53 protein-coding genes, 5 tRNA genes and 1 other RNA gene (1 of these 59 cut by a window edge) are annotated in these 56988 nt (G+C 54.7%); 45 read left to right on the forward strand and 14 right to left on the reverse strand.

Translation table 11 applies throughout. From position 1 onward, the window contains the following. Both yrfG and hslR read left to right on the forward strand, forming a co-directional pair. Positions 1–451 carry the 3' portion of a GMP/IMP nucleotidase gene (yrfG, locus tag F7R27_RS14480; protein ID WP_151704984.1) on the forward strand. The gene continues 206 nt to the left of window position 1, outside the view, so 451 of the gene's 657 nt are visible here — the last part of the coding sequence; its start codon lies beyond the left edge, outside the window; its stop codon occupies positions 449–451. Further along, entirely contained in the window at positions 448–840 is a 393-nt protein-coding gene (gene hslR / locus F7R27_RS14485) for a ribosome-associated heat shock protein Hsp15 (RefSeq protein ID WP_151704985.1), read from the forward strand. Before yrfG ends, hslR begins: the two co-directional genes overlap by 4 nt. Here the strand turns inward: hslR and F7R27_RS14490 are convergent. After that, positions 821–1654, reverse strand: coding sequence for a phosphatase PAP2 family protein (locus tag F7R27_RS14490; RefSeq protein WP_151704986.1), 834 nt, complete (start codon positions 1652–1654; stop codon positions 821–823). The two genes, hslR and F7R27_RS14490, sit on opposite strands and share 20 nt — an antisense overlap. Before the next feature lie 179 nt (positions 1655–1833). On the opposite strand from F7R27_RS14490, the gene hslO reads away from it, so the two are divergent. The 5 genes from hslO to F7R27_RS14515 all read left to right on the forward strand — a co-directional run bounded on the left by hslO (position 1834) and on the right by F7R27_RS14515 (position 8551). Continuing rightward, positions 1834–2709 (forward strand): Hsp33 family molecular chaperone HslO, encoded by an 876-nt coding sequence (gene hslO, locus F7R27_RS14495; protein WP_151704987.1) that lies wholly within the window; start codon positions 1834–1836, stop codon positions 2707–2709. Positions 2710–2999: 290 nt separating this feature from the next. Further along, positions 3000–4547 carry a phosphoenolpyruvate carboxykinase gene (locus F7R27_RS14500; RefSeq protein WP_151704988.1) on the forward strand — a complete coding sequence of 516 codons (1548 nt, stop codon included), beginning with the start codon at positions 3000–3002 and terminating at the stop codon, positions 4545–4547. 291 nt (positions 4548–4838) lie between these two features. After that, positions 4839–6827 carry a methyl-accepting chemotaxis protein gene (locus tag F7R27_RS14505; RefSeq protein WP_168927518.1) on the forward strand — a complete coding sequence of 663 codons (1989 nt, stop codon included), beginning with the start codon at positions 4839–4841 and terminating at the stop codon, positions 6825–6827. Between the two features lie 53 nt (positions 6828–6880). Beyond that, positions 6881–7936: a DNA polymerase IV gene (dinB, locus tag F7R27_RS14510; protein WP_151704990.1), complete on the forward strand. Its 1056-nt coding sequence runs from the start codon at positions 6881–6883 to the stop codon at positions 7934–7936. 99 nt (positions 7937–8035) lie between these two features. Next, on the forward strand, positions 8036–8551 hold the full coding sequence (locus F7R27_RS14515) for a hypothetical protein (protein WP_338088406.1): 516 nt from the start codon (positions 8036–8038) through the stop codon (positions 8549–8551). Between the two features lie 21 nt (positions 8552–8572). Here the strand turns inward: F7R27_RS14515 and F7R27_RS14520 are convergent, their stop codons facing one another. Together F7R27_RS14520 and ppx are read right to left on the reverse strand one after the other, a co-directional pair. Next, positions 8573–9493: a DMT family transporter gene (locus F7R27_RS14520; RefSeq protein ID WP_151704991.1), complete on the reverse strand. Its 921-nt coding sequence runs from the start codon at positions 9491–9493 to the stop codon at positions 8573–8575. Positions 9494–9604: 111 nt separating this feature from the next. After that, on the reverse strand, positions 9605–11125 hold the full coding sequence (gene ppx / locus F7R27_RS14525) for an exopolyphosphatase (protein WP_151704992.1): 1521 nt from the start codon (positions 11123–11125) through the stop codon (positions 9605–9607). 206 nt (positions 11126–11331) lie between these two features. Between ppx and trxA the strand changes: the two genes are divergently transcribed. The 4 genes from trxA to F7R27_RS14545 all read left to right on the forward strand — a co-directional run bounded on the left by trxA (position 11332) and on the right by F7R27_RS14545 (position 15514). Next, positions 11332–11658, forward strand: a complete 327-nt coding sequence (gene trxA, locus F7R27_RS14530) for a thioredoxin TrxA (RefSeq protein ID WP_151704993.1) — start codon at positions 11332–11334, stop codon at positions 11656–11658. 229 nt (positions 11659–11887) lie between these two features. After that, complete coding sequence (rho, locus tag F7R27_RS14535) at positions 11888–13147, forward strand: transcription termination factor Rho (RefSeq protein WP_151704994.1); 1260 nt, start codon at positions 11888–11890, stop codon at positions 13145–13147. A gap of 123 nt (positions 13148–13270) precedes the next feature. After that, on the forward strand, positions 13271–14776 hold the full coding sequence (gene ubiD / locus F7R27_RS14540; protein WP_151704995.1) for a 4-hydroxy-3-polyprenylbenzoate decarboxylase: 1506 nt from the start codon (positions 13271–13273) through the stop codon (positions 14774–14776). Beyond that, positions 14777–15514: an NAD(P)H-flavin reductase gene (locus F7R27_RS14545; protein WP_151704996.1), complete on the forward strand. Its 738-nt coding sequence runs from the start codon at positions 14777–14779 to the stop codon at positions 15512–15514. A 261-nt stretch (positions 15515–15775) separates the two neighbouring features. Here F7R27_RS14545 and F7R27_RS14550 read toward each other — a convergent pair whose 3' ends face one another. From F7R27_RS14550 to hemC, 4 genes are read right to left on the reverse strand one after another with little or no spacing between them, the layout of a single operon-like run. Beyond that, positions 15776–17038, reverse strand: a complete 1263-nt coding sequence (locus F7R27_RS14550; protein WP_151704997.1) for a heme biosynthesis HemY N-terminal domain-containing protein — start codon at positions 17036–17038, stop codon at positions 15776–15778. Next, positions 17035–18204 carry a uroporphyrinogen-III C-methyltransferase gene (locus tag F7R27_RS14555; protein ID WP_151704998.1) on the reverse strand — a complete coding sequence of 390 codons (1170 nt, stop codon included), beginning with the start codon at positions 18202–18204 and terminating at the stop codon, positions 17035–17037. The genes F7R27_RS14550 and F7R27_RS14555 overlap by 4 nt, the downstream gene beginning before the upstream one ends. Then, positions 18201–19025, reverse strand: coding sequence for a uroporphyrinogen-III synthase (locus tag F7R27_RS14560; RefSeq protein ID WP_151704999.1), 825 nt, complete (start codon positions 19023–19025; stop codon positions 18201–18203). Before F7R27_RS14560 ends, F7R27_RS14555 begins: the two co-directional genes overlap by 4 nt. After that, entirely contained in the window at positions 19018–19956 is a 939-nt protein-coding gene (gene hemC / locus F7R27_RS14565) for a hydroxymethylbilane synthase (RefSeq protein WP_151705000.1), read from the reverse strand. The genes F7R27_RS14560 and hemC overlap by 8 nt, the downstream gene beginning before the upstream one ends. A gap of 188 nt (positions 19957–20144) precedes the next feature. On the opposite strand from hemC, the gene argH reads away from it, so the two are divergent. Next, positions 20145–21539 carry an argininosuccinate lyase gene (gene argH, locus F7R27_RS14570; protein ID WP_151705001.1) on the forward strand — a complete coding sequence of 465 codons (1395 nt, stop codon included), beginning with the start codon at positions 20145–20147 and terminating at the stop codon, positions 21537–21539. 64 nt (positions 21540–21603) lie between these two features. On the opposite strand, the gene F7R27_RS14575 is transcribed toward argH, so the two are convergent. Then, a complete protein-coding gene (locus tag F7R27_RS14575; RefSeq protein ID WP_151705002.1) occupies positions 21604–22119 on the reverse strand; it encodes a glycine cleavage system transcriptional repressor in 516 nt (171 codons plus the stop codon). Positions 22120–22208: 89 nt separating this feature from the next. Between F7R27_RS14575 and F7R27_RS14580 the strand changes: the two genes are divergently transcribed. Continuing rightward, on the forward strand, positions 22209–23120 hold the full coding sequence (locus F7R27_RS14580) for an AEC family transporter (protein ID WP_151705003.1): 912 nt from the start codon (positions 22209–22211) through the stop codon (positions 23118–23120). A 219-nt stretch (positions 23121–23339) separates the two neighbouring features. Further along, the gene (locus F7R27_RS18935; protein WP_276612569.1) at positions 23340–23465 is read left to right on the forward strand and encodes a hypothetical protein; all 126 of its coding nucleotides are present in this window, start codon (positions 23340–23342) and stop codon (positions 23463–23465) included. A 28-nt stretch (positions 23466–23493) separates the two neighbouring features. Here the strand turns inward: F7R27_RS18935 and F7R27_RS14585 are convergent, their stop codons facing one another. The 4 genes from F7R27_RS14585 to F7R27_RS14600 all read right to left on the reverse strand — a co-directional run bounded on the left by F7R27_RS14585 (position 23494) and on the right by F7R27_RS14600 (position 24949). After that, positions 23494–24087, reverse strand: coding sequence for a 5-formyltetrahydrofolate cyclo-ligase (locus tag F7R27_RS14585; RefSeq protein WP_151705004.1), 594 nt, complete (start codon positions 24085–24087; stop codon positions 23494–23496). Positions 24088–24094: 7 nt separating this feature from the next. After that, positions 24095–24273, reverse strand: a non-coding RNA gene (gene ssrS, locus F7R27_RS14590) — 6S RNA. A 158-nt stretch (positions 24274–24431) separates the two neighbouring features. After that, positions 24432–24743, reverse strand: a complete 312-nt coding sequence (locus F7R27_RS14595; RefSeq protein ID WP_151705005.1) for a cell division protein ZapA — start codon at positions 24741–24743, stop codon at positions 24432–24434. Further along, the gene (locus tag F7R27_RS14600) at positions 24740–24949 is read right to left on the reverse strand and encodes a TIGR02449 family protein (protein ID WP_151705006.1); all 210 of its coding nucleotides are present in this window, start codon (positions 24947–24949) and stop codon (positions 24740–24742) included. Before F7R27_RS14600 ends, F7R27_RS14595 begins: the two co-directional genes overlap by 4 nt. Before the next feature lie 198 nt (positions 24950–25147). Here F7R27_RS14600 and F7R27_RS14605 point away from each other — a divergent pair, with 198 nt between their 5' ends. The 8 genes from F7R27_RS14605 to F7R27_RS14640 all read left to right on the forward strand — a co-directional run bounded on the left by F7R27_RS14605 (position 25148) and on the right by F7R27_RS14640 (position 33775). Continuing rightward, on the forward strand, positions 25148–25741 hold the full coding sequence (locus F7R27_RS14605; RefSeq protein ID WP_151705007.1) for a UPF0149 family protein: 594 nt from the start codon (positions 25148–25150) through the stop codon (positions 25739–25741). 82 nt (positions 25742–25823) lie between these two features. Further along, entirely contained in the window at positions 25824–27152 is a 1329-nt protein-coding gene (pepP, locus tag F7R27_RS14610; RefSeq protein ID WP_338088407.1) for a Xaa-Pro aminopeptidase, read from the forward strand. A 4-nt stretch (positions 27153–27156) separates the two neighbouring features. After that, positions 27157–28401 carry a 2-octaprenyl-6-methoxyphenyl hydroxylase gene (ubiH, locus tag F7R27_RS14615; RefSeq protein WP_151705008.1) on the forward strand — a complete coding sequence of 415 codons (1245 nt, stop codon included), beginning with the start codon at positions 27157–27159 and terminating at the stop codon, positions 28399–28401. A gap of 23 nt (positions 28402–28424) precedes the next feature. Further along, positions 28425–29714, forward strand: coding sequence for a UbiH/UbiF/VisC/COQ6 family ubiquinone biosynthesis hydroxylase (locus tag F7R27_RS14620; RefSeq protein WP_151705121.1), 1290 nt, complete (start codon positions 28425–28427; stop codon positions 29712–29714). Positions 29715–29816: 102 nt separating this feature from the next. Further along, the gene (gene gcvT / locus F7R27_RS14625; protein ID WP_151705009.1) at positions 29817–30920 is read left to right on the forward strand and encodes a glycine cleavage system aminomethyltransferase GcvT; all 1104 of its coding nucleotides are present in this window, start codon (positions 29817–29819) and stop codon (positions 30918–30920) included. Positions 30921–30980: 60 nt separating this feature from the next. Then, positions 30981–31373 (forward strand): glycine cleavage system protein GcvH, encoded by a 393-nt coding sequence (gene gcvH, locus F7R27_RS14630; RefSeq protein WP_151705010.1) that lies wholly within the window; start codon positions 30981–30983, stop codon positions 31371–31373. A gap of 89 nt (positions 31374–31462) precedes the next feature. Next, positions 31463–32659, forward strand: a complete 1197-nt coding sequence (locus tag F7R27_RS14635) for a class I SAM-dependent rRNA methyltransferase (protein WP_151705011.1) — start codon at positions 31463–31465, stop codon at positions 32657–32659. 78 nt (positions 32660–32737) lie between these two features. Next, positions 32738–33775 carry an NADP(H)-dependent aldo-keto reductase gene (locus F7R27_RS14640; RefSeq protein WP_151705012.1) on the forward strand — a complete coding sequence of 346 codons (1038 nt, stop codon included), beginning with the start codon at positions 32738–32740 and terminating at the stop codon, positions 33773–33775. A gap of 13 nt (positions 33776–33788) precedes the next feature. Here F7R27_RS14640 and F7R27_RS14645 read toward each other — a convergent pair whose 3' ends face one another. Continuing rightward, the gene (locus F7R27_RS14645; protein WP_151705013.1) at positions 33789–34448 is read right to left on the reverse strand and encodes a histidinol-phosphatase; all 660 of its coding nucleotides are present in this window, start codon (positions 34446–34448) and stop codon (positions 33789–33791) included. Between the two features lie 143 nt (positions 34449–34591). Between F7R27_RS14645 and rppH the strand changes: the two genes are divergently transcribed. Continuing rightward, the gene (gene rppH / locus F7R27_RS14650) at positions 34592–35077 is read left to right on the forward strand and encodes an RNA pyrophosphohydrolase (RefSeq protein ID WP_151705014.1); all 486 of its coding nucleotides are present in this window, start codon (positions 34592–34594) and stop codon (positions 35075–35077) included. Positions 35078–35106: 29 nt separating this feature from the next. Then, on the forward strand, positions 35107–37398 hold the full coding sequence (gene ptsP, locus F7R27_RS14655; RefSeq protein WP_240776386.1) for a phosphoenolpyruvate--protein phosphotransferase: 2292 nt from the start codon (positions 35107–35109) through the stop codon (positions 37396–37398). A 10-nt stretch (positions 37399–37408) separates the two neighbouring features. Here the strand turns inward: ptsP and F7R27_RS14660 are convergent, their stop codons facing one another. After that, positions 37409–38179, reverse strand: coding sequence for an NRDE family protein (locus F7R27_RS14660; protein ID WP_151705015.1), 771 nt, complete (start codon positions 38177–38179; stop codon positions 37409–37411). Positions 38180–38268: 89 nt separating this feature from the next. Here F7R27_RS14660 and F7R27_RS14665 point away from each other — a divergent pair, with 89 nt between their 5' ends. From F7R27_RS14665 to rpoC, 21 genes are all read left to right on the forward strand, one after another. After that, positions 38269–39069 (forward strand): sulfite exporter TauE/SafE family protein, encoded by an 801-nt coding sequence (locus F7R27_RS14665; protein WP_151705016.1) that lies wholly within the window; start codon positions 38269–38271, stop codon positions 39067–39069. A 15-nt stretch (positions 39070–39084) separates the two neighbouring features. Then, positions 39085–39873 carry a prolipoprotein diacylglyceryl transferase gene (lgt, locus tag F7R27_RS14670; protein WP_151705017.1) on the forward strand — a complete coding sequence of 263 codons (789 nt, stop codon included), beginning with the start codon at positions 39085–39087 and terminating at the stop codon, positions 39871–39873. Between the two features lie 93 nt (positions 39874–39966). After that, positions 39967–40809 (forward strand): thymidylate synthase, encoded by an 843-nt coding sequence (locus tag F7R27_RS14675; protein ID WP_151705018.1) that lies wholly within the window; start codon positions 39967–39969, stop codon positions 40807–40809. 9 nt (positions 40810–40818) lie between these two features. After that, positions 40819–41322, forward strand: a complete 504-nt coding sequence (locus tag F7R27_RS14680) for a dihydrofolate reductase (RefSeq protein WP_151705019.1) — start codon at positions 40819–40821, stop codon at positions 41320–41322. 27 nt (positions 41323–41349) lie between these two features. Next, on the forward strand, positions 41350–42321 hold the full coding sequence (gene birA / locus F7R27_RS14685; protein WP_151705020.1) for a bifunctional biotin--[acetyl-CoA-carboxylase] ligase/biotin operon repressor BirA: 972 nt from the start codon (positions 41350–41352) through the stop codon (positions 42319–42321). Next, positions 42318–43028 carry a type III pantothenate kinase gene (locus F7R27_RS14690; RefSeq protein ID WP_151705021.1) on the forward strand — a complete coding sequence of 237 codons (711 nt, stop codon included), beginning with the start codon at positions 42318–42320 and terminating at the stop codon, positions 43026–43028. The genes birA and F7R27_RS14690 overlap by 4 nt, the downstream gene beginning before the upstream one ends. After that, entirely contained in the window at positions 43029–43187 is a 159-nt protein-coding gene (locus F7R27_RS18630; protein WP_168927519.1) for a hypothetical protein, read from the forward strand. It abuts the gene before it with no gap. Positions 43188–43273: 86 nt separating this feature from the next. Further along, positions 43274–43349, forward strand: a tRNA-Thr gene (locus F7R27_RS14695). A gap of 22 nt (positions 43350–43371) precedes the next feature. Continuing rightward, positions 43372–43455 (forward strand) — tRNA-Tyr (locus F7R27_RS14700). A 19-nt stretch (positions 43456–43474) separates the two neighbouring features. Further along, positions 43475–43549: transfer RNA gene (locus tag F7R27_RS14705), tRNA-Gly, on the forward strand. A 7-nt stretch (positions 43550–43556) separates the two neighbouring features. Beyond that, positions 43557–43631: transfer RNA gene (locus F7R27_RS14710), tRNA-Thr, on the forward strand. 92 nt (positions 43632–43723) lie between these two features. Beyond that, positions 43724–44917, forward strand: a complete 1194-nt coding sequence (tuf, locus tag F7R27_RS14715; RefSeq protein WP_151705022.1) for an elongation factor Tu — start codon at positions 43724–43726, stop codon at positions 44915–44917. A gap of 67 nt (positions 44918–44984) precedes the next feature. Continuing rightward, positions 44985–45060 (forward strand) — tRNA-Trp (locus F7R27_RS14720). 60 nt (positions 45061–45120) lie between these two features. Beyond that, positions 45121–45489, forward strand: a complete 369-nt coding sequence (gene secE / locus F7R27_RS14725) for a preprotein translocase subunit SecE (protein WP_151705023.1) — start codon at positions 45121–45123, stop codon at positions 45487–45489. Positions 45490–45498: 9 nt separating this feature from the next. Next, positions 45499–46041, forward strand: coding sequence for a transcription termination/antitermination protein NusG (gene nusG, locus F7R27_RS14730; protein WP_151705024.1), 543 nt, complete (start codon positions 45499–45501; stop codon positions 46039–46041). A 90-nt stretch (positions 46042–46131) separates the two neighbouring features. After that, positions 46132–46566 carry a 50S ribosomal protein L11 gene (rplK, locus tag F7R27_RS14735; protein WP_151705025.1) on the forward strand — a complete coding sequence of 145 codons (435 nt, stop codon included), beginning with the start codon at positions 46132–46134 and terminating at the stop codon, positions 46564–46566. Beyond that, positions 46566–47261 carry a 50S ribosomal protein L1 gene (gene rplA / locus F7R27_RS14740; protein ID WP_151705026.1) on the forward strand — a complete coding sequence of 232 codons (696 nt, stop codon included), beginning with the start codon at positions 46566–46568 and terminating at the stop codon, positions 47259–47261. The genes rplK and rplA overlap by 1 nt, the downstream gene beginning before the upstream one ends. Positions 47262–47485: 224 nt before the next feature. Continuing rightward, a complete protein-coding gene (gene rplJ, locus F7R27_RS14745; RefSeq protein ID WP_151705027.1) occupies positions 47486–47977 on the forward strand; it encodes a 50S ribosomal protein L10 in 492 nt (163 codons plus the stop codon). A 69-nt stretch (positions 47978–48046) separates the two neighbouring features. Continuing rightward, entirely contained in the window at positions 48047–48415 is a 369-nt protein-coding gene (gene rplL, locus F7R27_RS14750) for a 50S ribosomal protein L7/L12 (protein ID WP_151705028.1), read from the forward strand. 174 nt (positions 48416–48589) lie between these two features. After that, entirely contained in the window at positions 48590–52690 is a 4101-nt protein-coding gene (gene rpoB, locus F7R27_RS14755) for a DNA-directed RNA polymerase subunit beta (protein WP_151705029.1), read from the forward strand. 69 nt (positions 52691–52759) lie between these two features. Next, complete coding sequence (gene rpoC / locus F7R27_RS14760) at positions 52760–56983, forward strand: DNA-directed RNA polymerase subunit beta' (protein ID WP_151705030.1); 4224 nt, start codon at positions 52760–52762, stop codon at positions 56981–56983. The last annotated feature ends 5 nt before the right edge of the window (positions 56984–56988 follow it).

A 56988-nucleotide genomic window follows, 5' to 3' on the forward strand; every position in this document is an offset into this window, starting at 1 on the left:
CTGGACACGCGAACTGCAACTGCCTGTGGCTGAGCTAAAGCGTGAGGTGGCTGACCGTATCGCATTCCGGCCCCATGTCGAGGTGTTTTTGCAGGAGCTCAAAAAGCAGAAGTTGCGCGCTGTGATCGTTACCAATGCGCATCAGGGCAGCCTGACACTGAAGGTGGAGCTGACGCGACTGGATCAGTTGGTGGACCGCGTGATCTGCTCACATGACCTGAAGGCAGCCAAGGAGGAGCAGCTTTTCTGGCAACGTCTGCAGACATTGGAGCCTTTCGATCCGCGGCGTACCCTGCTGATTGATGATTCGCTGGCAGTGCTGCATTCGGCACGTGAGTATGGTATCCACCATCTGCTCAGCATCAGGCAGCCTGACAGCCAGGGACCCAGACGCTCCATTACTGAGTTTCCGGCAATAGACCATTTTGATGAAGTGATGCCAATCCGATGAACCAAGTTGAACAAGATGAGCGAATCCGTCTGGATAAATGGCTCTGGGCCGCACGCTTTTACAAGACCCGCGCCATTGCCAAGCAGATGATTGAAGGGGGTAAGGTCCACTATGACGGCCAACGCAGCAAATGCAGCAAGGCCGTTGAGCTAGGGGCGCATATCCAGATCCGTCAGGGTAATGAGGAAAAAACCGTGATCGTGCTGGCGCTGTCGGGCCAACGACGCGGAGCGGCTGAGGCGCAACTGCTGTATCGGGAAACAGAGGACAGTCAGACTCAGCGTGCGGAGAAGGCCTCGCAGCGCAAGATGCACGGCTCCGCCCCTGATGCGAAGCCTGACAAGAAAAGCCGGCGCGAGTTGCTGCGCGTCAAGGGGAGCTGGGATTAGCCTCAGCTTTCTGTTGACGTCTTGCGTGGCTGGCGGCGAAAAAGGGCAGGCGCCCCAGTAGCGGAATCCAGCTGAACAGATCAAACAGAGGTAAAAAGGCTTTTTCCAACTTGTGAGTTAGCCACAGGGTTATCGGGGTGTAGCAGGCCCAGGCCAGCACCGGCAGCGCGACCACCAGCCCGCCGACTGCAACATCACTGAACCAGTGCGCACCACCGACCATGCGTGGCAGGATCGCTAGCACTGTCAGCACACCGGCCAGTAGCGTGCCTAAAGAGCGGCGATTCCATAACAGGAAGCCGAACCACAGCAGCATCACGGTAGCATGATCCCCCGGGAAGCTCCGCCCTGCAGAGTCCTTGGCGTTGATATGTGGGAAAAGCTCAGTCAGCATAATGGAGGGTGTCAGCTCGCGCGAGGGGCTTGGGCCGGTCAGATCCATCACCTTTGCCAACTCATAAAAGCCGTAGCGAAAGGGCAGCAGCAACAGCATCAGTGCGAGAAAGCCCACCAGCGCTTGCTGTAACTGCAGGCGATGAAAGCACAGGCGCGGAAAAACCAGAAACAGCAGCATGATCACCGCCAGAACAAGATCCTTTTCCCGCGTATTTGCCCAGGCCCAGAAAAGCGCCCAGTCGCCGCCGTCTGCCAGAGTACCATTCAGGGCAAAAAACACCTGTCGATCCAGTACTCGCCAGAGTTCGAATCCTGCCGGCAGGATAAAACTCAGGAACAGCAGCAGTGCAACCAGATGCAGGGTGATCAGCGGCAGAAACTGCCACGTATCAGAAAAAACAGGGCGGGTCCGTGTCATGGCTACTCACAGGATCAAATATGTTAAAATCGAACCCTTATGGTAGCAGTGCGATCGGGCCCGCTCCATAATCGTTTCTTGATAATTTGAATTAATTGCCTGTCTGGCAAACAGAAGGTTGTGTGCCGAGATGCACGCTCAGTCTGTCAGAGGTCAATGGCATATATTGGAAAACCAGGATGAGTACAGCTGATACAATTCAACGCTTTCTGTTTGATGACCTGGATGTGCGGGGTGTGGTGGCCGGGTTGGAGCAGAGCTATCAGGAAGTGCTGAGCCGAAATGCCTATCCTGCTGCCGTACAGAATCTGCTGGGTGAAATGCTGGCAGCAGTCAGTCTGCTCAGCTCCACGCTAAAGTTTGAAGGGCGTCTGCTGCTTCAGGCACAGGGTGACGGGAGTGTGCGTCTGCTGATGGCCGAGTGTAACCATCAGAATGAGCTGCGTGCCATCGCCAGACTCAACGATGAGTTACCGGAAGACACTTCTCTGGCCAGCCTGCTGGGTAAAGGGCATCTGGCGCTGACCATAGAGCCTGCCAATGGGCAGCGCTACCAGGGTATGGTTCCGCTTGAGGGGGGAAGCCTGGCCTCCTGTCTGCAGGACTATTTCATGCAGTCTGAACAACTGTCTACTCATATCCAGTTGGCAGCGGATGGTCAACATGCAGCAGGACTCATGTTGCAGATATTGCCGGGTGTCGAAGAGGTGAAGGAGGATTGGCACAGAGTTGAAATGCTGGCACAGACCCTGACACCGGAAGAGCTGTTGTCCTTGAACAATGAGGAGCTGCTGTATCGGTTATATCATCAGGAGACCTGTCGTCTGTTTGAAGCTAAAGCCATACGTTTCCATTGCGACTGCAGTCGTGAGCGTTGTGCTCAGGCGCTCAAGTTCATGACCGAACAGGAGTTGAATGAGATGCTGCTGGAGCAGGGTGGGCTGATAGAGGTGGACTGCCAGTTCTGTAATGAGCGCTACGGATTCGACACTACAGACATCACCGCGCTCTATGCTGAGGGTGGTCACCTGGGTAATCAGGAGCAGTTGCATTGATCCGGTAGTGATCAGAAGATCAGCACCGGCAGCGTCTGCAGACTGGAATTATACTTTAGTTGTTTCTTATATGCGTCGGTGGCTAAGGGATAACCCGAGTGATCCCATTGCGCTTTTTTTTATGTAATAATGCTCGACCCCATAATAAGATTGAACAATGAGCTCTGACACCCAGACCTGGGATCAGGCAATAGAAACGGCAGAATCTGCTTTCGGTCGCGCTGATTTGTGACCGGGGGTGATGTTTGCTCTCCAGGTAATCATTGGCTCATAGCCAAGGGAATTCTGTAATGACTGAACAGACCGCTAATAACGCACACCAGAACCTGAGCCCCGCCGAACTGGTGGAGTTCGCTGTCCGGCGAAACGAAGGTGTGCTGGCAGACAGTGGTGCCCTGGTGGTGACCACCGGTAAACGTACCGGCCGCTCTCCGCTGGATCGCTATATTGTCAAAGAGTCATCAACGGCTGACGACATAGATTGGGGTGGTATCAATCGCCCGTTCGATACAGATAAATTTGATGCACTCTGGGCGCGGGTTGAAGCTCATCTGGCAGACCGCGAGCACTTTGTTGCGCAGGTTCATGTGGGCGCAGATCCCAGTCACTATCTTCCTGTTGTCATGTCGACAGAGACGGCCTGGCAGAACCTGTTCGGTCTGAATCTGTTTATCCGCCCGGAAACCTATAACCCGGCTGGCAAGGGTGAGTGGCAGGTACTTAATGCTGCCGGTTTCGAATGCGTGCCCGAGCGTGATGGCACCAACAGCGATGGTTGTGTGATTCTGAACTTTGCACAGCGCAAAGTGCTGATTGCCGGTATGCGTTACGCCGGTGAGATGAAAAAAGCGATGTTTTCAGTGCAGAACTTCCTGCTGCCGGCGCATGATGTGCTGCCGATGCACTGTTCTGCCAACGTTGGAGATGATGGTTCCACTACGCTGTTCTTCGGTTTGTCGGGCACCGGAAAAACCACCCTGTCAGCTGATCCTGATCGTTACCTGATCGGTGACGACGAGCATGGCTGGGGTGAAGGGGTTGTGTTTAACCTCGAAGGTGGCTGCTATGCCAAGACCATCAACCTGAGCCAGAAAAATGAGCCAATCATCTGGGATGCTATCCGCTTTGGCGCCATCGTTGAAAACGTCACACTGGATGAGAATCGCAAGGCTGACTACTGCAACACCTCGCTGACCGAAAACGGTCGTTGTGCTTACCCACTGCAGCATGTCGAGAAGCGCACCGAGACCAACATGGGGGCTGAGCCTGATGCGATTGTATTCCTCACTTGCGACCTGACCGGTGTTCTGCCTCCCGTATCGGTGATGACCAAGGAAGCGGCAGCCTATCACTTCCTGTCCGGTTACACGGCGCTGGTGGGTTCGACAGAAATGGGCTCTGGCGGCGGTATCAAGTCTACCTTCTCCACCTGCTTTGGTGCGCCTTTCTTCCCGCGCCCGGCACATGTGTATGCCGACCTGCTGATGAAGCGTATTGAAGCCTTCGGCTCGCGTGTTTACCTGGTTAATACTGGCTGGACAGGCGGCTCTTACGGCACGGGAACGCGTTTCAGCATACCAACAACACGTGGCATCATCAGTGCGATTCAGAGCGGTGCGCTGAAGGATTGCGAGACGGTGGCATTGCCCGGTATCAATCTCTCAGTTCCCGTCAGTGTACCTGGTGTTGATGCCAGCCTGCTCAATCCACGTGAGACCTGGCAGGACAAGGCTGCTTATGATGCCGCAGCGGCTGAGTTGATCGGTAAATTTGTCGAAAACTTCAAGAAGTTCGATGGTGTCTCTGCAGCTATCATCGCTGCAGGTCCTCAGCTTTAAGTCACAGGCAGAGGCGGCCAGATTGCTGGCCGCCTCTGTATCTCTTCCTTCCCTGGTTGTCGGATAACCACCCCGATAGTTCTTTCAATGGGTGGATTTCCGCACATTTATGTTGCTCCGGCGCCTCTCCCTGATACTGAAAAAAGCTCATCTGACTGATTTCAAATAAGTTATTATTTTGTGGCATCTCCCTTGCTGTTAATGAACTAAAATTCAGTGTAAGGACAGCAATCTGCAGCTTGCTGTCACTCTGTATTGGCACTGAACCGGTTGATGAAGTGGGAGAGCAGGGTGAATAATAATAAGAGCAACGTCAGGTCGCTGGGTGTACTGGGTAAATCCCTGGTCGCACCGGCTTTTCTATTGGTGGTCATCATACTGGTGGGTACCATTGCAGTGCTGAATCTGGGCAGTGTCAGCCAGACAACTACTGTCATTACCGGCAATATGGTTCCCAACACCGGTCGCGCGACCGAAATCATGCGCTCCATCTATGACGAGCGGCTGGCGATGTTCAACTTCAGAATAAGTGGCTCTGTGGAAGATGCCGCAGCCTTCACCAGCTATCGCAATCAGAGCCAGGGCTTGATACAGGATGCTGGTGAGCATTTCAATGATGAGCAGCGACAGCAGATGATCAATGCGCTGGCATCCCGGCATGGTGCTTTTGGGCGCCGCTTCAGCGAAGAGTTGGTACCTCTTCATACAGAAATCAACGAGATCAGAGAGCGCTTGCTGAATGATCTTGGTCCGGCGGCGCGACGTGAAATTGAACGTCTGGTTGAAACTGCGTTGGTCAGTGGACGTTTGACCGAAGTGCGTGTTGCTGTTGCGGCACAGGGACAGGTGCTGAATGCCAGTACGCAGGTCGGTCTTTTCTCTGTCACCATGGATAACGCGGCTCGCCGTGAAGCGGGATTTCTGATTGATGATGCGCGCTTCACGATCAGTGATTTTGAAGAGATCGCCGGACTGGAGACTCAGGTGATTATTGCGGACCTGGCCCGAACCTGGGAAAGCTATGAGCAGGCATTCACTCAACTGACGGAGCTGACAGATCGTTATCAGCAGATTCTTGCAGAGCACATCCTGCCGGAGGGGCCTGAACTGACAGATGCAGCACATGCTCTTCAGCTGCATGTTTTCAGCAGCCTGGAGCAGGTCGGTGATGAGACTCAGCAGCAGATCAGCACAGCCAGTCTGATCATGATCACGCTGGTGGTCGCAGCTGCTCTACTGGGAGCAGCCATCGCTTACTTGATTACCCGCAGTGTGGTCAGGCCGATGCTGTCCGCCAGTCATGTGATCGAGGATATGGTTCAGGATCTGCGAGACAGGCAGTGCAATCTGGGTAAAAGATTGCCAGTCACAACACGTGATGAGGTGGGTGTACTGGCGGGTAATACCAATGAGTTCTTTGCGACACTACAGGAGGTGATTGAGCAGTTCCGCAGCAGCTCGCAGCAATTGCTCAGCGCCTCTGACAAGCTGTCTGATGTATCACAACAGACCAGTGATGGTACTCAGCGACAGAAAAATGAGACGGTAGAAGTTGCGACGGCCATGGAGGAGATGGTCAGTACGGTTACAGATATTGCGAAAAGTGCGGCCGAAGCTCAGGCGCTGGCCGAGCAGACAGATCATGATGCCGGTGAAGGCAAGCAGATGGTTACTCTGATGATCGACAGTATCCGTGATCTGGCAGGTCAGTTGCAGGAGATGGCGCAAGGCATCACGGAGCTTGGGCAGCATACGGCATCCATTGGTCAGGTGCTTGATGTGATCAAGGGAATCTCGGATCAGACCAACCTCCTTGCTCTGAACGCGGCAATAGAAGCCGCACGTGCCGGTGAAAGTGGACGCGGTTTTGCTGTGGTGGCCGATGAGGTTCGTACACTGGCACAGCGCACACTGGATTCCACCGTGCAGGTGCAGTCCTTTGTGGATAATGTGCAAAGGGGAACCGAGCGGGTCGTACAGAAGATGCAGGATTGCCAGAAATCGAGTGAGATGACGGTGGAAAAGGCAGGTTCAGCCAATGAGTTGCTGAACACCATCACTACCCGAGTGTTGGCGATCAAGGATATGAACACGCAGATTGCAAGCGCTGCTGAGGAGCAGAGTCTGGTGTCTCAGGAGATTACACAGAGTGTTGATCGTATCCGGCATATCGCCGAAGAGTGTGCCACGTCTGCTCTCCATTCGTCCGAAGCCAGTCAGGATATGGCACGACTGGGTCAGCAGTTGAATGGAATTGTCAGTCAGTTCGAGCGCCCATGATTTATGAGTGCTGATGGATAGCGGGCGGAGCAGGCTGCGCTTACAATCAGCCTATGAGAAAGATCCTTCATAGCGATTGCGACTGCTTTTATGCAGCGGTTGAGATGCGAGACAACCCCGCCCTGCGCGGTATACCCATGGCTGTTGGTGGTGCCTCGGATCGCCGCGGTGTGATTGCCACCTGCAATTATGAAGCACGACATTATGGCGTGCGCTCGGCGATGTCGACGGCCCGTGCGCTGCAGTTATGTCCGACCCTGACCCTGGTATCTGGCCGGATGGAGGCGTACAAGGCGACGTCGCGCCAGATCATGGCAATCTATCAGGATTACACGGATCTGATCGAGCCTCTGTCACTGGATGAAGCATTTCTGGATGTAACGGATTCAGAGGTCTGCCGTGGCAGTGCCACATTGATTGCACAGGAGATACGCCAGAGGGTCCGCGAAGAGGTTGGCGTAACGGTGTCCATAGGTGTTGCTCCGAGTAAGTTTCTGGCCAAGATCGCCAGTGATTGGCACAAGCCGGATGGCTTGTTTGTCATTCTGCCAGATCAGGTGGATCAGTTTGTCAGTGAGTTGAAGATTGAAAAGCTTCACGGTGTCGGTACCAAGACCGCAGAAAAGCTGCATCAGTTGCAGATCTATACCTGTGCCGATCTGCGCCGGCAACCGCTTGAGTTTCTGATGCGTCATTTTGGTCGTTTCGGTCAGCGCCTGAGCCAGTTGGCCTGGGGGGTAGATGAGCGACCTGTCAAAACCAGCTGGGTGCGCAAGTCTATCAGCACCGAACATACCTATGCGCGTGATCTGCCGGATCTTGAGGCTTGTCTGTCTCATCTGGATGAATTGCTGGAAGATCTGCAGCAACGCTATGTCAAGCTGCGTGGCTATCATATTCGGGGAATACTGGTGAAGATGAAGTTTCATGACTTCACCCAGACCACGGTCGAGTCCGGTTGCCTGCAGCCGACACGGGAGCTCTATCAGACACTGATGGTGCAGGCCTGGCGGCGCGGTGAGCGGCCGGTCAGACTGCTTGGAGTTGGTTATCGCCTTGAATCGGATAGTGAGCACCAGCTTACCGTACAGCAGCTGTCACTCTTCTGAGGTGGTACGGGAGTCAGTGTTCGGGGTGCGGTTGCAGTAGTCTGTTTTTTGTTCTTTCAAGAGTAAGTGCTAGGCTGACAGTCAGGAAGAGGAAGTGGCATGATGACCAGCAGTCAGCAGGAGAAGATCAGAATTGAGCATGAGGCCGCCCGTGTTTTCATGCGTCAGTATGAGCGTAGCTTTCATGTACCGATGCGGCATATCTGGCACAATGAGCCGCGAAAGCCTGATGTCTCCTGTTATCTGGATAAGGTACGTCTCGACCTCGAGATTGCACACCTTTATGGCAGTGAGGAGGAGGCGATGCTGGTGCTGGGCAGGGAGCTCAGTGATGAAACTCGCATTGCACTGCAGCATCTGCTGCAGACAGAGCCTGATCATCGTCTGTTGATGGCGCTGAATACCATACTGCAAAGCAAGTCACTCAAGCGCTATCACTCCGAGAGAGTCTGGCTGGTGATTCGTAACGCCAATCCTCTGTGGACCCGCGGCGAGCTGCTGGAAAACCTGGATAAAGTCAGTGTGCCGCCAGAGCATCCGTTTGAGCAGATCTGGTTGCTGGGTGATATGGTAGGAGCGTCGGGGATTGCGCAGCTCTATCCAGATTATATTTAACAACCTATATTCAACAACCTGTCAGTCTGGTGAGCGAGGGATATCTCTTGGATCAGGTGCACCACGGGCCGCTTTATGATTCATGCGATAAAGATCCAGCAGTGCACTGCCTGCCAATACCGAGAGTATCAGTCCACCACCGATAAAGGCCAGAGTAGTAGGCAGCTCGCCAATCCACCACCATACCAGCAGTGTACCGAGGATTGTTTCCAGTAGAATCATCAGGCTGACCTCAGCTCCCGGCAGATAGCGCGGTCCGCTCTGGATCAGAAAATAGGCACAGGGCAGGAAAAACAGGCTGAGCAGCAGCAGGCGTTTCATATCACTCCACTCTGGCAGGCTGGCGCCACCCATCAACAGTGCAGGTATCAGCATCAGGGCGCAGGCCAAAGGCAGAATCACAGTGGTATCAACACCTCGCTGAGCACTGGCGACGGTTGTATTGAGGGCCATCGCGACGGGTAGTGCCAGTGCCACGACCAGGCCAATTGGATTGCCGGCCCCGATTTCGCCAGCCACCATCAGGATTGCGCCTAATACGCACAGGATTATCACGATCCAGGTCTGCAATCGCAGTTTCTGCGAAAAGAAGATCAGTCCGATGATACCGGCAATCAAGGGTGCCATATTCTGTATCACCAATACATTACCGGCAGCGGTAAGACGATTGGCTGCCACAAAGCTCCAGGCACCACAGGCGATCGCTACCGGGCAGATCCAGGCGGCCAGGCCGCAGCGTTTTATCGCCTGTGGCAATTCGGTACGGTAACGCAGCAGGGCTACCAGCAACAGCACGCTGCCAAGCAGCAGTGCTCGCCAGAACATGAAGGTGGCGACGTCCGTCTCAGTGTCCTTGACGAACAGGGCATCGGGAGAAAGCATCAGAACGCCCGTGCCGGTAATCAGATAGCCCTTGAGCCGCAGTGGCATCCTTTCCCACATCAGTTTTTCTCCTGATCAGTTGTGGCTGTAAGTATGCGCCTGGCAATTATTGTCATGTGCCTGAGAGCGCCGCCGGAGATCTTTGTTCGCGACGCTGTCAGGCATCTGGTGTCAGTCCAGCTTCAACTTATAGTCGATAGCCCGCAGGAATTCGATCTCCTGTTCAAGATCCGCCTGCGTCAGTGGATGCTGTGTCAGCCAGCCCGGTGGAAAACTCAGATGTATTTTCTGATCCTCGACACGCAGATTGAATGCGGGCAGACGAGCCTTGCTGCGACTGCGGTGCAAAATGATTGCCAGGCGCAGGATCAGGCACAGCTTCAGATAGGCATCCTGCTTCTGTTTAGGCAGCGCACGAAGGTCATCCTTTGGAATCTTGCGCCGATGGCCGCGTACCAGAAATGCCAGCAGCAGCTGATCAAGGTTGCTGAAACCGGGCAGGTCGGAATGCTGCAGCAGATAAGCACTGTGGCGATGAAAACGCGAGTGAGAGATGGTCAGGCCTATTTCATGACTGCGGGCAGACCAGCACAGCATATCGTGATACTCAGGATCGCCGAGGTTCCACTTGTCCTTTATCTGAGCCAGTGCTATCAGTGCCGTGGCCTCGACAGCAGCTGCATGTTTGGTATCAACATGATAACGGCGCATCAATGCAATAATGGTTCGCTCACGGACATCTTCATGGCGCAGCCTGCCTGCCATGTCGTAAAGTACACCCTCGCGCAGTGCGCCATCTGAGTACTCCATCTCCCTGATGCCAAGGGAGTTGAAGGCGGCTGTCAGAATAGCAAGACCTGCCGGCAATACGGCAACACGCTCAGGCTTGATATTATCAAAGCTGATCTTTTCCACATGACCCTGTTTAAGCAGATAGTCCTTCAGTTTACGAATGGCGGTCGCAGTCAGGCTGATTTCACAATAGCCCAGTGCTTCGCAGGCCTGCTTGATCGCCTTGATGGTGCCAGATGAGCCTGCGCAGCTACTCCAGCCGAGCCTGCGATAGTCGCGCCGAAGTGACAGTAACTCCTGCTGTGCTGCTGTTTCCGCCTTGGCGAAAGCGGATTCGCTGATCTGGCCGCCGTAAAAAAACTGTTTGGTAAAACTGACACAGCCCATCTGCAGGCTTTCCAGCAAGCGGGGCTCGAAGCGCTCACCGATAACGCACTCGGTGCTGCCACCACCGATATCGATCACCAGGCGCCTGCCACTGTCATGAGCAAGCGTATGGGAAACACCAAGATAAATCAGGCGGGCTTCCTCGCGACCGGCAATGATCTGTACCGGAATGCCGAGAATCTGACTGGCACGCTCAATGAACTCATCGCTGTTCAATGATTCGCGAAGCGCATTGGTACCCACGGCGCGAATCGACTTGCGCGGGAGGTCGGTCAGGCGTTGAGCAAAACGACTCAGACACTCAAGTCCAACCTGTTGTGAGGCTTCGCTGAGCAGGCCAGATGAGTCGAGTCCTGCAGCCAGCTGCACCTTCTCAGACATCACATCTATCGGCTTGAGCTGTCCGTCCACCAGCCGGGCAACTACCATATAGAAACTGTTGGAGCCCATATCAACTGCCGCCAGCAGTGAGCCTCTTTCTGTCTGATCCGGTGTGCTTTCCTGATCGTACATGAGTGCGATGTCCTTTCTTCCGAGTGTAGCCAAGCGATTTAAGGTCAAGGCATTTTGCCAGAGGCGAGAGGGCTAAAGAAGCGCGAATATCAATTAATCCTGCAATTGATTCGATCAGCAGGTGTTCACAAAGATTTGATGCAGGTGTTATCATCCCTTTCTTATTGTCGAATAAAGAGCAGCTGGTGCTGTGGAGAGAGTATCTCATGAGTGAAAACATCGTTAATGTCACCGATGCGACTTTCGAAGACGAAGTGGTAAAGGCCGAAGGTCCCGTACTGGTTGATTACTGGGCTGAATGGTGTGGTCCATGCAAGATGATTGCGCCTGTTCTGGAAGAGATCTCCAGAGAGTACGCCGGAAAATTGAAGGTCTGCAAACTGAATATCGACGAAAACAATGAAACACCACCCAAGTTCGGTATTCGCGGTATCCCGACTCTGATGCTGTTCAAGGGCGGTAATGTTGAAGCCACCAAGGTCGGTGCTCTGTCAAAATCACAGCTGTCTGCGTTCATCGACGCCAATCTGTGATGCCTGCTGCCGTGGAAAGCGTGACTATGTTGAGCCAGGTCACGTTTTCTCTCGGTAAGTGCTGGACATGGCAAAATAAAGCCTTTATATTGAAGTTACGTGCACTTTTTCATCTTTGTCCTGCGCACGTAGTTGATCATAACTGTAGTTGATCAGAACCGAATCTTTCCAACTAACCTCCTCATTTCCATTCATATTTCAGTCCCTAGCGGCTGCACCTAAAGACACTATGAATCTTAGCGAATTAAAACTTAAAAGTGTTCCAGACCTTCTGGAAATTGCGAACACCATGGGCCTCGAAAACATGGCCCGTTCCCGTAAGCAGGATGTCATCTTTGCGATCCTCAAAAAGCACGCCAAGAGCGGCGAGGATATTCATGGTGATGGCGTTCTCGAAATTCTCCAGGACGGTTTTGGGTTTCTTCGCTCAGCCGACTGTTCTTACCTGGCCGGGCCCGATGACATTTATGTATCACCGAGCCAGATACGCCGTTTCAACCTGCGTACAGGCGATACGATTTCCGGGAAGATACGCCCCCCGAAGGACAGCGAACGCTACTTCGCGCTGTTGAAAGTCGACGAGATCAATTTTGATCGTCCAGAAAACGCCAAGAACAAAATCCTGTTTGAAAACCTTACCCCTCTCTTTGCTCAGTCCCGTATCCGTATGGAAGTGGGTAACGGCAGTACCGAAGATATCACTGCGCGTGTTATCGATCTGGTATCGCCGATGGGTAAGGGGCAGCGTGCGCTGATCGTGTCGCCGCCAAAAGCGGGTAAGACGCTGATGCTGCAGAATATTGCCAACAGCATCACGCGTAACAGCCCTGATTGCTACCTGATTGTCCTGCTGATAGATGAGCGTCCTGAGGAAGTGACCGACATGCAGCGCACCGTGCGTGGCGAAGTGGTTGCCTCCACCTTCGACGAGCCGCCATCACGCCATGTGCAGGTTGCCGAAATGGTGCTGGAAAAAGCCAAGCGCCTGACTGAGCACAAAAAGGATGTCGTGATTCTGCTCGACTCCATCACGCGTCTGGCACGTGCCTATAACACGGTTATCCCCTCATCCGGTAAAGTACTGACCGGTGGTGTGGATGCGCATGCTCTGGAACGCCCGAAGCGTTTCTTTGGTGCAGCACGTAATATCGAAGAGGGTGGCAGTCTGACTATCATCGCCACGGCGCTGGTAGATACCGGCTCCAAGATGGATGAAGTGATCTACGAAGAGTTCAAGGGTACCGGTAATGCCGAAGTGCACCTGGATCGTCGTATTGCCGAGAAGCGCGTGTTCCCGGCTATCAATATTCGTCGCTCCGGTACACGTCGTGAAGATCTGCTGACCACCGAGGATGAGCTGCAGCGCATGTGGATTCTGCGTAAACTGCTCGACCCGATGGATGATTCCGCTGCGACTGAATTCGTTATCGATAAACTGAAGGACTTCAAGACCAATGAAGAGTTCTTCCAGTCGATGAAGCGTAAGTAAAAAAGATCCAATCCACGGGAGCCAGCGTAAATTCTGGCTCCCGTATCCTCTGATAGTGTGGCCGACCATTCGGATTATGAATGGGTTGTTGCTTCCTTATCTCAGATCAGACAAGCTTGAATCATGTCGACTCCCAAATACAAAGATCTGCGCGATTTCATGGCGCTGCTGGAATCTCGCGGTGAACTTAAACGCATCAGTTTTCCTGTCAGCCCGCATCTGGAAATGACGGAAATAGCGGACCGCACCCTGCGTGCCGGTGGTCCGGCACTGCTGTTTGAAAACCCTGTCGGTTACCGCTTCCCGGTCCTCGCTAACCTGTTCGGTACGCCCGAGCGGGTGGCGTTGGGTATGGGGGCTGAATCGGTCACGGCACTGCGTGATGTCGGGCATCTGCTGGCGCAGCTGAAAGAGCCTGAGCCGCCGAAAGGGCTGAAGGATGCCTGGGAGAAACTCCCGGTGTTTCGTCAGGTGCTGAACATGGGGCCCAAACTCCTCAAATCGGCACCCTGTCAGACGCATGTCATCGAAGGCGATGATGTCGACCTGTATCAGTTGCCGATTCAGACCTGCTGGCCCGGTGATGCCGGTCCTCTGGTGACCTGGCCGTTGGTGATCACACGTGGGCCGAACAAGCCACGACAGAATCTGGGTATCTATCGGCAGCAGTTGATCGGGCGCAACAAGCTAATCATGCGCTGGCTGGCGCATCGTGGAGGTGCGCTGGATTTCCGTGAGTGGAAGCAGCAGCGCCCGGGTGAACCTTTTCCCGTAGCCGTGGCTCTGGGTGCCGACCCTGCGACGATTCTGGGTGCGGTGACACCCGTACCGGATACTCTATCGGAATATGCGTTTGCCGGTTTGTTGCGTGGCGGCAAAACGGAGGTGATCAAGTGTATCGGCAGTGATCTGCAGGTGCCGGCAAGTGCCGAGTTTATTCTCGAAGGCTATATCAACCCGGATGAGATGGCCGACGAAGGGCCCTTCGGTGACCATACCGGTTATTATAATGAGGTGGATCGTTTTCCGGTGTTTACCGTTGAGCGCATCACGCATCGTAATAGTCCGATCTATCACAGTACCTATACCGGGCGTCCACCGGATGAACCCGCTGTGCTGGGTGTCGCGCTGAACGAAGTATTCATTCCGATTCTGCAAAAGCAGTTCCCCGAGATAGTCGACTTCTATCTGCCACCCGAAGGCTGTTCCTACCGGATGGCGATAGTGACGATGAAAAAACAGTACCCAGGGCATGCCAAGCGGGTGATGCTCGGTGTGTGGTCTTTTTTGCGTCAGTTCATGTATACCAAATTTGTGATTGTCTGCGATGATGATATCAATGCCCGTGACTGGAAGGATGTGATCTGGGCCATCACTACGCGTATGGATCCGAAGCGCGATACCGTGATGATCGAGAACACGCCGATCGACTATCTCGATTTTGCTTCCCCGGTCTCCGGGCTGGGATCGAAGATGGGGATGGATGCGACCAACAAGTGGCCGGGTGAAAGCACGCGAGAGTGGGGAGAGCCCATTGTCATGGATGCAGCGGTCAAACAACGAATTGATGAGATCTGGGATGAGCTGGGCATCCCTGAAACGGATCGAAAGGATCGGAAGGAAAGCTAAGTGAATAAACGTCTGACTGATATTGTGGCGGTTGAGCGGTTGAACCGGGATGTGTTCAGGATAACGCTCTCTCTGGTGGCTTCTGATACCGACAGTCTGGATTTTTGTGCAGGTCAGTATCTCGATCTTTCATTGCCGGATGGCAAGAAAGCCTCTTTCTCCATCGCTTCGGCCCCGGATCTCGGGCGAACACTGGAGTTGCATATCCGGCATATGCCGGGCAGTGTCATTAATGAAGGCATTCTGGACCATCTGCAGACACAGCAGCAGGTGGAGATCACCCTGCCCATGGGGAGCTGTTTTCTAAAGGCCTGCGACATCGCTGATGAGAGTGCGCATCTGGTATTTGCCGCGGCCAGTACCGGCTTTGCCCAGACCAAGAGCATGGTCGAACATCTGCTGGCCAATGGCATCAGCAATCCGATTGATGTTTACTGGGGCGCGCGGGTAGAGGAGGATATGTATCTTGAAAATCTGGCAAAGCAGTGGGCCGAACGCCATGCCAATCTCAGGTTCATACCGGTTGTAAGCGAGCCGTCCAAAAGCCCTGGCTGGACGGGCCGTACAGGTTTGTTGCCGGATGCAATCAGTGAAGATCTGACCTCTGTCGATAATGTCCAGCTTTTTGCCAGTGGTTCGCCAGCAATGGTCTATGCGCTGCTGGACAGGTTTGAGGCTCGTGGGCTGAAGCCGCAGCAGATTCACTCCGATGTTTTTGCCTATGCGCCAAGGCCCTGATTGTGGCGAAGTATTGAAACAAGAAGCCGACCGTTAAACGCCTACTTCTTTTATGCCCAAAGAAAAGGGGTCAGGTACATTTACAGAAAAGGGGTCACAGAAAAGGGGTCAGGTACATTTACGGTGGAAAAGGGGTCAGGTACATTTACGGTGCAGAAAAGGGGTCAGGTACATTTACGGTGAGCCGTAAATGTACCTGACCCCTTTTCTTTTCACCTTTTCATGACCCATTTCAGGAGCAGTTGCCAGCGATGCGTTGCTTCAGGCCGGGGTCGCGCTACCGGCCAGAGCAGGCTGTGGCATGGGCAGTGATGGCAGTCCCTGTCCACTGACCTCCACGGCACGTCCAACCATCTGTTGTGCCTGCTCCTTATCGCCCAGATGGTGATAAAGACGGCTCAGTTCGCCATAGGCTTCGGCTGTGGGCTGCAGTCTCAGACTGGATTCAAAATACTCCACGGCCCCACCCCAGTTATGATTCAGCAACGACAGGCGGCCCAGTGTCAGCATCAGTTCTGCACTTTCACCCTGTTGTTCCAGCCATTGTCTGGCTGTGTCGAGCTGTTTTTTCGGTTTGCCACTGTTGATACAGCCATACTGTATTACCAGCTTGTTGCTCCAGTGCTGATTCAGACTGTCGCGCAGCAGGGCCTCGGCCTTGCTTCCCGCATCCAGCTTCCCCAGTAGCTCGGCATAGCGACTGACCAGTGCCTCCTGCGACGTGGCGGGTGTTGGCAATTTCTGCCAGAAGGACTGCAGTGCTTTCACGCCGGCTTCATTCGTCGAATCATCTGCCTGGCTCAGTATCTGCTCCAGTTGAATGAGATAGCACTGCTGTTCCAGTGCGAGTTGCTGCTCCTCCGTCAGTGCACGATGACGTCTGAGCACCGGCAGCAGCTCGGATAGCCCTTGCCAGTCCTGCAACTGCAGATAGGCGTCCTTGAGCAGCAGCATTACCTGAGTGTTTTTGGGAGCAAGCTTGCGCAGGTTCAACAGGTTGTCGAGTGCTTCACGACTCTGACCTCTGGCCAGCTGAATCTGAGTCTGGGCCAGTGTCACTGCTGTTTCGGCATCGGGTTCGGCTTTCAGAGCCTTGCTGAGCAGTTCATCTGCACCCGCCTTGTCGCCGGACTCGTGTGCGGCCTTGGCCGCTGCCAGCAGGTTGATCAGGGGTACGGAGGCGTCGTCGGCAGATCTGACCAGTTCACGCCTGGCCTTGAGCCAGTTGCCTTCCGACATTGCCAGCATCCCTTTCAGGGTGGCTTTGCGTGCAGCCTGCTGGCGTCGCTTCAGGCGCCACTCTTTGATGCGGCCTGTTGGCAGACCCATGCTGCTGATCAGGTTGAGCAACAGGTGCATGACTATAAAGGCAACCAGCAGTATCACCAGCATCACCCAGATGCTGGTTTCGACTGTCGTGTGTTGATACGCCAGCAGGACATAACCGGCATCCTGTATCATCAACTGACCGAGCCAGGCTCCGGCCAGCAGCAGTATGAGCAGCAGGAGAAAGAGTTTCTTCATGAGCGAGCCCTCTCCAGCTTGAGTCGTCTCAGTTCCGCCAGGTGAGCCTGCAGTGCCTGCAGTGAGCCGGATATCGCAGGGATTTCTGGTGCGACATTCAGGGTTTCAAGCTCACTGATGCCTCGCAGCAGAGCCTGTGTAGTGCTGTCCTGGGGTTCAAAGTAGGTGTTGATCCAATCAGCGGCCTTGCTCAGGCTGTCGTCATAGGCGGCCTGCTGGCGCTGCAGCAGCGATAGTTGCGCCTGCTCGAACATCAGCTCCAGGTTCTGCTTCAGATAATAGGCCTGTTCAGGTGACAGCAGCGGTTCGATCGGCTCATTGTGGCGTTGGATCACAACCAGCTGCTCAAACTTGTCCATGGCACGATTCATCGCCGCCTTTGCCCCGCTGCCCCAGCTCTCCTTGAGGCTGTCGGGTGTCATCTCCTCCAGCAGGTTGGGCAACTGACGTCTGTCGGTCACGGGAATCTGGCGCAGCTGCGATGTCTGCTGCTTCATTGCGCTCAGACGCAGGAATACTCCCTCCGTATCCACCTGAGGTACCGCTTCGAGGGCGGCGATATCAGACGCCAGCGCTTCCCTGACGGGGTAGAGGGATACGTCGTCGGCTTCAAGCAGTATCTCATCAGCAGATTTGAGTAGAGTCAGTGCTCCACTGGCGGTCTGCTCCATCAGTACGCGCTGGTTGGCAAGGCGCAGCAGATATTCGGTCTCGGCCAGCAGCCAGTCCTTGTCGGAGGTGCGTTGCTGAGCAGTGACCTGCTGGATGCTGCGGGTCAGCCTTTCATGCAGCTCATCGACATTGCGTTGTCCGGTTTCGGCACTGGCCTGAATCTGTCCCAGTTGCTGATTGATGCTGCTCAGGTTCTGGGATACATCGGCGCGACTACCCGCAAGGCTTGATTCGACCTGGCTGAGCAGGTTGCTTTCCAGGTTCTGTGCCTGTTGCTGCAGTTTCAGATTTTCCCAGATCAGATAGCCACTGAGCAGCAGTGCGATGATCGCCAGTATCAATGCGATAATGCCTGGCCAGGCTGTGCTCCTGCCAGCTATCGTGCTTGTTGCTGTTGCTGATGTCGGCTTTGCAGCATCGACTGGTGTGGTTTTTTCAGTCGCTGTATCTGCCTTGCTGTCTTGCTTGACCTGGTTGTCTGGGGTTTCTTTCATGCCGGTTTTTCCAGTTTGTTGGCTGGTATTAAAGCCTGAACCATTGATTGGTCATCAGGTCCCTGCGCGATAGTGATCTGTGTGAAGCCAAGCTGCTCTGCCAGTCTGGCAATGCGTGGGCTGGGCAGGATCAGTCGTGTCTCAAGCAGTTGCTTACGTTGAGCGTCTGATGCCTGATCGGTGATCTGCATCAGGTTACTCAGTCCATCTCCGCTTGTGACCAGCATAGCGGATATTGGCTGATCATAAATAGTACTTTGGACAATAGCCTGAGGATAGCGAGGACAGCGGCGGTAGTAAACGGTTGCACAGTCGACGCGGGCACCTCGGGCGCTGAGTGTGTCGTATAGCAGCTCGCGACCACTGTCACCACGCAGGATCAGAAAGCGTTGGTCTGTGATCTGTTGCAGGGAGTTGGCCTGCAGCAGTGCTTCCGAATCAAATCCACCGGGTTGATGCCATGCCTCGAATCCCAGCGTCATGAGTGTGTCGCAGGTCTGGCGACCTATTCCGATCCAGTCTACGCCCAGTGGCAGCTGGGGCCAGTAGGCATCGATCCAGGCAGCTCCCTGACGTGCGGCATTGGCGCTGACAAAGATCACGCCGGTATAGAGGTCAAGATCAAGAATGCAACGCTTCAACTGCTGAAAATCAGCGGTGTCTGTTTCGCACACAGGCTCAATCTGCAGCAGTGGCAGCGACAGCACCTGCCCCCCGAGTGAGGTGATCAGGTCTGTCTGTCCCTGTGACTGATGCGCGGGTCGGGTCACCAGCACCAGTTGCCCCCGCAGGGGCGCTGCCTCAGGTGATTTTTTAACCACGCTCGCTGTAAACCTCTTTCAGGATCTTGTCAGCACCCGCTGCCAGCAGGCGATCTGCCAGCTCGATACCCAATGCCTGGGCATCGGCAGATGCGCCGCGAATCTCATCGCGCAGCACCAGTGTGCCGTCAGGGCGGCCGACAAGGCCACGTAACCAGAGTTGTGACTGGTCATCGCTGAGCACGGCGAAGCAGCCGATCGGGACCTGGCAGCCACCTTCAAGCCTTCTGTTCAGCGCTCGCTCGGCTTCTACCTGAAGGGCCGTGGCGCTGTGATGCAGCGGTGTCAGCAGTTGGTGCAGCTCATGGTCATCCGTGCGACATTCGATACCCACGGCACCCTGTCCGCCAGCAGGAAGGCTTTCCTCGGGAGGCATCTGATAGCGAATACGCTCATCCAGCTCCAGGCGCAGCAGTCCGGCGGTGGCCAGAATGATGGCGTCGTATTCGCCTGCATCCAGCTTGCCCAGACGGGTCTGAACATTACCGCGCAGACTGCGCACTACCAGATCGGGTCGCCGTTCGCGTACCTGTACCTCACGACGCAGCGAGGAGGTGCCGACACAGGCGCCTTGTGGCAGATCATCCAGATTGGCGTAATGATTGCTGACAAAGGCATCGGTTGGATTTTCCCGCGGGCAGATCACTGCCAGCCCAAGTCCAGGTGGGAACTCCATCGGTACATCCTTCATAGAATGCACAGCAATATCGGCACGATCCTCCAGCATCGCAGTTTCCAATTCCTTGACGAACAGTCCCTTGCCGCCGATCTTGGCCAGTGGCGTATCCAGTATCTTGTCACCCTGGGTGACCATGGTGACCAGCTCAATGGTCAGGTCCGGATGGTGGCGCTCAAGTTCGGCCTTTACATATTCCGCCTGCCAGAGGGCAAGCAGGCTGCGACGGGTGGCGATGCGGATGGTTCTGCTCATGGCTTATCAGGGTCCTGTCTGCAGGCCGATGACCTGTACTGAAATAAAGAGTCGAAAAATGGTGTTCATTGTAACAGATCCCTGCTGCGTTTTATCACGGGCTGTTTTATTACAAGGCCCCCATCGTCGGGTAAGCCTGATATAATCGGCGCATATTTGCCTGGCTTCTATTCCTGGAGATTTCGAACATGAGCAACAAAACCAACCAGCAGTGGGGTGGTCGCTTCACTGAGCCTACCGATGCCTTTGTCGCGCGCTTCACCGCCTCTGTCGAGTTCGACAAGCGCCTGTACAAGCATGATATCCAGGGTTCGATAGCGCATGCGCGCATGCTGGCAAAAGTCGGCGTGCTCACTGAGCAGGAGCGTGATGATATTCTGCGTGGTCTGGGCGAAATTCGCATCGAGATCGAACGCGGTGAATTTGAATGGTCGATCGAGCTGGAAGATGTACATATGAACATCGAAGCGGCATTGACGCGCAAGATCGGTATCACCGGCAAAAAGCTGCATACCGGTCGTTCGCGTAATGATCAGGTTGCGACCGATATTCGTCTTTATCTGCGTGAAGAGACGGATCTGATTCTGGATGAGATCAGCCGCCTGCAACAGGGCTTGCTGGATCTGGCGGAGCGCGAGGCCGATACCATCATGCCCGGCTTTACCCATCTGCAAACAGCGCAGCCCGTGACCTTCGGCCACCATCTGCTGGCCTGGTTCGAGATGCTCAGTCGCGACTACGAACGCTTTGCTGATTGCCGCAAGCGGATCAATATCATGCCACTGGGGGCGGCTGCACTGGCGGGGACCACTTATCCCATTGATCGGCATTACAGTGCCGAACTGATGGCGTTTACCGCACCTGCCAACAATTCGCTGGATGCGGTGTCGGATCGCGACTTTGCAATTGAATTCTGTGCCGCATCCAGCCTGCTGCTGATGCATATGACGCGCATGTCGGAAGAGTTGGTGCTCTGGACCTCGGCGCAGTTCGGCTTCATCAACCTGCCGGATCGTTTCTGCACCGGCTCATCGATCATGCCGCAGAAGAAAAACCCCGATGTGCCTGAGCTGGTTCGTGGCAAAAGCGGGCGTGTCTATGGCCATCTGATGTCACTGCTGACACTGATGAAGTCTCAGCCGCTGGCCTATAACAAGGATAATCAGGAAGATAAGGAGCCCCTGTTTGACACAGTGGATACCGTCAAGGGATGTCTGCGCGCTTTCGGCGACATGGTTCCGGCACTGGAGTCACGCAAGATGGTGATGCGCGAAGCAGCGCTGCGTGGCTTCTCAACCGCAACCGATCTGGCTGATTATCTGGTTCGCAAAGGTGTGGCTTTCCGTGATGCGCATGAAATTGTCGGGCTGTCGGTTGCCTATGGTATCAAGACCAGTCAGGATCTGGGTGAGATGACGCTGGAGGAGCTGCAGCAGTTCTCGGACGTGATTGAAGCGGATGTATTTGAAGTCCTCACGCTGGAAGGCTCAGTGGCGGCTCGTAACCACATCGGTGGAACTGCGCCCCAGCAGGTCAGGCAGGCGGTTATCCGTGGGCGTGAATTGCTTGCCGGACGTGAATAAACTGTTGTGAATCGCTGATCAGACCCCGCCCTGCGATCAAGTGGGCGGGGGTCTGATCGGTTTATCAGCGCAGGCTTATATCAACCATCAGATCGTTTGCCAGACTTTCCAGCGCTTCCTGAAGTTCATCCAGATCCAGATCATCCGGAACACTGAGTTGAGCATCGGCCTGGAACAGCTGTTCTCCTGACATGGAGCCGGACACCAGTAGTGTGGTCAGGCGTTCGACATTGACCTGACGCGCAGCCAGGGCCTGCGAAATCTCCTTGACGATGCCGGGACGGTCGTGTCCAATCAGTGCCAGTGAAATGGCGCGGCGAGATGTTTCGGTTGTGCTCTCCTCGCCGGCTTCGACGGTGACCTTCAGGCCCTTGCTTTCAAGTGCCTGGAGTGCCGCGATCAGCGCTTTGCTCTGGTCCGACGGCACCTGAGCGATCATGATGCCGGCAAACTTGCCCGCCAGGCGTGACATGCCTGATTCCAGCCAGTTGCCCTGATGTTCAGCGATGGTACGTGAAAGCGCCTCGACGAGGCCGGGTCTGTCCGGTCCGATGACGGTCAGAACCAATGAAGTCATCATGTTCTAGCTCCTGATACACATATTGATAAACACATTTTCGCTTGCTTTTAGAGTAAGCCATTGCAGCCTTTTTAGCGACTGAAGAATCGATGCAACAGATCCTGAGTGCCCTGTGGCCGGTGTTTGCCCTGCTGATGCTGGGTTATCTGGCGCGTGTCTTTCGTTTTCCCGGCGAGTCCTTCTGGCAACCGGCAGAGCGAGCGACCTATTATATTCTGTTTCCCGCACTGCTGGTGCGCAGGCTCAGTGATGCCAGCCTGTCGGGCGACGAGTCGATGGCGCTGGTGCTGGCGGTTGTGCTGTTGCTGGCGCTGGGTACGTTGTTGTGCTTTCTGTTGCGTCCGCTGCTGAAATTGCAGCCTGCAGCCTTTACCTCTTTTTATCAGGGTGGGATGCGCTTCAATACCTTCGTTGCATTGGCGGCATCGGCTGCACTTTATTCCGACTCCGGCCTTGCCTTGGCCGCCGTGATAGCGGCAGTAATGATTCCGCTGTTGAACCTGCTCTGTATTCTGGTCTTTGCCCGTTATACAGCTGCGTCACCCTCCTGGTCCGGCGTGTTGAAAACACTTTTGACCAACCCGCTTATTCTGGCTTGCCTGCTGGGGCTGCTGATCAATGTCACTCTCGGCGGCTTACCGGTGCTGGTGGTGCCGGTTTTTGATCTGCTGGGGCAGATGGCACTTCCGCTCGGTTTGCTGGCGGTGGGGGCGGGGCTTTCGCTGCCGGCGTTGAGGCATGCAGGGCGGGCGTTTGCAGCGGCGTCTGCGATCAAGCTGCTCGCCTTTCCTCTGCTGGCCTGGGGGTTGGCGCAGTTACTGCAACTCAGTGCTGAGGCAACTGGCGTGTTCCTGCTGTTCGCCGCTGTTCCGACCGCAACCTCTGCCTATATCCTGGCGCGTCAGCTGCAGGGTGATGCGCCCCTGATGGCTGCGATCATTACCGGGCAGACACTCCTGTCGATGTTGAGCATGCCGTTGATACTGCATCTGCTGGGTTAGGTGCCGTTAATAACTCGGAAAAAGACTGTCTTTTCATGAGGAGGTGGTTGAAATCTGAGTGCTTGTCTTAATAGTCAGAGTTAAACTCAGGAAAAATTGAGATATTATCAGAATTTCTATTGCATTTTTTTGTCAATATGAAAGACTGTAATAATAACAATGGAGCAAACAAACGTTTGCTTGTAAAGTGCGCAATCCATAACTTAGAAGAGACAAAGAATGAAAAAGGGTCCCGATCTGATACTGATTCTGATCCTGGTGTTTATTGTCGGTACTGTAATGACCGGTTTTTCCCAGAGCGGCTTCGAGTTGGCATCTCTGGTGCAGCAGGTCTTCAATAGCTGACTGTCAACTGACTATAGGCACGAACTGGCTATCCGCTGACGGGGTAGAATTCACCGTCCGTCAGAATACCCTGCAGCGGTACATCCCAGGCTGCAGTCGGTAATTTTTCCACCTTCTGAAAATCATGAGCCAACCCGATCAGGCGTGGTCCCTTCATGCCTTTATGGTTGAATTTGAAGCTGAAGGTTCTGTCGTAGTAGCCTCCTCCCATACCCAGCCTCCCACCCTGAGGGTCAAATGCGACCAGTGGCATCATGACCAGATCCAGTGCCCAGGCAGGCCTGCGTCTTGCGCGCGTAACCACGGGTTCCAGAATCTTGTAGCTGTTGCGGCGCATGCGTGTTGATGGCTTATAGGGTAGAAACCACAGACAGTTGTGTGAAATAGGGTGCAGCACTGGCAGGAGGACTGTCTTGCGGAGCTTCCAGCAGAGCTTGATCATGGCGGTGGGGTCGATTTCGCCGTCATTAGGCAGATAAAGCGCTATATGTTGTGCCTGGCGGAACCAGAGCTGATTCTGAAGTGTGCGCATGGCGCGCTCACTTGCTCTGAGTTGTTGCTGAGGGGTCAGATTTCTGCGCTTGGCGCGCATCTGCTTGCGCAGCTCTCGTCGCGCATCCATTTTGATGGGGTCTCCCGGGGTGCCGTTATTGATTGTGGCCCTGAACCGTAAGGTTCAGAGTGGTAGCAACGCTTGATGCATCAGGCTTTCCGTCAGCGGACATGCTCACAGCATCGAACGGTTGCTGCCTGAGATTTGGATATAGGCTCGAGGGACGTAACCAACTCGCGAACACCTCAGGAGACACCTTCATTATACTGGAAAAGCATTCGATGTCAGGTCTTGTAAAAAACTGATAATCTGCTAGGGGTTGCTATCCCACTGATACGAAAACCGAATATAACGCATGAATTATTTTCAGCCTGCCTGTATGCGACCTGCGGCTGGGTTTCAGCGGCGATGCGCTACTCCTTATCCCCTGTGGCCTCCATCCGCGCCAGTGACTGATCGATCTTGCCGCTGATTCTGCGCAGGTGACCCTCTACTATCTGTCGCTGCTCCTCCTTGCTCTTGATCAGCTCATGTGATGTATTGAGGGCAGCCATGATCGCAATCCGTTCCAGCCCAACCACCTTGCCACTGTTATGTATCTCTTTCATTTTCTGATTGAGAAAGTCGGCGGAGGCCAGCAGCTCTGCTTCAGCTCCATCCGGACAGCTGATGGTGTATTCCTTTCCCAGAAGTTTTACGGTGACACTGCGCGCACTGTTGTTCATGAGCTTTGCTCCAGAGATTTCAGGCGCTGAATCATCGCCTCGACCTTGCCTTGAGTCTGGTTGCTGAGCTGGATGAGCTGTGCACGCTCCTCGCGCAGCTTGCTTTCCTGATCTTTCAGGCGCCGGTTTTCCCGCTCCAGATCATCAATTTTATGGATCAGGCGGTCGATTTTCTGTTCAAGGGCGTTAAAGTAGTGTTCGGTCATTTCCGGCTCCGATGGCTGATTGCAGCAATATAAACAGCCAGCGTTTGGGGGTCAATCGGCATACCTTGGCTGGCAGTCGGAAAGTATAGGCCTGGGGAGGCAGTTCCCCATGTGACTGAGGGGGTTATTCAAACTTGCTGCAGATGCTAGCATACACGCTGTTGGCATACCTTCAATCTGATCCGAAATAATTCATATATGACTGATGACAAGAGTACGATAGGGCAGTTGCCCGACTTTGATACGCTGGCAAACAGCCTTATTGAGGAGGGCGTGCTGACGGTAGCCCCCTCCGAACTGCATGGCATGCTGTCTGGCCAGCTTGCTGCCGGCGCTCGTTTTGACCCGGATACACTGCTGCGTGTAGTTGCTGAGCTGATGGATCTGGATATCCTCAACGGGGAAAATATCAAACTGATTTTGCTGGAACTCTACCAGACCACGCTGGCGCAGTTGCAGTCGACAGAGTTTTCGCTGCAACTCCTGATGCCGGATGATGTCCACCAATTGGAACAGCGTGCAGATGCTCTGGGTGGCTGGTGCAGCGGTTTTCTGTCTGGCTTCGGCCTCTATGCTGCACGACATGCCAAACTCAGTGAAGAGGTCACGGAAACACTGCATGACCTGGCGCAGATCGCGCAGATAGCTGCTGAAAGTGAAGCGGCAGGTGATGAGGATGAGGCGGACCTGATGGAAGTCTATGAGTATGTCAGAATGGCGGCGCTGCTGGTGTTTACAGAGTGTAATCCTGAGCCGGATGATACCGACGAGAAGCAGCCCCTGCTTCACTGATCGCTTTTTTACTGATCACTTTTTCACAGATCGATAGCGTTGTCTGTCGAAATGCCCTGACATCACGGATTCAGGTAAGAGGATGCTGAAGTTGAAGATTTCCCAGTCGCAGTACAAGGCCAGACGTACAAGGTTGTTGCAGCAATTGCCATCTGACAGCGTGGTAGTGTTGCCTGCTGCCACGCATCTGCATCGCAATGCGGATGCGGAATATCCCTTTCGACAGAATAGTGATTTCTATTACCTGACCGGATTCAATGAGCCGGATGGTTTGCTGTTGCTGCTGCCGGGGCGACCTGAGGGCGAGTATATCCTGATCTGCCAGCCGCGTGATCCGGCGATGGAGGTCTGGACCGGCTATCGTGCCGGCCCTGAAGGCTGTTGCGAAGTATACGGTGCTGATCAGGCGTTTGTGCTGGGTGAGGCAGATGAAAAGCTGCCGGAACTGCTTGATGGGCGTCGCAGCCTCTACTATCCGATGGGACAAAGCACGGCCTTTGATCAGCGGGTGCAGGCTTGGCTCGCTACACTGCGCAAACGCGTCCGTCAGGGTTGTGAACCACCTGAGGCCCTGCTGCAGATAGATAGCCTGCTGCATGAGATGCGGCTGATCAAGGATGACGAGGAGGTGGCGGTGATGAGTGCAGCTGCCGATATTTCAGCCGCAGCGCATGTGAAGGCGATGCAGCAGTGCCGTCCTGGTATGATGGAGTACATGCTCGAAGCCTGCATCATGCATCATTGTGCCATGCAGGGTGCGCGTTTCCAGGCCTATTCTCCGATCGTGGGCGGCGGCGAAAATGGCTGTATTCTGCACTATATTGAGAACAGTGCTCCCCTTTGCGATGGCGATCTGGTGCTGATAGATGCTGGCTGCGAACTCGACTGCTATGCCAGCGACATCACGCGTACCTTCCCGGTCAACGGCCGATTCAATGAGCAGCAGCGCGCCCTGTATGAGCTGGTGCTGGACACTCAACTGCAGTGTATTGAAGCGATCCGGCCCGGCGTACCCTGGAATGATATTCATGATCTGTCGGTAAGGGTCATCACCGCAGGTCTGATCAGGCTCGGTCTGCTTAGCGGGGATCTGGATGAGCTGATCGCTTCCGAGGCTTATCGTCCTTTTTATATGCATCGCAGCGGTCACTGGCTGGGTATGGATGTACATGATGTTGGCAGCTATAAGCAGCAGGGCGAGTGGCGACCACTGGAGCCCGGAATGGTGCTGACGGTCGAACCGGGTATCTATGTTGCACCTGATAATGAAGCGGTTGAACCTCACTGGCGAGGTATCGGGATACGTATCGAGGATGATGTGCTGGTGACACCCGAAGGCCATACTGTATTGACGGCTGCGGCTCCGAAGTCGGTAGAGGCAATTGAGCGCTTGATGCGGGAGGCGCAGTGACGGGATGAAAACCGAATATGACCTGCTGATTGTGGGTGGTGGGATGGTGGGGGCCAGTCTGGCCTGTGCCTTGCTGCCGCTGGCGCGTCGTTATCAGCTCAGCATTGCTCTGGTGGAGGCGATGCCCCTGCCGGATGCCGGCAGCAGTGTGTATCAGCCGAGCTATGATGCCCGATCGACTGCACTGGCCTATGGTGCGCGTACTTTTTACGAACAGTTGGGGATCTGGGCTGAGCTGAGTCGCCATCTGACCGCGATCGATCGTATCCATGTCTCGGATAAAGGACAGTTCGGCGCCACTAGGCTGAATGCAGAGCAGGAGCAGGTCGAAGCGCTGGGCTATGTGGTCGAGAACAGATGGCTGGGTCAGGTGCTGCTGCAGCATATACGTGAGCAGGGCAGTGATCTGATCGACTTCATATGTCCTGCCGAAGTGGTTGATATGCAACCCTGCGAAACAGGCTATGAGGTGGAGTTGTCTGCGCCGGAATCGCAGCGCATCGGGGCTCGGCTGGTGGTGATGGCCGATGGTGGGCGATCAGCGCTGCGCAACCGTATGGGGATAGGGTACACGGAGCAGCCTTACGGTCAGTATGCAATCGTCGCTAACCTGAGCCTGGATCGACCACATCGGAATATTGCCTATGAGCGCTTTACCGCTACCGGCCCTATTGCGCTGCTGCCGGGTGAATCTGTGGCAGGTGAACATCGTTGTGCGCTGGTCTGGACGCTGCCCGATGATGAGCTGGCGGCGGTCACTGAATTGAGTGACGGCGCCTTCCTGAAACAGCTGCAGGAACATTTCGGTTATCGCGCGGGGCGCTTTATTCGTGTCGGCGCCCGGCATCACTATCCGTTAAAGCTGGTGCAGGCCGAAGAACAGGTCAGGCGGGGGCTGGTGGTATTGGGTAATGCCGCGCATGCGCTGCATCCGATTGCGGGGCAGGGGTATAACCTGGCACTGCGTGGGGTGGTAGGGCTTGCAGAGATGATCGCCATGCAGAGCGAGCAGGGTGGTGCGCTGGGTGATCTGGCTGCGTTACAGGCTTATGAGCAGAAACGACGCAAGGATCAGTTTCGCACCATAGAGTTCAGCGACCGAACCATGAAACTGTTCACTAGTCAAAACAGTCTGCTGCGACTGGGCAGAACGGCTGGTTTGCAGTTCATGGATATCTGTCCGTCTGCAAAAACCCTGTTTGCCCGTGCCGCAATGGGGCTTGATATGCCCGCCATGCGGTTGCCTTGATGATCAACAACTGAGGAAAGATGATGGCGAATGAAGGGCAGAGCAGAGATGTCGATCTGGTGATTGTCGGCGGCGGTATGGTCGGTGTGGCACTGGCCTGTGCGCTGTCACCCTCGGGTCTGCGTATCCTGATTCTGGAGCAGCAGCCACGTTCGGCAGAGGCCTTTATCTCTGATCTGCCCGCATGGCAGGCTCTGGGCTATGACTCGCGTGTCAGTGCGCTGACCTGTGCCTCGCAACAGTTTCTGAGTCATGTCGGGGCCTGGCCTTTGATGCAGCAGCAGCGTGTTTCCGCCTATACCGATATGGAGGTGTGGGATGGCAGCGGTACAGGTGAGATAGGTTTCAGTGCCGCCGAGCTGCATGAACCCTGCCTGGGTCATATTGTTGAAAACCGTGTCACGCTTGCGGCCCTGTATCAGAGGATGCTGGAGCAGGCATCCATCGAATTTCTGCCAGGCGCTGAACTGGCCAGTGTTTCGGCTCCGGATGCAGCCGGCACACGTCTGCTGACCCTGAAAAACGGAGAAATGATCCGTGCACCCTTGCTGGTGGGTGCTGATGGTGCCTTGTCGAAAGTGCGACAACTGACCGGGATGGCGGCGACAGAGTGGGACTATGGACACCATGCTCTCGTGACATCGGTATACAGTGAGCTGCCACATCGTGCGACCTGTCGGCAGCGCTTCACTGAAGATGGTCCGCTGGCTCTGCTGCCGCTTGATGATCCTCACTGGTCATCGCTGGTCTGGTCGACCTCACCTGATCATGCCAGCCAGTTGATGGCGCTGAGTGATGAGGATTTCTGCGTTGCGCTTGAGCGTGCCTTTGATGCTCGGCTGGGACATTTCTCGCAGCCTGAAAAGCGCTTTGTATTCCCTTTACGCCAGCGCCATGCGCATCGCTATGTTGCACCGGGCCTGGCATTGATAGGTGATGCCGCGCACACTATTCATCCGCTGGCCGGACAGGGTGTCAATCTCGGATTTCTGGACGCGGCTGCGCTTGCAGAGGTTTTGCTGGCCGCGCATGCGGCAGGTGAGTCCCTGGCTTCAGAGCGGGTCTTGAGGCGTTATCAGCGCATGCGCAGAAGTGACAATCTGCTGATGTCAGCAGGTATGGAGGGTTTTCGCCGACTGTTTGCCGAGCAACCACCACTGGTCAGACTGGTGCGCAGTCTGGGGATGAATCTTGCCGATCGTTGTGGTCCCATCAAGCAGCATCTTGTCCACAGGGCCATGGGTCTGTCGCAGGATGTACCTTCTCTGGCTAAGCGCAGGCTGCGAGCGGATAAATCTGCAATGGGTAATTGAACTGAGGTGCGTTTACCGATACATTAACTTCCCTTTTTTCGCAATCGACCGGCAAAAACGCTGGGTTCGACTGCCAGAACACTGCCAAAGATGGGCTTTCCGATGGGCAATAGAACAGCACTCTACGACAAACATCTGGCCATGGCCGCCAAGGTAGTGGACTTTGGTGGCTGGGATATGCCGCTTCATTACGGCTCACAGCTCGATGAGCATCATCAGGTCAGGCGTGATGCCGGCATGTTTGATGTCTCGCACATGACTATCGTCGATGTCACCGGCTCTGATGCCAAGGAATATCTGCGCCTGCTGCTGGCGAATGATGTTTCGCGACTGAACACCAAGGGCAAGGCGCTTTACAGCGGCATGCTCAACAATCAGGGTGGTGTGATAGATGACCTGATCGTCTATCTGATGACCGAGCCGGGTGTGACGGGTGAGTGGTTCCGGGTTGTGGTGAATTGTGCCACACGGGTCAAGGATCTGCGCTGGATGGCTGAGCACACGGCCAAAATGGATGTGGCGCTGACAGAGCAGCCGGAACTGTCCATGATTGCGATTCAGGGACCCAATGCGATCAGTCGTGTCAAGAGTGTGGTGAGTGAGTTCCGCGGCAGACTGATCGATGAACTGGTCCTGTTTCAAGGGCAGGAATCGGAAGGTTGGTTTATCGCAAGAACCGGCTACACTGGTGAAGATGGCCTCGAAATCATGCTGCCTGAAGATGAAGCAGCGGCTTTCTGGCAGGCGCTTGCCGATGCCGGTGTTGCTCCCTGTGGTCTGGGCGCACGCGATACGCTGCGGCTGGAGGCGGGGATGAATCTTTACGGTCAGGATATGGATGAGTCTGTCACGCCGCTTGAGTCCAATATGGGCTGGACAGTGGCCTGGGAGCCGCAGGATCGCCAGTTTGCCGGTCGCGCTGTGCTGGAGCAGCAGCGCCTCGACAAGCCAGCCACAAAGCTGGTCGGACTGGTGCTTGAAGCGCGTGGTGTGTTGCGCCCGGGGCAGAAGGTGCTGGTTGAAGGTATCGGCGAAGGTGTGGTCACCAGTGGCAGTTTTTCGCCGACACTGGGCTACTCAATAGCCATGGCACGCGTTCCCTATGCAACGGCGGATGCAGCAGAAGTTGAAATGCGTGGAAAACCGGTTAAAGTCAAAGTGGTTAAACCGCCTTTTGTTCGCAATGGCACCAAGGTTTATTCCTGAATTGTATTACAAAGCAGTATCCAGAGTTATATTCCTGAATTTAAAGGGGTGGGGCGAGAAATGAGTAATATCCCTAGCGAGCTGAAATATGTTGCCAGTCATGAGTGGATTCGTGACGAGGGCAATGGTGTGGTGTCGATCGGTGTCACTGACCATGCGCAGGATCTTTTGGGTGATGTCGTTTTCGTTGAATTGCCGGATGTCGGCGATGAGGTATCAGCGGGCGATGATTGTGGTGTGGTTGAGTCGGTCAAGGCCGCTTCGGATATCTATGCTCCTCTGTCAGGAGAAGTGATTGAGATCAATGAAGACCTGGAAGACTCTCCTGAAATGGTCAACAGTGACCCTTATGGCGATGGCTGGTTCTTCCGCCTTAAGCTGAGTGATCCGGCCGAGCTGGATGACCTGCTGGATGCCGAAGCCTATGCCGAGCACTGTGAGTCTGAAGGCTGATCAACGGTCTTTGCTGATACGCAGTACACCTCCTCCATTGATCGTCCCGGCCGTGTGCCGGGACAGTCATTTAATACAAAGCGATCACCATGAACTTGAAACCTCTTATCCTTAATGCCGGCGCCGAAAAGCGTCTCAGGGCAGGCCATCTGTGGATTTACAGCAATGAAGTGGATGCCAAGGCATCTCCTCTGAAAGGATTTGAAGCGGGTGAACAGGTGGTGGTGCAGGATGCGCGTGGCAAGTCCCTCGGTATCGCCTATATCAACCCCAATACACTGATCTGCGGCCGACTGATCAGTCGTGATCAGAAATACCATCTGGATCGCTCGCTGCTGGTTCACCGCCTCAATATTGCATTGGCATTGCGCGAGCAGCAGTTCGATGCACCCTGCTATCGTCTGGTCTTCGGAGAATCCGATGGTCTTCCGGGGCTGGTGATTGATCGCTATTTTGATATTTTTGTTGTGCAGATATCCACCGCCGGAATGGAGTTGCACAAGGATGCGATTATCGATGCGCTGAACAAGGTGTTCATGCCGGCGGCGATTGTGTTCCGCAATGATGGCAAGATGCGTGCGCTGGAAGGTCTCGACAGCTATATCGAAGTGGCTCAGGGAGAAGTGCCGGAGCTGGCACCCCTGGTTGAGAACGGTGTCAATCTGCTGGCGCCGATACTGGATGGCCAGAAAACCGGGTGGTTCTATGACCACCGTGAGAATCGCGCACGCATGCAGCAGATGGTCAAGGGCAAACGTGTGCTGGACCTGTTCAGCTACGTCGGTGGCTGGGGTGCTCAGGCGCTCGCAGCCGGTGCCTCTGAGGTGATCTGTGTGGATGCGTCGCAGACCGCACTGGATGTGGCTGCAGAAAATGCGCGCATCAATGGTGGCGAAACCCGCTTCAGAGGCCTCAAGGGCGATGCCTTTGATATCTGCAAGGAGCTGACGGCTGAGAAGGAGCGGTTTGACCTGATCATAGTAGACCCTCCTGCGTTTATTCAGAAACGCAAGGATCTGCGCAACGGTGAGCGCGCCTATGCCCGGATCAACAATCTGGCGATGCGCCTGCTTGAGCGTGATGCGGTGCTGATCTCCGGTTCCTGCTCCATGCATCTGGGGTGGGAGCAACTGATCGATCTGCTACGTGGCAACAGCCGTGAACTGGATCGCAATGCGCAGATTTTTGCACGTGGGCATCAGGGGGCCGATCATCCGGTCCATCCGGCCATTCCGGAAACAGACTATCTCAAGGCCTGCTTTCTGAGAGTGCTGCCCAGCAGCTGATGCGAGCTCCACCAGCTGCTTTTTTGCGTACACAGCGCCTTGTTCGTCAATAACCATCCATGGAAACAGGAGTCATGCATGCAGTATCAACCACTTGGCAACAGCGATCTGAATGTCAGTCGGATCTGTCTCGGCACCATGACCTTCGGGCGTCAGAACAGTGAGTCCGATGCCTTTGAACAGTTGGATTATGCGGTTTCTCAGGGCGTCAACCTGCTCGATGCTGCCGAGATGTATCCGATCCCCACTCAGGCCGAAACGCAGGGGCTGACCGAAACCTATATCGGCAACTGGATGAAACAGCGCCAGAACCGGCAGGAGTTGATTCTGGCAACCAAGGTGGTCGGGCCTGGTGCGATGGTTGGTTACCTGCGTCCTGATCTGCATCTGGATCGGCGTAATATCCGAGCAGCGGTTGAGGGAAGCCTGCAGCGACTGCAGACAGATTATATCGATCTTTATCAACTGCACTGGCCGGATAGGCAGACCAACTTCTTTGGCCAGCTCAATTATCGTCATGAGCCTGAGAAGGATGGCACGCCACCGCTGGAAACCCTGCAGGCTCTGTCTGAGCTGGTGGCAGAGGGCAAGATCCGTTACATCGGTCTGTCCAATGAAACCCCCTGGGGCGTCATGACTTTTCTGCAACTGGCAAAAGCGCATGATCTGCCTTTGGTGGTGTCGGTGCAGAATCCCTACAGCCTGCTGAATCGCTCTCTGGAGGTTGGGTTGGCTGAGGTGTTGCTGCGCGAGCAGGTGGGTCTGCTGGCATACTCACCGCTGGGCTTTGGTGTCCTCAGTGGCAAGTATCTGCAGGGGCGTCGACCGGCTGGATCTCGTCTCGCGCTCTTTCCTGAATATAAGCGCTACATAGGTGAGCAGGCTGAAGATGCCACCGCTGCCTATGTCAATCTGGCCAGGTCAGCAGGTCTGGATCCGGCTCAGATGGCGCTGGCATTCGTCAACAGTCGCTCTTTTCTGGGCAGCAATATCATTGGCGCCACAAAGATGGATCAGTTGAAGCAGAATATCGCGTCGCTGCAGGTCACGCTCAGCAATGATCTGCTGGAGGAGATAGAGGCGATACATCGCCGCTATCCCAACCCCAGTCCCTGATTGCTGAAAAAGTTCAACCCTGACGCAGATCCAGAATCGGCCAGTTGCGCTCACGGGCAATGCTGGCCAGCGTCTCATCCGGATTGACAGCAACCGGATGGTCTACCTGCTCCAGCAGTGGCAGATCGTTTCGTGAGTCGCTGTAGAAGTAACTGCCTGACAGGGAGTGGCCCCTTTCTTCCAGCCATTGCTGCAGGCGTGTGACCTTGCCTTCCTGAAAGCAGGGAGTGCCCTGAAGCCGGCCTGTATAGCGGCCATCCAGCAGCTCAGGCTCGGTTGCCAGCAATACATCTATGCCCAGGCGTGAGGCAATCGGGCGTGTCACGAAAGCATTGGTTGCCGTGATGATCATCGGCAGATCACCCTGTTTGCGATGTTGCTCAATCAGATCCTGTGCCGCTGGCAGCATCAGTGGTTCGATACACTCCTGCATGAACTGTTGATGCCACAGCTCAAGTTGTGTCAGTGAGTGCTGACTCAGTGGTCGCAGAGCAAAGGCCAGAAACTCGTTGATATCCAGGGTGCCTTGCTGATACTGCCGGTAGAAACGATCATTGGCAGCCTGATAGGCTGACTCGTCCACGGCTCCGATACGGCACAGAAATTCACCCCAGGCATGGTCGCTGTCGCCACCGAGCAGGGTGTTGTCCAGATCAAAAATCGCCAGTCTCACAGACTAACTCCGGTTAAAACTGATAGTTGGACTGCAAGGATAGAGCGTGATGCTGTTTTGCGCAAATGCAGGCATGCTATTTGCCTGAAACCATATCTGTGGAACAATAACCGACAATAGAATTGTAAATCGGGAACAACATTGTGATTGATTCAGAGGGCTTCCGACCGAACGTCGGCATCATTCTGGTGAACTCGCTGGGTCAGGTCCTCTGGGCGAAGCGTATCGGGCAAGATGCCTGGCAGTTTCCCCAGGGTGGTATTCAGGATAGCGAAACGCCGGAACAGGCGATGTTCAGAGAGTTGAAAGAGGAGATAGGGCTGACACCACAGGATGTGGAGGTACTGGCCGTGACGCGGGGTTGGCTGCGTTATCGTTTGCCAAAACGGATGATTCGTCGTCATTCCCAGCCTATGTGTGTGGGGCAGAAGCAGAAGTGGTTTTTGTTAAAAATGCTCAGCCATGACAGTGCTGTGAGGATTGATCATTCGGATTCGCCGGAATTTGATGGGTGGCAGTGGGTCAGTTACTGGTATCCTCTCAGGCAAGTGGTATCTTTTAAAAGGGAAGTGTACCGCAAAGCCATGAAGGAACTGGCGCCGAAACTGTCCAGGCTGGTTTATGGATAGTTAATTTTTTCATCAGCAGGGAATCAGGCATGAGTATACTGAGTGTGCTTCGCAAGATCGTTCAGGAGGTCAGTACCGCGCCCGACCTGGCATCCGTGCTTGCGCTGATCGTGAGCCGGATACAGCGCGCCATGGATACTCAGGTCTGTTCCGTGTTTCTGCTGGATGAGGTGCAGGATCGCTATGTGCTGATGGCTACTCAGGGGTTGAATCCCGAAGCGGTCGGTCAGGTCAGTCTCGCCTCCACCGAAGGTATTGTCGGCGTGGTGGCTCAGCGCGCCGAGCCGATCAATCTTGAGGATGCCTCTATTCATCCCGCTTTTCACTATCTTCAGATCACAGGTGAGGAGCGTTTCCACGCGTTTCTCGGGGTGCCGATTATCCACCATCGCAAGGTGTTGGGCGTGCTGGTGGTGCAGCAGCATGAGAAGCGCCGCTTTGATGAGAGTGAGGAAGCGTTTCTGGTGACGCTGTCGGCGCAGCTGGCCGGTATCATTGCGCATGCAGGTCTCAGTGGTTCAGTTGCCAAATTTGATGACAAGAGTGGCGGGAGCCTGCAGGATCGCCGTTTTGATGGTGTGGCAGGCTCTCCCGGTATTGCCATAGGGCAGGTGGTTGTGGCGTCACTGCCGGCTGATCTGGATACGGTTCCGGATAAGGCTGCAAAAGATATTGCCCGTGAAATTGAGCACTTTCAGCAGGCGCTTGAAGCTGTCAGGGTGGACATCCGCAGTGTTGCCAGCGTGCTGTCGCAAAGACTCAGCAGCGATGAGCGGGCATTGTTCGATGTCTATCTCAGAATGCTGGATGACAATGCGCTGGCGGCGGAAATCATCGCCAGGATTAATGAGGGCAACTGGGCGCAGGGTGCGCTGCGTGAAGTGATCAGTGAGCATGTGCGCGAGTTCTCGGCGATGGAAGATTCCTATCTGCGTGAGCGTGCCACGGATATCAAGGATCTCGGCCGTCGTATTCTGAGTTATCTGCAGGAGGAGAGTGAATCCGAACCGGTGGAGTATCCCGATAAGGCAATACTGCTGGCAGATGAGTTGACGCCGGCGATGCTCGGTATGGTACCGGAAGACAAACTGGTCGGCCTGATCTCGGTCAGTGGTTCGGGCAACTCTCATGCAGCAATTCTGGCGCGTTCCATGGGGATACCCACCATCATGGGTGTGGTCGACATCCCCTATCGTCGCCTTGAGGGTCGAGAGGTGGTGCTGGATGGCTATACCGGGCGTGTTTATGTCAATCCATCCGATAAGCTCAAGTATGCCTTTCTGCAGATATTGAACGAGGTGCAGGCGGTTACGGATGAACTGGAGGGGCTGCGCGACCTGTCGGCCATTACGCCTGATGGCTACCGCATCCCTCTGTGGGTCAACACAGGTCTGGCTGCTGACGTCAGTCGGGCGCTGGAACGGGGTGCCGAAGGGATCGGGCTGTATCGTACAGAGATCCCATTCATGATTCGCGACTGTTTCCCGAGTGAGCAGGAGCAGATAGAGAGCTATCGTGCTCAGCTCGAGGCTTTTGCGCCGCGTCCGGTGACGATGCGAACGCTGGATATCGGGGGCGATAAGGCCCTGCCTTACTTCCCGATCAGTGAAGAGAACCCCTTTCTGGGCTGGCGTGGTATCCGTGTCACGCTGGATCATCCCGAAATCTTCATGGTTCAGGTCAGGGCGATGCTGCGCGCTTCCGAGGGGCTGGATAATCTGCGCATCATGCTGCCGATGGTGACCAGTGTGAATGAGGTGGAGGAGGCTGTGCGGCAGATAGATCGTGCACTGGCCGAACTCTGGGAGGAGGGGTTTGCGGTCAAGCGTCCGCCCATCGGGGTGATGATCGAGGTCCCGGCAGCCGTTTATCAGGTGCGGCGCTTTGCGCGCATGGTGGATTTCATTTCGGTGGGCTCTAATGATCTGACCCAGTATCTGCTGGCTGTAGATCGCAACAATCCGCGCGTTGCTGATCTCTACGCACCCTACCATCCGGCAGTGCTCAAGGCGCTGGACTTTATCGTTCAGGAGACGCACAAGGAGCGCAAGCAGGTTTCCATCTGTGGCGAGATGGCAGCAGATCCGGGTGGCGCTCTGCTGCTGATGGCAATGGGCTACGACGTGCTGTCGGTCAATGCCAATAACCTGCCACGGATCAAATTTGCGGTGCGTGGTGTCAGCATGTTCCGTGCCCGTCAGTTGCTGACCAAGGTGCGTGTCATGGACGATGCCGAAGAGATACACCAACTGCTGCGTCAGGCGTTGAAAAGCTTCGGCCTCAGCCAGCTTACCCGCCCCTCCATGCCTGAGGACGAATAAAAGCCTTCACTCAATCCGGTACTATGGCACGCAGGTTGAAACGGGTGGTCAAGGGGTGAGGTGTCTGCGGCTGCAGGTGAGTGAACTCAGTCAGCTCAAGTTCTCCGTCTGCACTCAGTATCAGCGTTGTGCTGGAGCGGGTACCATACTTGTCACTCTCGATAAAACAGCTGGACAGCATGCTTTCCCACTCCTGGCTGATACCTGTGTCGGGCAGAAGTTCGTCCTGTGCCTTATCGCGACTGGATAGCAGCGACAACAGCTGATCCGCTCTGGGTGCTGTCAGCTCGTTCAGATACTGTTGCATCTGCTGGCGTGCCAGCTCAGTCTTCGGCCAGGGGGTATTCAGCAGAGCATTACTCAGTGTGTGGATGCCGGGCTGTAAGCGGGTCGGTGTCTGGTGATGGGTGCCGAGGTAGTAAAGCCCTGTTCGGTCCAGTAGCAGCAGATTGAATCCGCCATAAGCTTCAAAGCTGATCTCTCGAGCGTAATCCAGAGCGCTCACGGGGTTGGCAAGATAGTGACTGATCAGCTCCCCACGTGAGAAGAGTGCTGACTGGCTGGCGCGACCATCGCGATAGTTGGTCAGTGCAGCCATGCGACCATCATCCGAGATGCCCAGCCAGGTTCCGCCCTGAGTCAGATCACGGCCTGCCAGTATCGGCTTGTCCTCCCAATGGTGTACGGGAAGTGTCGGGCGCTGGTAGAATTCATCACGATTTGCGACCAGCAGCAGTGGCCACTGGGTTGACTGGCGGTAAGCAAGGGTGATCAGGCACATGGCTTGGTCTTTCCTGATTGTGAAACAGGTTACATATTAGACCCGGTTGCAGGACCGGGACAAACACATTTCCTTGACAGGATTCTGCGATGTTGATGACCTTGCTACTCTATCTGGTTCTTGGTGCTGCTGCCGGTCTGACGGCAGGCCTGTTTGGCATAGGCGGTGGTCTGTTGATAGTACCTGTGCTGATCTTCTCCTTCGAGCTGCAGGGAGTGAGCCCTGCGGTCTTGACGCATATGGCGATCGCTACCTCGCTGGCGACTATTGTCGTGACCTCGATCAGTTCGATTCTTGCTCACCACAAGCGTGGTGCAGTGAACTGGCCGGTTTTCCGGCTGCTGGCGGTGGGTATTCTGTTTGGCGCAATGCTGGGCGTGAATACGGCCGTGATGCTGCCGGGTAATGTGCTGCAGATTGCGCTGGGTTGTTTTGTCATACTGGTTGCCTTCCAGATGGCACTGAATCTGAAACCTTCCGCGGGTGACCCTGTGTCCGGAAAGTGGGAGCTGGGAGCGGCGGGTACGGGTGTTGGCTGGGTGTCCGCGATCTTCGGTATCGGTGGCGGTACGCTGACCGTGCCCTACCTGAGCTGGCGTCGGATTACGATGCAGCAGGCTGTGGCGACGTCGGCCGCCTGTGGATTGCCGATCGCCCTGATGGGGGCCGTGACCAATATCTGGGTCGGCTGGGATGCTCCAGCAAGACCTGAGTGGAGTCTCGGTTATGTCTACCTGCCGGCGTTTGTCGGTATTGTCATTACCAGTTCTGTTTTTGCCAAGCTGGGAGCAAAGCTGGCACATGCGCTGTCACAGGTAATGCTGAAGCGAATATTTGCCGTTTTTCTGCTGCTGGTAGGTATTCGCTTTCTGGTCACGAACCTTTTCTGAGGATAGATATTACCCATGTGGTTACACGATATTGACCCGGTTGCCCTGCAGTTGGGTCCGCTGCAGATTCACTGGTATGGCCTGATGTATATCATCGGCTTTGGTGCCGCCTGGTGGCTCGGCGTGGTGCGTGCCCGCAAACCCGGTTCTGGCTGGAATGAGCAGCAGGTGTCGGATCTGATCTTCTGGGGTGCGGTGGGTGTCATTGCCGGGGGGAGAATGGGCTATGTCCTCTTTTACCACTTTGACTACTTCCTGCAGAACCCTCTGTGGCTGTTTGCAGTATGGGAGGGTGGCATGTCCTTTCATGGCGGCTTCCTCGGTGTGGTACTGGTTCTGTGGCTCTTTGCGCGCAGGCATGGGAAATCCTTCTTTGCCCTGGCAGACTTCATTGCGCCGCTGATTCCGATCGGTCTGGGTGCCGGTCGCCTGGGTAATTTCATTGGCGGCGAGCTCTGGGGCCGTGTCACGGACCAGACCTGGGGCGTGATCTTTCCCGCTGCGGGTGATGGTCTGGCACGCCACCCGTCTCAGCTCTATCAGATGCTGCTGGAGGGCGTTCTGCTGTTTGCGGTGCTCTGGTGGTTCTCTTCACGTCCGCGCCCGGCGATGGCGGTCTCCGGCCTGTTTGTGCTGCTTTATGGCGTCTTCCGCATTATCGTAGAGTTTTTCCGCGAGCCGGATGCGCATCTGGGGCTGGTGGCGTTTGACTGGCTGTCGATGGGTCAGTTGCTGTCGCTGCCGATGCTGGTGTTGGGTGGGCTCCTGTTATTACTGGCATATCGCGGTAAGGCTCGGGGCTGATCTCAGGCTGACGCTGGGCGTTCAGTGCAGTATCATGCGATGTGGTTGACTGAAAATGCATGACTGAATGCATGACTGGAGAGAAAAGAGACAATGCAGCAGTATCTGGATCTGATGGAAGAGATAGTGCGGGAGGGTGTCGACAAGGGAGATCGTACCGGCACTGGCACCCGTTCCCTGTTTGGTCGACAGTTGAGGTTTGATCTGCAGAAGGGCTTTCCGCTGCTGACGACAAAGAAGGTGCATCTGCGCTCCATCATCTATGAACTGCTCTGGTTCCTGGCTGGTAATACCAATAATCAGTGGCTGAATGAGCGCGGCGTGACCATCTGGGACGAGTGGGCCCTGCCTGATGGCGATCTTGGACCTGTCTATGGCAAGCAGTGGCGTTCCTGGGCCTGCCCGGATGGGCGCACACTGGATCAGATGGAGGAGCTGGTCAGACAGATTCGCCGTAACCCCAACTCACGTCGCTTGATCGTCAGTGCCTGGAATCCGGCTGATCTGCCGGATGAATCGATCAGTCCGCAGGAGAATGTGCGCAAGGGTAAGGCGGCGCTGCCGCCGTGTCATACGCTGTTCCAGTTTTATGTTGCCCAGGGGCGGCTCAGCTGTCAGCTGTACCAGCGCAGCGCCGATTATTTTCTGGGCGTGCCGTTCAATATTGCCTCCTATGCGCTGCTGACGCATATGCTGGCGCAACAGTGTGATCTGGATGTCGGAGAGTTTGTGCTGACCTTCGGTGATCTGCATCTCTACAGTAATCATCTGTCTGACCCTGCCATAGTGTCTGAGCAGCTATCACGGACTCCCAGGCAGTTGCCGCAGTTGAAAATACTGCGCAAGCCCGCGAGCCTGTTTGAATATGAGTTTGAAGACTTTGTCATCGAGGGTTATGACCCTTATCCAGCCATTCGCGCACCCATCGCGATCTGAGGAGGTTTTGTGCATCTGGCAATTATAGTGGCCCACTCCAGCAATCGTGTGATCGGAATCGGTAATAAGCTCCCCTGGTATCTGCCGGAAGATCTGAAGTACTTCAAGCGTATTACTCAGGGTAAACCGATCATCATGGGGCGCAAAACCTTTGAGTCGATCGGGCGTCCGCTGCCGGGGCGAGCTAATATAGTAATTACACGGGATGAGCAGTGGCAGGCCGAGGGTGTGCGCGTGGTGCATGGTCTGGAAGAGGCGATCGAGCTGGCCAGCGATATCGCACTGATAGATGGAGTGGAAGAGGCGCTGGTTATCGGTGGTGCCGAGATATATGCACAGGCGCTGACACGGGTAGACAGACTCTATCTGACCGAGGTGCACACCGAACTGGAGGGCGATGCCTGGTTCCCGGAGCTGGACAAAACACATTGGCAGGAGATGCTGCGGGAAGATTTTCCTGCGCAGGAGCCAAATCCCTATGATTACAGCTTTGTTGTGCTGGATCGCGTCTGAAAAGAAATCAACCTCTGGAGTGGCAGTGTGGTCATTAAAGATCTGTTGAGTATCCTGGCTGATGGCACCTTTCATTCCGGGCGTGAGCTGGGTGAGCGGCTGGGCATCAGTCGCAGTGCCGTATGGAAGCAGGTGCAGAGTCTTGCGGCGCTGGATATCGAAGTCTACAGCGTCAGAGGACGAGGCTATCGCATTCCTCGTGGTCTGGATCTGATGGATCAGGCGCTTTTTGATGCGGCCTTGACGGCAGATGTCAGGGATCAACTGGATCTGCAGAGCTTTTCACTGGAAGTCACCTCCACCAACCATCTGGCATCTGCTGCACTGGCCGAGGGGATCGGGTCCGGCATTTTTGTCGCCGAACGGCAGACGGCGGGGCGTGGACGCAGAGGTCGTAGCTGGATCAGTCCGTTTGGTGCCAACATCTACTTCTCAATCGGCTGGCGTCTTGAGCGAGGGGTAGCTGCGCTTGAGGGGTTGAGTCTGGCGGTCGGGATAGCGCTGCGTGATGCTTTGACAGATCTGGGGGTGCCTGATGTGATGCTCAAGTGGCCGAACGATCTTCTGTGTAAAGGGCAGAAGCTGGCGGGTGTTCTGATTGAGGTGAATGGCGATACGGCGGATCAGTGCCAGTTGATTCTGGGGATAGGGCTTAATGTCGGTATGCCAGAGCAATCGGCTCAGCAGATAGATCAGCCCTGGACTGATCTGCACAGTCAAATGGCAAACCCGCCATCGCGCAATCTGATACTGGCTGCATTGGTGAACAGGCTGATTCCGATGTTGAACAGCTTTGAACAACAGGGCTTTTCGGCGCTGCATGAGCGTTGGGCGCAGGTGGATGCCTACTATGGCCGGGCAGTGGAAATTCATGCGGCATCCACAAGGCTATCAGGTATCTGTCGTGGTGTGAACGAGACAGGTGCTTTGCTGCTCGAAACCGATCGGGGCATGGAAACGGTGCATGGTGGTGAAGTCAGTCTGAGGCTGCAGTCGTGATACTGGAAATGGACATAGGTAACACCTTCATCAAGTGGCGCATGCGCCAGTTGGACGGTATTGTCACGGATGCACAGCGCTGCCCTGTGGCGGACGTTGAGGCCCTGGCAGGGGAGTTGGCAAGACTGGAGGATATTGAGGCTGTGCACCTTGCATCAGTGGCAGGTGAAGGTGTCAGCAGTCGGATGAGTGAGTTGGCACGCAGGTGCTGGGGGCTGGAGCCGGTTCATGCGGTGTCGCAGAGCAGAAATAATGGCTTGATCAACAGTTATGCTGAGCCTTTGCGCATGGGGGTTGATCGCTGGCTGGCCATGGTGGCTTTGTGGCAGCGTGAGCGCTCTGCTTTTTGTGTTGTGGATTGTGGTAGCGCCATCACCATCGACTTTGTGGACAGCGTCGGCCAGCATGAGGGTGGCTATATTCTGCCGGGGTTGAGGTTGATGCGCGAGAGCCTGCTGGGCAATACCGCACGTGTCGGGGTTGGGTCGGAATCGGCAGAGCTGGATATGCTGCCAGGCATGCATACCACGGCGGCTGTGCATAATGGCTTGAACTATCTCTTTCATGCACTGGGTGCCAGTTTGCCGGTAAAGGGGAAATGTGTTTACGTCACCGGTGGTGATGGTGAGCGCTTCGTGGCACTGGGTGGGGTCGGGGAGTACTGCCCGGATCTGGTTCTGGATGGATTGCAATGGGTGGTGAGCTGAATGTTACGCTGGGTCTTCTTACTCTTGCTGCTGGCTAATGCGCTGGCGTTTTTCTGGTATGCCCAGCAGCACAGGGCGCAGGTACAGTATCAGGTGCCGGTGCAACCATCTGAGCTTGAGTTGCTGCATGAACTGCCACCCAGTGGGCCGCAATCCTGACTGCACAGATAAAATGTGAAAAAAAGTGTTGTCAGGGGTTGCAAGGTGTCATTGGTATCAGTAAGATACGCACCACTTCGCAGCATGCCGGTATAGCTCAGTTGGTAGAGCAACTGACTTGTAATCAGTAGGTCCCGGGTTCGACTCCTGGTGCCGGCACCATTAAGTTGTGAAGTGTGGCTGAGGTGGGATTCCCGAGTGGCCAAAGGGATCAGACTGTAAATCTGACGCGAGAGCTTCGGTGGTTCGAATCCACCTCCCACCACCATCCTCAATCGGCTTTATCGGCGGGTATGGTATAGTGGCTATTACCTCAGCCTTCCAAGCTGAAGAGGCGGGTTCGATTCCCGCTACCCGCTCCACTGATCGGCTCATGTAGCTCAGGGGTAGAGCACACCCTTGGTAAGGGTGAGGTCGGCGGTTCAATTCCGCCCATGAGCTCCATAGTTTTGTTGTAAAGGGTAGATATAGTGATATGTCTGCCTTTTTTTGTATTTGGCGACCGCTAGTCGGCTGGATTAATTTGGGAACTCAAGATGGCTAAGAAAGCTTTTGAACGTAACAAGCCGCACGTCAACGTAGGAACCATTGGTCACGTTGACCACGGTAAGACAACTCTGACTGCTGCGCTGACGCGCGTTTGTTCAGAAGTGTGGGGTGGCGCTGCCGTAGCATTTGACGGTATCGACAACGCACCGGAAGAGCGTGAGCGTGGTATCACCATCTCCACATCCCACGTTGAGTATGAATCAGAAGTGCGTCACTACGCGCACGTTGACTGCCCAGGCCACGCTGACTATGTGAAAAACATGATCACCGGTGCTGCGCAGATGGATGGCGCGATTCTGGTTTGTTCCGCTGCTGATGGCCCGATGCCACAGACGCGTGAGCACATCCTGCTGTCACGTCAGGTTGGTGTACCTTACATCGTTGTGTTCATGAACAAAGCGGACATGGTTGACGACGAAGAGCTGCTGGAACTGGTTGAGATGGAAGTGCGTGAGCTTCTGGATCAGTACGAGTTCCCGGGCGACGACACGCCGATCATCGTTGGTTCTGCGCTGATGGCGCTGAATGGCCAGGATGACAATGGCATGGGCACTACTGCTGTGAAGAAGCTGGTTGAGACTCTTGACCAGTACATTCCTCAGCCAGAGCGTGCAATCGACAAGCCATTCCTGATGCCGATTGAAGACGTGTTCTCAATCTCTGGTCGTGGTACGGTTGTTACCGGTCGTGTTGAGCGTGGTATCGTCAACACAGGTAACGAAGTTGAGATCGTGGGTATTCGCCCAACGACCAAGACGACTGTTACAGGTGTAGAGATGTTCCGTAAGCTGCTGGACGAAGGTCGTGCAGGTGAGAACATCGGTGCGCTGCTGCGTGGCACCAAGCGTGACGACGTTGAGCGTGGTCAGGTTCTGGCCAAGCCGGGTTCAATCACTCCGCACACCAAGTTTGAAGGCGAAGTGTACATTCTGAGCAAGGAAGAGGGTGGTCGTCACACGCCATTCTTCAAGGGCTACCGTCCACAGTTCTACTTCCGTACAACTGACGTGACAGGTGCTTGTGAGCTGCCAGAAGGCGTTGAGATGGTTATGCCAGGAGATAACGTACAGATGTCCGTTACCCTGATTGCACCGATCGCGATGGAAGAAGGTCTGCGCTTTGCGATCCGTGAAGGCGGTCGTACAGTAGGTGCTGGTGTTGTAGCGAAAATCCTCGACTGATTTTTTTATCAGTTTAGGTTGCGAAAAGACAGGGTGGTGTATATAATGCGCCTCCCTGTTATGCAGTAGGCCAGTAGCTCAATTGGCAGAGCAGCGGTCTCCAAAACCGCAGGTTGGGGGTTCGATTCCCTCCTGGCCTGCCAATTCCAGTCGGAATTGGCATCACAAGCGTACGCTTTCTATGATAAGCCGAGGCTGCTAGCGTGAATTCTAAAGAAACATCTGAAGGATCAAAACTCGATGGCCTGAAGTGGGCTATCGTTGCTGTAATCGTTACCGTAGGTGTGGTCGGGAATTCATTTTTCTCCGGCGAATCACTGCTTTACCGTGTATTGGCGCTTCTGGTTCTGGCTGCAGTGGCTGGTTTCATCGTCCTGCAGACGGCTAAAGGTAAGACCTGGTCCCGATTGTTCAAGGAAGCCCGTGGCGAGATTCGCCGGGTTGTATGGCCGACGCGTCAGGAAACTCTGCAGACAACGCTCATGGTGTTGGCTGCTGTTCTGGTTGTGGCGCTGATGTTGTGGGGTCTTGACTCACTGCTTGGCTGGATAGTATCCGGAGTAATAGGTTAGAGGTAGAGCATGGATACGGAAAAGAAGCGCTGGTATGTGGTTCATGCATACTCTGGTTACGAAAAGCGGGTCATGAATGCGCTGAAAGAGCGTATTGAGATGCATGGCATGCAGGACTTCTTTGGTGATGTGCTGGTGCCGACAGAAGAAGTTGTCGAGATGCGCGATGGCAAGAAGCGCAAATCGGAACGCAAGTTTTATCCAGGTTATGTCCTGGTGCAGATGGCCATGAATGATGAGACGTGGCATCTGGTGAAAAGTACCCCTCGTGTACTTGGTTTTATCGGTGGTACGGCAGACAAGCCGGCGCCAATCACTCAGAAGGAAGCAGACGAAATTCTGCAGCGTGTCGAGAGTGGTGTTGATAAGCCGCGTCCGAAGACTGTATTTGAGCCTGGTGAGATGGTTCGCGTATGTGACGGCCCTTTTGCCGACTTCAATGGAGTCGTCGAAGAGGTCAATTACGAGAAGAACCGTCTGCAGGTGGCTGTTCTGATATTTGGACGTTCCACTCCGGTAGAGCTGGAATTCCGTCAGGTCGAGAAGGTCTGATCAGTTTTTTGTTGAAACCGCTTGCGAGCGGGTTTTTTATTGCAACAACGGGGAGCCGTGAGGCGTTTGAACCCACAAGGAGTAGCTTAAATGGCTAAGAAAATTAATGCTTATATCAAGCTGCAGGTCAAAGCTGGCCAGGCTAACCCGAGTCCACCGGTAGGTCCGGCTCTGGGTCAGCACGGTGTCAATATCATGGAGTTCTGTAAAGCGTTCAACGCACAGACCCAGGGTATGGAGCCAGGTCTGCCAACGCCTGTCGTTATCACTGTCTACAGTGATCGCAGCTTCAGTTTCATCACCAAAACTCCTCCGGCGGCAGTGCTGCTGAAGAAGTCCATGGGTCTGAAGAGCGGTTCTGCCCGTCCTAACACTGAAAAGGTCGGTACAGTAACCCGTGCTCAGCTCGAAGAGATCGCTACGGTTAAAATGCCGGATCTTACTGCGTCTGACATGGATGCAGCGGTTCGTACCATCGCCGGTAGTGCACGTGCAATGGGTCTTATCGTGGAGGGTGATGAATAATGGCCAAGCTGAGTAAGCGCCAGAAGGCGATTCGTGAAAAAATAGACGCGTCCAAGCAGTATGAGATCCAGGAAGCGGTTGCGCTGCTGGCAGACGTGTCTAAAGTCAAGTTTACTGAATCCATCGATGTTGCGGTCAACCTGGGTGTTGATCCACGTAAATCCGATCAGGTCGTTCGTGGCTCTACTGTTCTGCCACATGGTACTGGTAAGGATGTTCGTGTTGCTGTCTTCGCTCAGGGCGACAATGCAGAGAAAGCTAAAGAAGCTGGTGCTGACATTGTTGGTTTTGAGGATCTGGCAGAGCAGATCAAGGGTGGTAATCTGAACTTTGACGTTGTCATCGCAACTCCGGATGCGATGCGTGTTGTCGGTCAGTTGGGCCAGGTTCTGGGTCCACGTGGTCTGATGCCTAACCCGAAGGTTGGCACGGTTACCGCTGATGTTGCTACCGCGGTTAAAAATGCCAAAGCCGGTCAGGTACGTTTCCGTACTGACAAAAATGGTATCATTCACTGTTCAGTCGGCAAAGTCGGCTTTACCGGTGTATCGATCAAAGAAAACATTGAGGCCCTGGTCGCTGACCTGAAAAAGCTGAAGCCTGCTTCCGCTAAAGGCGTCTATGTGAAGAAAGTAACCCTGTCCACCACTATGGGACCGGGTCTGGCAGTTGATCAGTCCTCTTTGAGCGCCTGATCCCTGCTGAAGGTTTTTTGAGGGTCTTCGTGACCTGTCAGACAGAGACGAAGGCCGTCAAAGACCGCAGGCGACGGAGCAGCTTCAGGGCTGTTCCGTCTTAATAGTTAAAGCCTGCGCAGACGGTGAGATTCAGATTGAATCAGTACCACCGTACTCATAGCCCTGGGCAACAGTTCAGGGTGGTTGGTAAATAGTCGAAAGACTCAATCCAGGAGTAAATTGTGGCATTAGGACTTGAAGACAAAAAAGCGATCGTCGCTGAAGTCCAGCAAGCTGCCGCCTCTGCTCTTTCCGCTGTTGTTGCCGATTCACGTGGCGTAACAGTAGAAAGCATGACTGCACTGCGTAAGCAGGCGCGCGAGAATGGCGTATGGCTGAAAGTCGTACGTAACACACTTGCACGTCGTGCAGTTGAAGGCACAGCTTATGAGTGTCTGAAGGACGCATTCGTTGGCCCGAGCATTATTGCATTCTCCAACGAGCACCCAGGTGCCGGTGCGCGAATTCTGAAAGATTTCGCCAAGGGAAATGACAAGTTCGAGCTGAAAGCAGCAGCCTTCGAAGGCGAACCGGTCAATATTGACCTGCTGGCTAGCCTGCCGACTTACGACGAAGCGATCGCCAAGCTGATGAGCGTCATGAAAGAAGCTTCAGCCGGCAAGCTGGTACGTACACTGGCAGCCATTCGCGACCAGAAAGAGCAAGCCGCCTGATCCATTAACGGCGCTTTGGTTATCGATTCAATGAGCTTGGGCTCACACTAGATTATCAGGAAATTGAACATGTCTCTGACTCACGAAGATATCATCAATGCAGTAGCTGAAATGTCTGTAAAGGACGTTGTCACTCTGATTGAAGCAATGGAAGAAAAATTCGGCGTAACTGCAGCTTCTGCTGTTGTTGCTGGCCCTGCAGGCGCTGCTGAAGCGGCTGAAGAGCAGACTGAATTCAACGTTATCCTGGCTGCAGCCGGTGAAAAGAAAGTCAACGTCATTAAAGCAGTTCGTGGCGCAACTGGCCTGGGTCTGAAAGAAGCAAAAGACCTGGTTGACGGTGCACCTGCAACTGTTAAGGAAGGCGTTTCTAAAGAAGAAGCTGAAGAACTCAAGAAAGCACTGGAAGAAGCCGGCGCGACTGTTGAGCTCAAGTAATTGCTTCTATGCGCTGCAGGCAGCGTAAACTGCTGAATTAGCGTGTGGCTGGTGGCCAGGTGCCACCGGCCTTTTTCCGTTATTAAGTGACAGCAATTTAATAACGGTTTAACAGGCTGGAAGATCTGCTTCCTGACTGGCTTCTCAACTTGGTGCACATGCTGGGGAACACTGATGGCTTATTCATATACTGAGAAGAAACGTATTCGTAAGGACTTTAGCAAGTTGCCGCAAGTTATGGATATTCCATACCTGCTCGCGACCCAGTTGGGTTCCTATCGCAAGTTTCTGCAGCAGGGAGCCGATGCGGATACTCGCACGGACATGGGTCTCCATGCTGCGTTTAATTCCGTTTTTCCGATTGTATCCTATTCCGGAAACGCGGCGCTGGAGTACGTTGGTTACCGCCTCGGTGAACCCGCTTTTGACGTCAAGGAGTGCCAGCTGAGGGGTACAACCTACGCCGCGCCTCTGCGTGTCAAGGTACGTCTGATTATCTATGATCGCGATTCATCCACAAAAGCGGTCAAGGATATCAAGGAACAGGAAGTCTTCATGGGTGAAATGCCCCTGATGACAGATAATGGTACCTTTGTTGTCAATGGTACTGAGCGTGTTATCGTATCGCAGCTGCACCGCTCACCCGGCGTGTTCTTTGATCATGACAAAGGTAAAACACACTCATCCGGCAAGCTGCTCTATTCTGCCCGTATTATTCCTTACCGTGGTTCCTGGCTGGATTTCGAGTTTGATCCCAAGGATGCCCTGTTTGTCCGTATCGACCGTCGTCGTAAGCTGCCGGCATCAGTGCTGCTGCGCGCGCTGGGTTATTCCACTGAAGAAGTGTTGGATATCTTCTTCGATAACACCGGCTGGACACTCGAGAAAGATGTGATCTGGATGGATCTGGTACCTGAGCGCCTGCGTGGCGAAACCATGTCCTTCGAAATCCGCGATCCACAAGACAATGTAATCGTTGAAGCCGGTCGTCGTATCACGCCGCGTCACACGCGTCTGATGGCTCAGGCGGGCATGACACAGTTGAAAGTGCCTTCCGAATATCTGGCGGGCAAAGTGCTGGCGCATGATGTGGCTGATCCATCCAGCGGTGAGCTGATGGCAACGGCGAATACTGAGCTGACAGAAGACCTGATTGCCAAGCTGCATGTGGCTGGCATCACTCGATTCGAAACGCTGTACACCAATGAGCTGGATTGTGGTCCTTATATCTCTGATACGCTGCGCATAGACAGCACGCGTAACCAGCTTGAAGCTCTGGTCGAAATCTACCGCATGATGCGCCCTGGTGAGCCACCTACCAAGGAATCTGCGGAGTCTCTGTTTGAGAACCTCTTCTTCTCAGAAGAGCGTTATGATCTGTCTGCGGTTGGCCGCATGAAATTCAACCGTCGTCTGGGTCGTTCTGAAGAGACGGGTTCTGCGATTCTGGGTAAGGATGACATCCTGGATGTCATGAAAACCCTGATCGATATCCGTAACGGTAAAGGCCACGTCGATGATATCGACCACCTGGGTAACCGTCGCATCCGTTCTGTCGGTGAGATGGCAGAAAACCAGTTCCGCGTCGGTCTGGTGCGTGTAGAACGTGCCGTGCGCGAACGTCTGAGCATGGCAGAGTCCGATAACCTGATGCCTCAGGATCTGATCAATGCCAAGCCGGTTGCTGCGGCTGTCAAGGAGTTCTTTGGCTCCAGCCAGCTGTCCCAGTTCATGGATCAGAACAATCCGCTGTCAGAGATCACGCACAAGCGTCGTGTCTCTGCGCTTGGTCCGGGCGGCCTGACCCGTGAGCGTGCAGGCTTCGAAGTGCGTGACGTACATCCTACGCATTACGGTCGTGTCTGCCCGATCGAGACGCCGGAAGGTCCGAACATCGGTCTGATCAACTCGCTTGCCGTGTTTGCCAGAACCAATGATTATGGCTTCCTGGAAACACCTTATCGCCAGGTTATCAATGGCAAGGTCACCGATGAGATCGATTACCTGTCAGCGATAGAAGAGAACAACTACGTTATCGCTCAGGCATCTGCCTTGATGGATGAGCAGAATCAGCTGGTTGAAGATCTCGTGGCGGTGCGTCATCAGAACGAATTCACGGTCATGCCGAAAGACAAGGTTCAGTACATGGACGTGTCTGCTCGTCAGATCGTATCCGTTGCTGCTGCCCTGATCCCCTTCCTTGAGCACGACGACGCCAACCGTGCCTTGATGGGCTCCAACATGCAGCGTCAGGCTGTACCGACCCTGCGTGCCGAAAAGCCACTGGTAGGTACTGGTATTGAGCGTAACGTAGCTCATGACTCAGGTGTCTGCGTGGTTGCCAAGCGCGGTGGCATGATTGAGTCAGTTGATGCTGGTCGTATCGTGGTACGTGCCAATGATGATGAGACAGAGGCAGGTGATGCCGGTGTTGATATCTACAACCTGACCAAATATGTCCGCTCCAACCAGAACACCTGTATCAACCAGCGTCCGATTGTACGCCCGGGCGATCTTGTGGCACGTGGTGACATCATGGCTGACGGCCCGTCCGTCGACCTGGGTGAGTTGGCTCTGGGTCAGAACATGCGCATCGCATTCATGCCCTGGAACGGTTACAACTTCGAGGACTCCATCCTGATCTCTGAGCGTGTCGTTCAGGAAGATCGCTTCACGACTATCCACATTCAGGAACTGACCTGTGTGGCGCGTGATACCAAGCTGGGGCCTGAAGAGATCACCTCCGATATTCCAAACGTCGGTGAATCAGCACTGTCCAAGCTGGATGAGTCAGGGATCGTTCACATCGGTGCCGAAGTTGGCCCGGGTGATATCCTGGTCGGTAAGGTCACGCCGAAAGGCGAGACTCAGCTGACGCCAGAAGAGAAGCTGCTGCGTGCGATCTTCGGTGAGAAGGCATCCGATGTCAAAGATACATCCCTGCGTGTCAAGGGTGGTACTGTCGGTAAGGTTATCGATGTACAGGTCTTCACACGTGATGGCGTTGAGAAGGACTCACGTGCGCGCTCCATTGAGAAGGAAGAGCTGGATAATATCCGCAAAGACCTCAATGACGAGTACCGTATTGTAGAAGATGCCACGTTTGAGCGTCTGGCCAAGGTCCTGACCGGATTGAAAGCCGAAGGTGGTCCAGCACTGAAGAAAGGTGATGAAATCACAGCTGAGTACCTGTCCGGACTGCGTCGTGTTGAGTGGTTCCAGATTCGAGTCGCGGACAATGAAGTCCAGGATACGCTGGAACATGCTCAGCATCAGCTCGAAGAGCGTCGCGAGAGCATGGACAAGCGCTTTGAGGACAAGAAGCGCAAACTCCAGGCGGGCGATGATCTGGCACCTGGCGTACTCAAAATCGTCAAGGTCTATGTTGCCACCAAGCGCCGAGTGCAGCCGGGTGACAAGATGGCGGGTCGTCACGGTAACAAGGGTGTCATCTCCGTTATCATGCCGGTCGAGGATATGCCCTACGACGACAACGGTGAGCCGATCGATATCGTTCTGAACCCGCTGGGTGTACCATCGCGTATGAACGTCGGTCAGATCCTTGAAACCCATCTGGGAGCCGCAGCTAAAGGCCTTGGTCGCAAGATCAACGGCATGCTGGAGCAGGAGCGCGAGAAGGCTGAGACGATCAGCGAACTGCGTGATTTCCTGGGCAAAATCTATAACGAAGACCATGGTGGTCTGAGTGTTGGACGTAAGGAAGATCTGGACAGCTTCACCGATAAGGAGCTGTTGGATCTGGCAAATAACCTCAGAGGCGGTGTGCCGCTTGCTTCGCCGGTATTTGATGGTGCGAAGGAGTCTGAAATCAAGGCGCTGCTGCGTTTGGGTGGACTTGATGACAGTGGCCAGATGAGGCTGTACGACGGTCGTACCGGATTGATCTTTGATCGCCCTGTCACCGTTGGTTACATGTACATGCTGAAGTTGAACCATCTGGTTGATGACAAGATGCACGCACGCTCCACTGGTTCCTACAGTCTGGTCACACAGCAGCCGCTGGGTGGTAAGGCGCAGTTCGGTGGCCAGCGCTTCGGTGAGATGGAGGTATGGGCACTGGAAGCTTATGGTGCCGCCTATACTCTGCAGGAGATGCTGACCGTGAAGTCGGACGATGTGAATGGTCGTACCAAGATGTATAAAAACATCGTGGATGGTGATCATCGTATGGAGCCAGGCATGCCTGAGTCGTTCAACGTATTGATCAAGGAGATTCGCTCGCTCGGTATTGATATCGAGCTGGAGAGCGATTAAGACCTTAACTGATCACCAGGTCGGGGCCCTGTGCCCCGCCGCAGAGAACTCTGCGAGGAGCTATATAGAATGAAAGATCTGCTGAATCTGCTGAAGACCCAGGGAAAATCTGAAGAGTTCGACTCGATTCGCATCACTCTGGCATCGCCCGAGATGATCCGTTCCTGGTCTTTCGGCGAAGTGAAAAAACCTGAGACGATCAACTATCGTACGTTCAAGCCTGAGCGTGATGGCCTGTTCTGCGCGAAAATCTTTGGTCCGATCAAGGATTATGAGTGCCTGTGCGGCAAGTACAAGCGCATGAAGCACCGTGGTGTGATCTGCGAGAAGTGCGGCGTTGAAGTGACCATGACCAAAGTACGTCGTGAGCGCATGGGTCACATTGAGCTGGCATCACCTGTTGCGCACATCTGGTTCCTCAAGTCTCTGCCGTCACGTATCGGTCTGATGCTGGATATGACACTGCGCGATATCGAGCGTGTACTGTATTTCGAATCCTTTGTGGTGATCGATCCAGGCATGACGACGCTTGAGCGTGGTCAATTGCTGAACGATGAGCAGTATTTTGATGCGCTGGAAGAGTACGGTGACGAGTTCGATGCCCGTATGGGTGCTGAAGCGGTGCATGAGTTGCTGGGTTCGATCGACCTGGAAACCGAGTGCAAGTCACTGCGCGAAGAGATTCCTCAGACCAACTCCGAGACCAAGCTGAAGAAGCTGTCCAAGCGTCTGAAACTGATGGAGGCCTTCCTCAAGTCAGGCAACCGTCCGGAGTGGATGATCCTGCGTGTGCTGCCGGTGCTGCCGCCTGATTTGCGTCCGCTGGTACCGCTGGATGGTGGTCGTTTCGCGACGTCGGATCTGAACGACCTGTATCGCCGCGTGATCAACCGTAACAACCGTTTGAAGCGTCTGCTGGATCTGAATGCGCCTGATATCATCGTGCGCAACGAGAAACGCATGCTGCAGGAATCCGTTGATGCATTGCTGGATAACGGCCGTCGCGGTCGTGCCATCACTGGCTCCAACAAGCGTCCTCTGAAATCCCTGGCTGACATGATCAAGGGTAAGCAGGGTCGTTTCCGTCAGAACCTGCTGGGTAAGCGTGTCGACTACTCTGGCCGCTCCGTTATCGTGGTAGGTCCTGCGCTGCGTCTGCATCAGTGTGGTCTGCCGAAGAAAATGGCGCTCGAGCTGTTCAAGCCTTTCATCTTCTCCAAGCTGGAGCTGCGCGGTCATGCGACCACGATCAAGGCTGCCAAGAAGATGGTTGAGCGTGAAGAGCCGCTCGTATGGGATATCCTGGACGAAGTGATCCGCGAGCATCCGGTGCTGCTGAACCGTGCACCGACCCTTCACCGTCTGGGTATTCAGGCTTTTGAGCCGGTTCTGATCGAAGGTAAGGCAATACAGCTGCACCCGCTGGTCTGTGCGGCATACAACGCCGACTTCGACGGTGACCAGATGGCCGTGCACGTGCCGCTGACGATTGAAGCTCAGCTTGAAGCGCGTGCCCTGATGATGTCGACCAACAACATCCTGTCACCTGCGAACGGTGAGCCGATCATCGTACCTTCTCAGGACGTTGTACTGGGTCTGTACTACATGACGCGTGATCGTGTGGCGGCTCCGGGTGAGGGCATGGCTTTCGCGAATATCCAGGAAGTACAACGTGCGCACGGTGCCGGTGAGCTGCATCTGCATGCGCGTATCAAGGTCCGCATCCGCGAAGTGATTCGTGATATCGAAGGCAATGTCGAAGAGATCACGGCGATTCGTGAAACGACAGCCGGTCGTGCCATGCTGTTTGATATCGTTCCTGATGGCCTGCCGTTTGAGCTGGTCAACCAGGCGATGAAGAAAAAGGCAATCTCACGCCTGCTCAACGAAGCCTATCGTCGCTGTGGTCTGAAGGATACCGTTATATTTGCCGACCAGCTGATGTACATGGGTTTCCGTCAGGCGACCATGTCTGGTGCCTCCATCGGTGTCAACGACTTCGTTATCCCGGATGAGAAGGCTGAAATCATTGCCAAAGCGGATGATGAAGTAAAAGAGATCGAGCGTCAGTTTGCCGATGGTCTGGTGACGCATGGCGAGAAATACAACAAGGTTGTGGATATCTGGTCGCGTGCCAACGAAGTGCTGGCCAAGCGCATGATGGATAATCTGAGAACCGATATGGTTGCGGACGCCGAGGGTAATGAGGTAGAGCAGGAGTCATTCAACTCCGTTTACATCATGGCCGACTCAGGTGCGCGAGGCTCAGCCGCTCAGATTCGTCAGTTGGCTGGTATGCGTGGTCTGATGGCGAAGCCGGATGGCTCGATCATCGAGACGCCGATCGTGGCAAACTTCCGTGAAGGTCTGAACGTACTGCAGTACTTCATCTCGACTCACGGTGCGCGTAAGGGTCTTGCGGATACCGCTCTTAAAACAGCTAACTCCGGTTATCTGACGCGTCGTCTGGTTGACGTGGCGCAGGATCTGGTCATCACCGATGACGATTGCGGTACTCTGCACGGTGTCATGGTTCAGGCCATGATCGAAGGCGGCGACGTTATCGTCAGTCTGGGTGAACGTATTCTGGGTCGTGTCGTCGCCCGCGATGTCATGGATCCGACCGATTCGGAAGTCCTGATCGAGCGCGGTACGCTGATCGATGAAGCCTGGGTACACCGTCTTGAGAATGATGAGCGCTACAGTGCGATCGATGAGATGTATGTCCGCTCGCCGATCACCTGTGATGCCACGTATGGTATCTGTTCAAGCTGCTATGGCCGTGATCTGGCTCGTGGTCATCTGGTCAACCGTGGCGAGGCGATCGGTGTTATCGCTGCCCAGTCTATCGGTGAGCCGGGCACACAGCTGACCATGCGTACCTTCCACATCGGTGGTGCGGCATCGCGGGCAGCAGCCGTCGACAGCATTCAGATCAAGTCAGGTGGTGAGATACGCCTGCATAACCTGAAGTTCGTTGAACGTACGGATGGCAACCTGGTGGCCACATCCCGCTCTGGTGAGCTGGGTGTTACGGACGAGCACGGTCGTGAGCGCGAGCGTTACAAGCTGCCTTACGGTGCGATTCTTAAAGTGAAGGAAGGCAGTGTTGTAGAACCTGGCGCTATCGTAGCAAGCTGGGATCCGCATACCCACCCGATCATCTCTGAGGTGAAAGGTAAGATCGTATTTGTCGGACTGGATGATGGTATCACCGTCAAGCGTCAGACAGATGATCTGACGGGTCTGTCCACTGTTGAGGTCCTTGATGCCAAGGATCGTCCACAGGCGGGTAAAGAGATCCGTCCGATGATCAAGCTGGTGGATCACGCAGGTAAAGACCTGTGCTACCCGGGTACCGAAATGCCTGCGCAGTATCTGTTGCCACCCAAGGCTATCGTCAACCTGGGAGATGGCGCAGAAGTGCAGCTCGGTGACGTACTGGCGCGTATTCCACAGGAAGGTACGGTCAACAAGGATATCACCGGTGGTCTGCCACGTGTTGCCGACCTCTTCGAGGCGCGTAAGCCGAAAGAGTATGCGATTCTGGCAGAGATCTCCGGTACCGTTTCCTTTGGTCGTGAAACCAAGGGTAAGCGTCGTGTCCTGATTACACCGCACGATGGTACTGATCCAGTCGAGATCATGATCCAGAAGTGGCGTAACCTGAACGTATTCGAAGGTGAATCAGTCGAGAAGGGCGAGGTTATCTCCGATGGCCCATCCAATCCGCACGATATACTGCGGATCCTCGGCGTGAATGCACTGGCGCGCTATATCGTCAGTGAGATTCAGGACGTTTATCGCCTGCAGGGTGTAACCATCAACGATAAGCACATCGAAGTGATCGTTCGCCAGATGGTGCGTAAGGTTGAGATTGCCGAATCGGGTGACTCCAACTTTATTCAGGGCGATCAGGTTGAGTATATCGCCGTACGTCTTGAGAACGAGCGTTTGCTGGCTGAGGGTAAATTCCCTGCCAAATACGAACGCGTACTGTTGGGTATTACCAAGGCATCTCTGGCAACAGAGTCCTTCATCTCAGCAGCTTCCTTCCAGGAAACTACGCGTGTACTGACGGAAGGTGCGGTCAATGGTCGCAGTGATGCCCTGCGCGGATTGAAAGAGAACGTGGTCGTGGGTCGTCTGATCCCGGCCGGAACAGGTCTGGCTTATCACAGCGAGCGCAAGCGCAAGCGCAAGATGGGTCAGGAAGGCGGCGGTGTTAGTGCTGAAGAGGTCCAGCAGGCGTTGACCGAGGCTTTGAACTCGGCGATGTCCAGCTCTGACTAAAAAAC

The organism is Nitrincola alkalilacustris (assembly GCF_008973755.1).
GTDB classification, from domain to species: Bacteria; Pseudomonadota; Gammaproteobacteria; order Pseudomonadales; family Balneatricaceae; genus Nitrincola; species Nitrincola alkalilacustris.

Excerpts from the sequence above, each read along its gene's own strand:
- hslR (WP_151704985.1), top strand. The coding sequence starts at position 448 with ATGAACCAAGTTGAACAAGATGAGCGAATCCGTCTGGATAAATGGCTC.
- F7R27_RS14490 (WP_151704986.1), bottom strand. The coding sequence starts at position 1,654 with ATGACACGGACCCGCCCTGTTTTTTCTGATACGTGGCAGTTTCTGCCG.
- hslO (WP_151704987.1), top strand. The coding sequence starts at position 1,834 with ATGAGTACAGCTGATACAATTCAACGCTTTCTGTTTGATGACCTGGAT.
- F7R27_RS14500 (WP_151704988.1), top strand. The coding sequence starts at position 3,000 with ATGACTGAACAGACCGCTAATAACGCACACCAGAACCTGAGCCCCGCC.
- dinB (WP_151704990.1), top strand. The coding sequence starts at position 6,881 with ATGAGAAAGATCCTTCATAGCGATTGCGACTGCTTTTATGCAGCGGTT.
- F7R27_RS14515 (WP_338088406.1), top strand. The coding sequence starts at position 8,036 with ATGATGACCAGCAGTCAGCAGGAGAAGATCAGAATTGAGCATGAGGCC.
- F7R27_RS14520 (WP_151704991.1), bottom strand. The coding sequence starts at position 9,493 with ATGTGGGAAAGGATGCCACTGCGGCTCAAGGGCTATCTGATTACCGGC.
- ppx (WP_151704992.1), bottom strand. The coding sequence starts at position 11,125 with ATGTACGATCAGGAAAGCACACCGGATCAGACAGAAAGAGGCTCACTG.
- trxA (WP_151704993.1), top strand. The coding sequence starts at position 11,332 with ATGAGTGAAAACATCGTTAATGTCACCGATGCGACTTTCGAAGACGAA.
- rho (WP_151704994.1), top strand. The coding sequence starts at position 11,888 with ATGAATCTTAGCGAATTAAAACTTAAAAGTGTTCCAGACCTTCTGGAA.
- ubiD (WP_151704995.1), top strand. The coding sequence starts at position 13,271 with ATGTCGACTCCCAAATACAAAGATCTGCGCGATTTCATGGCGCTGCTG.
- F7R27_RS14550 (WP_151704997.1), bottom strand. The coding sequence starts at position 17,038 with ATGAAGAAACTCTTTCTCCTGCTGCTCATACTGCTGCTGGCCGGAGCC.
- F7R27_RS14555 (WP_151704998.1), bottom strand. The coding sequence starts at position 18,204 with ATGAAAGAAACCCCAGACAACCAGGTCAAGCAAGACAGCAAGGCAGAT.
- hemC (WP_151705000.1), bottom strand. The coding sequence starts at position 19,956 with ATGAGCAGAACCATCCGCATCGCCACCCGTCGCAGCCTGCTTGCCCTC.
- argH (WP_151705001.1), top strand. The coding sequence starts at position 20,145 with ATGAGCAACAAAACCAACCAGCAGTGGGGTGGTCGCTTCACTGAGCCT.
- F7R27_RS14575 (WP_151705002.1), bottom strand. The coding sequence starts at position 22,119 with ATGATGACTTCATTGGTTCTGACCGTCATCGGACCGGACAGACCCGGC.
- F7R27_RS14580 (WP_151705003.1), top strand. The coding sequence starts at position 22,209 with ATGCAACAGATCCTGAGTGCCCTGTGGCCGGTGTTTGCCCTGCTGATG.
- F7R27_RS18935 (WP_276612569.1), top strand. The coding sequence starts at position 23,340 with ATGAAAAAGGGTCCCGATCTGATACTGATTCTGATCCTGGTGTTTATT.
- F7R27_RS14585 (WP_151705004.1), bottom strand. The coding sequence starts at position 24,087 with ATGGATGCGCGACGAGAGCTGCGCAAGCAGATGCGCGCCAAGCGCAGA.
- F7R27_RS14595 (WP_151705005.1), bottom strand. The coding sequence starts at position 24,743 with ATGAACAACAGTGCGCGCAGTGTCACCGTAAAACTTCTGGGAAAGGAA.
- F7R27_RS14600 (WP_151705006.1), bottom strand. The coding sequence starts at position 24,949 with ATGACCGAACACTACTTTAACGCCCTTGAACAGAAAATCGACCGCCTG.
- F7R27_RS14605 (WP_151705007.1), top strand. The coding sequence starts at position 25,148 with ATGACTGATGACAAGAGTACGATAGGGCAGTTGCCCGACTTTGATACG.
- pepP (WP_338088407.1), top strand. The coding sequence starts at position 25,824 with ATGCTGAAGTTGAAGATTTCCCAGTCGCAGTACAAGGCCAGACGTACA.
- ubiH (WP_151705008.1), top strand. The coding sequence starts at position 27,157 with ATGAAAACCGAATATGACCTGCTGATTGTGGGTGGTGGGATGGTGGGG.
- F7R27_RS14620 (WP_151705121.1), top strand. The coding sequence starts at position 28,425 with ATGGCGAATGAAGGGCAGAGCAGAGATGTCGATCTGGTGATTGTCGGC.
- gcvT (WP_151705009.1), top strand. The coding sequence starts at position 29,817 with ATGGGCAATAGAACAGCACTCTACGACAAACATCTGGCCATGGCCGCC.
- gcvH (WP_151705010.1), top strand. The coding sequence starts at position 30,981 with ATGAGTAATATCCCTAGCGAGCTGAAATATGTTGCCAGTCATGAGTGG.
- F7R27_RS14635 (WP_151705011.1), top strand. The coding sequence starts at position 31,463 with ATGAACTTGAAACCTCTTATCCTTAATGCCGGCGCCGAAAAGCGTCTC.
- F7R27_RS14640 (WP_151705012.1), top strand. The coding sequence starts at position 32,738 with ATGCAGTATCAACCACTTGGCAACAGCGATCTGAATGTCAGTCGGATC.
- ptsP (WP_240776386.1), top strand. The coding sequence starts at position 35,107 with ATGAGTATACTGAGTGTGCTTCGCAAGATCGTTCAGGAGGTCAGTACC.
- F7R27_RS14660 (WP_151705015.1), bottom strand. The coding sequence starts at position 38,179 with ATGTGCCTGATCACCCTTGCTTACCGCCAGTCAACCCAGTGGCCACTG.
- F7R27_RS14665 (WP_151705016.1), top strand. The coding sequence starts at position 38,269 with ATGTTGATGACCTTGCTACTCTATCTGGTTCTTGGTGCTGCTGCCGGT.
- lgt (WP_151705017.1), top strand. The coding sequence starts at position 39,085 with ATGTGGTTACACGATATTGACCCGGTTGCCCTGCAGTTGGGTCCGCTG.
- F7R27_RS14675 (WP_151705018.1), top strand. The coding sequence starts at position 39,967 with ATGCAGCAGTATCTGGATCTGATGGAAGAGATAGTGCGGGAGGGTGTC.
- F7R27_RS18630 (WP_168927519.1), top strand. The coding sequence starts at position 43,029 with ATGTTACGCTGGGTCTTCTTACTCTTGCTGCTGGCTAATGCGCTGGCG.
- tuf (WP_151705022.1), top strand. The coding sequence starts at position 43,724 with ATGGCTAAGAAAGCTTTTGAACGTAACAAGCCGCACGTCAACGTAGGA.
- nusG (WP_151705024.1), top strand. The coding sequence starts at position 45,499 with ATGGATACGGAAAAGAAGCGCTGGTATGTGGTTCATGCATACTCTGGT.
- rplK (WP_151705025.1), top strand. The coding sequence starts at position 46,132 with ATGGCTAAGAAAATTAATGCTTATATCAAGCTGCAGGTCAAAGCTGGC.
- rplA (WP_151705026.1), top strand. The coding sequence starts at position 46,566 with ATGGCCAAGCTGAGTAAGCGCCAGAAGGCGATTCGTGAAAAAATAGAC.
- rplL (WP_151705028.1), top strand. The coding sequence starts at position 48,047 with ATGTCTCTGACTCACGAAGATATCATCAATGCAGTAGCTGAAATGTCT.
- rpoB (WP_151705029.1), top strand. The coding sequence starts at position 48,590 with ATGGCTTATTCATATACTGAGAAGAAACGTATTCGTAAGGACTTTAGC.
- rpoC (WP_151705030.1), top strand. The coding sequence starts at position 52,760 with ATGAAAGATCTGCTGAATCTGCTGAAGACCCAGGGAAAATCTGAAGAG.